The 57,671-nt window shown below is 72.7% G+C and carries 34 protein-coding genes and 7 pseudogenes; 18 read left to right on the top strand and 23 right to left on the bottom strand.

The genetic code is table 11. The features are described from left to right. Positions 1-686 precede the first annotated feature (686 nt). On the bottom strand, positions 687-1,310 hold the full coding sequence (locus UG55_RS07265) for a TetR/AcrR family transcriptional regulator (RefSeq protein ID WP_066064600.1): 624 nt from the start codon (positions 1,308-1,310) through the stop codon (positions 687-689). Between the two features lie 242 nt (positions 1,311-1,552). Here UG55_RS07265 and UG55_RS07260 point away from each other — a divergent pair, with 242 nt between their 5' ends. The 9 genes and pseudogenes from UG55_RS07260 (at position 1,553) to UG55_RS07230 (ending at position 7,662) form a co-directional block, all read left to right on the top strand. Further along, positions 1,553-2,470 (top strand): TIGR03564 family F420-dependent LLM class oxidoreductase, encoded by a 918-nt coding sequence (locus UG55_RS07260; RefSeq protein ID WP_066064597.1) that lies wholly within the window; start codon positions 1,553-1,555, stop codon positions 2,468-2,470. Between the two features lie 160 nt (positions 2,471-2,630). Beyond that, a pseudogene (locus UG55_RS33225) lies at positions 2,631-3,274 on the top strand (cytochrome P450); the annotation flags it as partial. A gap of 1 nt (position 3,275) precedes the next feature. After that, positions 3,276-3,821: cytochrome P450 (locus UG55_RS33220; protein WP_242423842.1), on the top strand; the 546-nt coding region annotated here is incomplete at its 5' end. 85 nt (positions 3,822-3,906) lie between these two features. Further along, positions 3,907-4,650: an SDR family NAD(P)-dependent oxidoreductase gene (locus UG55_RS07250; RefSeq protein ID WP_066064591.1), complete on the top strand. Its 744-nt coding sequence runs from the start codon at positions 3,907-3,909 to the stop codon at positions 4,648-4,650. 48 nt (positions 4,651-4,698) lie between these two features. Next, complete coding sequence (locus UG55_RS07245) at positions 4,699-5,469, top strand: SDR family NAD(P)-dependent oxidoreductase (protein ID WP_066064588.1); 771 nt, start codon at positions 4,699-4,701, stop codon at positions 5,467-5,469. Positions 5,470-5,550: 81 nt separating this feature from the next. Then, the gene (locus UG55_RS07240) at positions 5,551-6,135 is read left to right on the top strand and encodes a nuclear transport factor 2 family protein (protein ID WP_066064586.1); all 585 of its coding nucleotides are present in this window, start codon (positions 5,551-5,553) and stop codon (positions 6,133-6,135) included. Between the two features lie 218 nt (positions 6,136-6,353). Beyond that, on the top strand, positions 6,354-7,040 hold the full coding sequence (locus UG55_RS07235; protein ID WP_128422883.1) for a hypothetical protein: 687 nt from the start codon (positions 6,354-6,356) through the stop codon (positions 7,038-7,040). Positions 7,041-7,117: 77 nt separating this feature from the next. After that, positions 7,118-7,324: a hypothetical protein gene (locus UG55_RS33215; RefSeq protein ID WP_242423840.1), complete on the top strand. Its 207-nt coding sequence runs from the start codon at positions 7,118-7,120 to the stop codon at positions 7,322-7,324. Positions 7,325-7,404: 80 nt separating this feature from the next. Further along, on the top strand, positions 7,405-7,662 hold the full coding sequence (locus UG55_RS07230) for a 4a-hydroxytetrahydrobiopterin dehydratase (protein ID WP_242423839.1): 258 nt from the start codon (positions 7,405-7,407) through the stop codon (positions 7,660-7,662). Positions 7,663-8,823: 1,161 nt separating this feature from the next. On the opposite strand, the gene UG55_RS07225 is transcribed toward UG55_RS07230, so the two are convergent. From UG55_RS07225 to UG55_RS46815, 14 genes and pseudogenes are all read right to left on the bottom strand, one after another. Continuing rightward, the gene (locus UG55_RS07225) at positions 8,824-9,231 is read right to left on the bottom strand and encodes a GNAT family N-acetyltransferase (protein ID WP_066064583.1); all 408 of its coding nucleotides are present in this window, start codon (positions 9,229-9,231) and stop codon (positions 8,824-8,826) included. 161 nt (positions 9,232-9,392) lie between these two features. Further along, a complete protein-coding gene (locus UG55_RS07220) occupies positions 9,393-9,938 on the bottom strand; it encodes a flavin reductase family protein (protein ID WP_199865068.1) in 546 nt (181 codons plus the stop codon). Between the two features lie 5 nt (positions 9,939-9,943). Continuing rightward, on the bottom strand, positions 9,944-11,251 hold the full coding sequence (locus UG55_RS07215) for an LLM class flavin-dependent oxidoreductase (protein WP_083986510.1): 1,308 nt from the start codon (positions 11,249-11,251) through the stop codon (positions 9,944-9,946). 35 nt (positions 11,252-11,286) lie between these two features. Continuing rightward, positions 11,287-12,492, bottom strand: a complete 1,206-nt coding sequence (locus tag UG55_RS07210) for an SfnB family sulfur acquisition oxidoreductase (protein WP_066064580.1) — start codon at positions 12,490-12,492, stop codon at positions 11,287-11,289. Beyond that, a complete protein-coding gene (locus UG55_RS07205; protein WP_066064578.1) occupies positions 12,489-13,916 on the bottom strand; it encodes an LLM class flavin-dependent oxidoreductase in 1,428 nt (475 codons plus the stop codon). Before UG55_RS07205 ends, UG55_RS07210 begins: the two co-directional genes overlap by 4 nt. Position 13,917: 1 nt before the next feature. After that, positions 13,918-15,291 (bottom strand): acyl-CoA dehydrogenase family protein, encoded by a 1,374-nt coding sequence (locus tag UG55_RS07200; protein ID WP_083986509.1) that lies wholly within the window; start codon positions 15,289-15,291, stop codon positions 13,918-13,920. Next, positions 15,288-16,170 (bottom strand): annotated as a pseudogene (locus UG55_RS46830) (LLM class flavin-dependent oxidoreductase); the annotation flags it as partial. The pseudogene UG55_RS46830 and the gene UG55_RS07200, both read right to left, overlap by 4 nt. A 1-nt stretch (position 16,171) precedes the next feature. After that, positions 16,172-16,685: LLM class flavin-dependent oxidoreductase (locus UG55_RS46825; protein ID WP_396230825.1), on the bottom strand; the 514-nt coding region annotated here is incomplete at its 3' end. A 25-nt stretch (positions 16,686-16,710) separates the two neighbouring features. Beyond that, a partial coding sequence (locus UG55_RS46820; protein ID WP_396230824.1) for an acyl-CoA dehydrogenase family protein occupies positions 16,711-18,016 on the bottom strand: 1,306 nt, incomplete at its 3' end. Then, positions 18,016-19,905: an ABC transporter ATP-binding protein gene (locus tag UG55_RS07185; protein ID WP_066064574.1), complete on the bottom strand. Its 1,890-nt coding sequence runs from the start codon at positions 19,903-19,905 to the stop codon at positions 18,016-18,018. The genes UG55_RS07185 and UG55_RS46820, both read right to left, overlap by 1 nt. Then, on the bottom strand, positions 19,902-20,804 hold the full coding sequence (locus UG55_RS33210) for an ABC transporter permease (RefSeq protein WP_242423838.1): 903 nt from the start codon (positions 20,802-20,804) through the stop codon (positions 19,902-19,904). Before UG55_RS33210 ends, UG55_RS07185 begins: the two co-directional genes overlap by 4 nt. Continuing rightward, positions 20,801-21,739, bottom strand: coding sequence for an ABC transporter permease (locus tag UG55_RS07175; RefSeq protein WP_066064568.1), 939 nt, complete (start codon positions 21,737-21,739; stop codon positions 20,801-20,803). Before UG55_RS07175 ends, UG55_RS33210 begins: the two co-directional genes overlap by 4 nt. Continuing rightward, positions 21,736-23,391: an ABC transporter substrate-binding protein gene (locus tag UG55_RS07170; RefSeq protein WP_066064565.1), complete on the bottom strand. Its 1,656-nt coding sequence runs from the start codon at positions 23,389-23,391 to the stop codon at positions 21,736-21,738. The genes UG55_RS07175 and UG55_RS07170 overlap by 4 nt, the downstream gene beginning before the upstream one ends. A 379-nt stretch (positions 23,392-23,770) precedes the next feature. Continuing rightward, positions 23,771-23,842 (bottom strand): putative leader peptide, encoded by a 72-nt coding sequence (locus UG55_RS46815; RefSeq protein ID WP_396230829.1) that lies wholly within the window; start codon positions 23,840-23,842, stop codon positions 23,771-23,773. Between the two features lie 402 nt (positions 23,843-24,244). Between UG55_RS46815 and UG55_RS07165 the strand changes: the two genes are divergently transcribed. Then, the gene (locus UG55_RS07165; RefSeq protein WP_066064562.1) at positions 24,245-25,264 is read left to right on the top strand and encodes a LysR family transcriptional regulator; all 1,020 of its coding nucleotides are present in this window, start codon (positions 24,245-24,247) and stop codon (positions 25,262-25,264) included. Here the strand turns inward: UG55_RS07165 and UG55_RS26985 are convergent. The 6 genes and pseudogenes from UG55_RS26985 to UG55_RS07140 form a co-directional block, all read right to left on the bottom strand. Further along, a pseudogene (locus UG55_RS26985) lies at positions 25,193-25,486 on the bottom strand (alpha-hydroxy-acid oxidizing protein); the annotation flags it as partial. The gene UG55_RS07165 and the pseudogene UG55_RS26985 sit on opposite strands and share 72 nt — an antisense overlap. 576 nt (positions 25,487-26,062) lie before the next feature. Then, positions 26,063-27,901, bottom strand: coding sequence for a serine/threonine-protein kinase (locus tag UG55_RS07160; RefSeq protein WP_242423855.1), 1,839 nt, complete (start codon positions 27,899-27,901; stop codon positions 26,063-26,065). 68 nt (positions 27,902-27,969) lie between these two features. Then, positions 27,970-30,471, bottom strand: a complete 2,502-nt coding sequence (locus UG55_RS07155; protein ID WP_066064556.1) for a 3'-5' exonuclease — start codon at positions 30,469-30,471, stop codon at positions 27,970-27,972. After that, complete coding sequence (locus tag UG55_RS07150) at positions 30,468-37,349, bottom strand: DEAD/DEAH box helicase (protein ID WP_066064553.1); 6,882 nt, start codon at positions 37,347-37,349, stop codon at positions 30,468-30,470. The genes UG55_RS07155 and UG55_RS07150 overlap by 4 nt, the downstream gene beginning before the upstream one ends. Before the next feature lie 3,173 nt (positions 37,350-40,522). Continuing rightward, positions 40,523-42,103: pseudogene (locus UG55_RS33205) on the bottom strand (class I SAM-dependent DNA methyltransferase); the annotation flags it as partial. Then, positions 42,103-45,136 (bottom strand): annotated as a pseudogene (locus UG55_RS07140) (helicase-related protein); the annotation flags it as partial. The pseudogenes UG55_RS07140 and UG55_RS33205, both read right to left, overlap by 1 nt. A 302-nt stretch (positions 45,137-45,438) precedes the next feature. Here UG55_RS07140 and UG55_RS33200 point away from each other — a divergent pair. The 6 genes from UG55_RS33200 to UG55_RS07115 all read left to right on the top strand — a co-directional run bounded on the left by UG55_RS33200 (position 45,439) and on the right by UG55_RS07115 (position 54,850). Then, positions 45,439-45,621, top strand: coding sequence for a hypothetical protein (locus UG55_RS33200; RefSeq protein WP_083986506.1), 183 nt, complete (start codon positions 45,439-45,441; stop codon positions 45,619-45,621). A 3-nt stretch (positions 45,622-45,624) separates the two neighbouring features. Then, complete coding sequence (locus tag UG55_RS26975; RefSeq protein WP_242423837.1) at positions 45,625-45,831, top strand: alpha/beta hydrolase; 207 nt, start codon at positions 45,625-45,627, stop codon at positions 45,829-45,831. A gap of 673 nt (positions 45,832-46,504) precedes the next feature. After that, on the top strand, positions 46,505-48,082 hold the full coding sequence (locus UG55_RS07130) for a TIGR02677 family protein (protein WP_083986504.1): 1,578 nt from the start codon (positions 46,505-46,507) through the stop codon (positions 48,080-48,082). Further along, positions 48,079-49,431, top strand: a complete 1,353-nt coding sequence (locus tag UG55_RS07125) for a TIGR02678 family protein (protein ID WP_066064542.1) — start codon at positions 48,079-48,081, stop codon at positions 49,429-49,431. The genes UG55_RS07130 and UG55_RS07125 overlap by 4 nt, the downstream gene beginning before the upstream one ends. Further along, positions 49,428-53,543, top strand: coding sequence for a TIGR02680 family protein (locus UG55_RS07120; protein WP_066064539.1), 4,116 nt, complete (start codon positions 49,428-49,430; stop codon positions 53,541-53,543). The genes UG55_RS07125 and UG55_RS07120 overlap by 4 nt, the downstream gene beginning before the upstream one ends. Continuing rightward, on the top strand, positions 53,540-54,850 hold the full coding sequence (locus UG55_RS07115) for a TIGR02679 family protein (RefSeq protein WP_066064536.1): 1,311 nt from the start codon (positions 53,540-53,542) through the stop codon (positions 54,848-54,850). Before UG55_RS07120 ends, UG55_RS07115 begins: the two co-directional genes overlap by 4 nt. A gap of 95 nt (positions 54,851-54,945) precedes the next feature. Here UG55_RS07115 and UG55_RS33195 read toward each other — a convergent pair. After that, positions 54,946-55,136 (bottom strand): annotated as a pseudogene (locus UG55_RS33195) (SDR family oxidoreductase); the annotation flags it as partial. A 1-nt stretch (position 55,137) separates the two neighbouring features. Then, positions 55,138-55,695: SDR family NAD(P)-dependent oxidoreductase (locus tag UG55_RS07110; protein ID WP_242423836.1), on the bottom strand; the 558-nt coding region annotated here is incomplete at its 3' end. Positions 55,696-55,746: 51 nt separating this feature from the next. Here UG55_RS07110 and UG55_RS07105 point away from each other — a divergent pair. Then, positions 55,747-56,321: pseudogene (locus UG55_RS07105) on the top strand (TetR/AcrR family transcriptional regulator); the annotation flags it as partial. Between the two features lie 38 nt (positions 56,322-56,359). Beyond that, positions 56,360-57,559, top strand: a complete 1,200-nt coding sequence (locus UG55_RS07100) for a cytochrome P450 (protein WP_066064527.1) — start codon at positions 56,360-56,362, stop codon at positions 57,557-57,559. Positions 57,560-57,671: the final 112 nt, after the last annotated feature.

Below are 57,671 nucleotides of genomic sequence, written 5' to 3'. Positions count from 1 at the left end.
CGGGCGCCGGGCCGGGCTGCGGGCGTCGGTCGGGTGCCAGGTCGGGCTGCGGGTGACGCCGAGCGCTTCGGGTGACGCAGCTGTCTGATCAGGGGGATATCGCGGCTGTCGGGCCGGCCGTGAGGCCCGGCGGGCGGGGGCTGCGGGCCGGTGCGGGGACCGCGCCGTGTCGCCTGTTCGACGTCCACGATTCCGCGTGTGGATGTCTTGGCAGGTGCGGATCCCGCCGCGGTGCGGTTACGGGGCTGCCGGCATGCCGTGGGACGTCGCGGTAGCGGGGCTAGCTGGGCTTTCAGAGCGTTGGCAGGGCCCGCGGCACCCGTTTCCCGCGCCTGCGGCGTGGGTCCGCGAGGATTCGCTGACAGCGGCTGAAGGGCTCTGTGTGTCCTTCGATCGCAGGGGTCGCGGCCCCTGTATCGCTGTGGTTGTCAAGACGTCTCGGTGGGAGACACGAGGAGGTCTTCAGGCGCGCGATCGCCATAGCCGCGCCCGCGCCCGAAACGCCGACCACCATCGTCAGATCACCGGGCGCACCCGCCTGAGCACCCGCCGAGCCCCCACGTGCGCCGTCCGCCCCGCGCTCGTCCGCCCCGCGTCCGCGCGGGCAGTCCGCCGAGCACCCACGCGCCCACGCCAAGCACCGCCCCGCCCGGCACCCGTACGAGTCAAGATCCGCGGGGATCGGCCTAGCTCGGGGTGGACCCGGCCTCCGGCGAGTCGACGGGTGCGGCTCTGGGCTCGACTCGGTCCAGATATCGCTCGAGAAGATCGAGTGTGGGCGCGTGCCCGGTGGACATGCCCACCGCCTGCTCCATCAGGATCATTCTCGGGATGCTGGTGACGAGGAATACCAGCACCTCAGGAGAGATCGGCTCGGTCGGGAACGTGTAGTCGCCCGGAGATTCCTCAAGCGCGTCGAGTATCAGCGCCCGCGCTTTTTCACCCACTTCGGCGATTTCGGTCCGGATGGCCTTGCGGTGGTTCGCCAGCGCGGTGAGTTCGGCGATCAGCGCGGCGGCCGTGGGATTGTTGGCGAACTCCCAGAGCGCGCGCAGGGGCTGGCGGGTCTCGAGTGCCTTCACCAGGGCGCCGACGGTCTGCTCGCTCCGCCGCCGAACGAGCGCGAGAAAAAGATCGTCCAGGGTGGGGAAGTAGTACTGGACCAGCCCGGGCGTGACTCCCGCCTTCGCCGCCAGCACCCGGTAGGTGACCGCGGCGTACCCCTCGTCGAGCATGAGCCGTTCGGCGCGGTCCAAAAGTATGGTGCGGGTCTTTGATTTCTGCGCGCCGACCCGGCGAGGTGTCGTCATCCGCGGCCTTCCGTACCCGTTGCGCCGTCCGTCAACACGTCCGGCCAGGCCGCCGAACGCGGGTGCATCCACCCCGCCGGATGCGCCGCTCGCCAGGTGCGCCGTCGTGCCATACGATCGTACAGGGCTCTCGTGGGGCGAACGCGCTCCGGTCGCCGCCGCGCCGCCCCGCCGCCCGGGCCCGGCGGGTGCTTCCCGTGGGTAAACCCGGCTCGGTTCTACGACGAACGTGGAGTGTGTGCATGCGCATCGGTCTGGGTGGCGGCGGCTCGACGCCGGACAAGCTCGTCGCGCAGGCGAAACAGGCCGAAGCCGAGGGCTTCGCGTCGTTGTGGTACGCGAGCCTCGTCCAGGGCGACCCGCTCGCGGCGATGGCCCTGGCCGGCCGGGAGACGTCCGCGATCGAACTCGGCACCGCCGTGCTGCAGACCTATCCGGTGCACCCGGTGCTGCAGGCGCAGCGCATCGCGGGTGCCGTGGCGGTGATGGGCCGGGCTGGCCTCACGATCGGCCTCGGCCCCTCGCACCAGCGGGCCATCGAGGGCGTCTACGGCCTGTCCTACGCCCGCCCGGCGCTCAACACCGAGGAGTACCTGCGGATTCTCATGCCGCTGCTGCGCGGGGAGGGGATCGACGCCGAGGGGGAGGAGTGGAGCGCCCACGTCCCGGCCGGGATGGTCCGGCCCGCCCACCCGGTACCGGTGCTGCTGGCGGCGCTCGCGCCGCGCATGCTGCGGGTGGCCGGCGAGCTGGCCGACGGCGTGATCCTCTGGATCGCCCCGGTGAAGGCCGTCGAGCGGCACATCGTGCCGCGTGTGCGCGCCGCCGCGGAGGCAGCTGGGCGCCCGGCACCCCGCGTCGTCGCCGGCCTGCCCGTCTGCGTGCACGACGACGAGCAGGAGGCGCGGGCCGCCGTCGCCGCCGGCGCCACCGTGTACGCGAACGTGCCCGCCTACCAGCGAATCATGGCGGTCGGGGGTGTCGACGGCCCCGCCGACGCCGCGATCGTCGGCGACGAGAAGTCCGTCGAGGCCCAGCTGCGCGCCCTGCTCGACGCCGGTGCGACCGACATCCACGCCCACATCGTCCCCGCGGGCCCCGACCTGCGTGCCTCGCTGAAGCGAACCCGGGGCCTGCTCGCCTCCCTGGCCGGAAGCTGACGGGCACGGAGCCTCGTCGGACCGGCCTGCACTGTGATGATCTCGGTGCATTCGGGGTCGAAGATCCGCTCGTGGTGGACGCGTTGGGTCGCGTCGTCCTGTACGAACGTATGGCGTAGTGCTATACGTTCGTACAGGGATGTTCGGGGAGGACCAGGCAGTGGGCTTAGACGACCTCTACTACGACCCGTACGACGTCGGGATCGACGCCGACCCGTACCCCGTCTACCGGCGGCTGCGCGACGAGGCGCCGCTGTACTACAACGAGCGCCACGACTTCTGGGGGCTCAGCCGGCATGGTGACGTCGTCGCGGCGCTCAAGGACCTCGGCCGGCTGACCTCGACGAAGGGCGACATCCTGGAGGTCGTCAAGGCTGCGCCCGTCATGGCGCCGGGGATCTTCATCAACGAGGACCCGCCGCTGCACACCATCCACCGCGCCCTGGTCTCCCGCATGTTCACGCCGAAGAAGATCAAGGCGCTGGAGGAGAAGGTGCGGGCCTTCTGCGCGGCCTGCCTGGACCCGCACGTGGGCGAGGACAGGTTCGACTTCGTGGCCGACCTGGGCGCCGAGCTCCCGATGCGCACCATCGGGATGCTGTTCGGCATCCCCGACTCCGAGCAGCCGTCGCTGCGGTCCACCGCCCAGCGAGCGGTGCGCAACCAGCCCGGCCAGCCGCTGCCGGTCACCCGGGACAAGTACTTCGACGGCGGCAACTACACCGAGTACGTCCGCTGGCGGGCCGACAACCCGTCCGACGACATCATCACCGAGCTGCTCACCCTGGAGTTCACCGACATCGCNGGGCAGGTCCGCCGGTTGACCCGGCAGGAGATCCAGATCTTCGTCGGGGTGATCGCGGGTGCCGGCGTGGAGACCACCGGCCGGCTGTTCGGCTGGATGGGCAAGGTGCTCGCCGAGCATCCCGACCAGCGGCGCGAGCTGGTCGCGGACCCGACCGCCATCCCGCGGGCGGTCGAGGAGCTGCTGCGCTACGAGCCACCCGGCCCGCACGTCGCGCGTTACGTCACCGAGGACGTCGAATACCACGGCCGGACGGTTCCCGCCGGCAGCGCCCTGCTGCTCATGCTCGCGTCCGCCAACCACGACGAGCGCCGGTTCCCCGACCCGGAGCGGTTCGACATCCACCGCGACGTCGGCCAGCAGGTGACGTTCGGCCACGGCACGCATTTCTGTCTCGGCGCGGCACTCGCCCGCCTGGAGGGGCGCATCGCCCTGGAAGAGGTGCTGCGCCGGTGGCCTGACTGGGAGGTGGACCTGGACGCCGCCCGCCGCGCACCCACCTCGACGGTCCGCGGGTGGGACTCCATGCCCGCCGTCATCGGCTGAGCCGGCCCACGGCGGCTTCCGCGCTTTCCGCGCTTTCCGCCCAGGCCGCACGGCCGGGCGCCCAGCCAGCGAGGGGACGAGTGACATGACACGGGTGGCTGTGGTCACCGGGGGCGGGTCAGGAGTCGGCCTGGCGATCTGCCGGCACCTGGCCGGCGCGGGCCTGCCGGTGGCGATCCTCGATCTGAACGGCACCGCCGCCGGGAAGACGGCGGAAGGGCTGCGTGCCGCGGGCGCGACGGCGATCGCGGCCGAGGTCGACGTCGCGGACCGCGGGTCGGTCGAGGCCGCGTTCGATCGGGTGCGCGCCGAGCTCGGGCCCGTTCAGGTGCTGGTGACCAGTGCGGCGGTCTCGGGTTTCACCCCGTTCGAGGAGATCTCCCTCGACCAGTGGGACCGGTACGTCGCCGTCAACCTCACCGGGACGTTCCACTGCGTCCAGGCCGCGATCGGCGACATGGTCGCCGCGGGGTGGGGCCGCGTCGTGACGATCTCGTCGGCCGCGGGGCAGACCGGCGCGGTGCGCCAGGGCCACTACTCGGCGACGAAGGGCGGTGTGATCGCCCTGACCAAGGCCGTCGCGCTCGAATACGCGGCGAAAGGGATCACGGCGAACACCATTCCGCCGTTCGCGGTGGACACCCCGCTGCTGCGCGACCAGCAGAGCGCCCGGAACCTGCCGAAGACGGAGATCATCGCCCGGATGATCCCGGCCGGCCGGGTCGGGACCCCCGATGACATCGGCGCCACCTGCGCCTTCCTCTGCTCGGAGGCCGCGGGCTACATCACCGGCCAGGTGATCGCCGCGAACGGGGGCGCGGTCCTGTAGCGGCGGCTCCGCCGCGCGCCTGGTTGTTTCGGACGGAGGAGGATTTCGGTGCGTGACAGGTTTTCGTTAGTGGATCGGGTCGCCGTCATCACCGGTGGTGGCACCGGGATCGGGCAGGCCTCGGCGCTGGCACTGGCCGAGTACGGTGCCGACGTCGTGCTCGCCGCGCGGCGGCCGGAGCCGCTGGAATCCACGGCCAAGGAGGTCGAGGCCCTGGGCCGCCGGGCGCTCCCGCTGCCGGCCGACGTCACGAAGGCCGCGGAGTGCCAGCGGATCGTCGACGCCACGCTGGCGGAGTTCGGCCGGCTGGACATCCTGGTCAACTGCGCCGGCGGCGCCGAGACGAAGTCGATCAGAAAGTGGACCGAGGAGGAGTGGCGGCAGGTCCTGGCCCTCAACCTCGACTCGGTCTGGTTCCTCTCCCAGGCCGCCGCGGCGCCGATGCTGGCGCAGGGCAGGGGCGCGATCGTCAACATCTCGTCCGGCGCCAGCCTGCTGGGTATGCCCCAGGCCGCGCCCTACGGTGCGGCGAAGGCCGGAGTGAACAACCTGACGGCGTCGATGGCGGCCGCCTGGACCAGCAGGGGCCTGCGGGTGAACAACATCGTCGTCGGGGCGGTCAACGCCGCGACCCTGACCGACGATCTCGCGCGGCAGGGCATCGACCCGGCGCTGATCGCCCGGACGAACGCCTCCGGCCGGATCGGCGAGCCGGCCGAGATCGCGAACGCGGTCCTGTTCTTCGCCTCCGACGCTGCGAGCTACTGCTCCGGCCAGTCCCTCTACGTCCACGGAGGCCCCGGCCCCGCCGGCATCTGACGGCATCTGATGGCGTCCGGCGGCCTCCGCGTGGCGTCCGACCAGCCATCCAGAGCACCAGCGCGAAAGTCAGGGAGCAGCATGAGCACCGGCAGCGAACCCAGCGAACTCGACGGACTCGGCGAGCTTGCGGAGCTGCGCCGCGAGGTCCGCTACCTCAGGGACCGGCAGGACATCCTCGACTGCGTCAACAAGCAGTCCCGCGGTCATGACCGGCATGACGCCGACCTGATGACCAGCGTGCTCGCCGAGGACGGGATCGACGAGCACGGCCCGGTCACCAACATCGGCGCGGAATACGGCCCGTGGGCGAACAAGCAGCACTCGATGGCGTTCGCGGATCACCTGCACAACATCACGACCCACACCTGCGAGATCGACGGCGACGTCGCGCACGCCGAGAGCTACGTCATCGGCACCATGGTCGGCAAGGACGGCAGGACCCTGGCCTTCATGGGAGGCCGTTATCTCGACCGGCTGGAGCGCCGCGACGGCGCCTGGAAGATCGCGCTGCGGCGCTGCACGATCGAGTGGGCCTTCACCGCGGACGCGTCCTTCCTGAACTCGGGTGCCTTCAAGGGGTTCCTCAAAGGCACCTGGGACACCGACGATCTGTCCTACGCCCGCCCTCTGCTGCCGGACACCGGCCCCGCCGTCCGCTGGTAACGCACCTTCGGCGGATGGGCACAGCGCACCCGCCGATCGGGTGGTGGACGCATCCGCCGTCCGCCGACGGGCACGGAGCGCACGGCCTCGGCGACGTGATGCGCGTCCAGCATTGTCAGGGAATGAGGTGCCCCATCTTTTCCGGACAGCTACCCCTAATAGAATAGGGGAGGTCTGGAAGGGTGAACCCGGGGCGGTTCATTGGGGAGGTGGTCATCGTGGCCATCGACCGGCGCACGTTTCTGGCGGGAAGCGGTGCTGGATTCCTGGTCGGGGGCAGCGTCATGCCCCTGGCCTCATATCAGCGGGTCGCACCCGAGGCCATCGAGCACCTGGCCGGCCAGCTTGACGGCTACTACCGCGCCGACGCCGCACTCGGCCCCCACACCGTGATCCCGTCGGTGCTCGTGCAACAGGAACTGATCCGCCAGTTCCTGCGGGTGGCAAACGGGTCCGCGCGGCATGCGCTGCTGCGCACGAGCGTCGCCTACGCGGGTCTGACCACCTGGCTCTACCAGGACGCGGGAGACCTGGCGACCGCGTCGCACTGGGCGAACCAGGCGCTCGAACTCGCGCACCGGGTGGGAGACACCCAGCTCGTCCGGCACGCCCTGACCAACAAGGCGATGATTTGCACCGATCAGCAGGACGGGCCCGGCACTCTGGACCTGACCAGCGCCGCCCTGGCGGACGAGAACGGCCTGTGCGCGAAGGTCCGGGTCCAGGCGATGCAGCAGACCGCCCACGGCTACGCCCTCATCGGTAACCGGCGCGGGACCGACTACGCCTGGACAAGGCCGCCGCGCTGCTCTCCCGGGTCGATGACGACTACCCGTGGTTCAACGCCTGCCGGCGCACCCCCGGCTACATCGAAGTCCAGCGGGCAACCTGCTACAACCGGCTAGGCCTCGGCCGGGAAGCCCTGCCGCTGTGGGACCAGGTCATCTCAGCCCTCCCGGCCACGGCTCGCCGTGACAAGGGCGTGTACCGGGCCCGGCAGGCTGTCGCTCTCGCCCAGACCGGCGACCCAGAGGCGGCGGCCGACGCCGTGGCCCAGGCTGTCACCGTCGCGCAGGAGACCAGTTCGGCGCGGCTACGCCAGGAACTGCACGGAGTTTGGCACCACCTCACGCCGTGGCATGACCATGAGACCGGCCGCGAGGTCAAAGCCCTGCTGGCGACGCTGTAGGAAGGACCACGAGCATGGGACTACGGGACCCGCTGCCGACCGACGAGGTCACCCGACGTCTATCGAAGCTGGAGGGATAGGTGAAAGCCGAGGACCGCGAGGAGATCCACAAAACCTTCCCCGTGGAGTACTTCGCCGCGATCGAAGCTCTCGGCGCCGTGGCCGAGGCCGCGAAGGAACTGGAGCACCACCCGGACGTCGAACTGCACTGGGGAGAGCTGACGTTCAGCCTCACCACCTACACCGCCGGCCAGCGGATCACCGAACTGGACTTCCTGCTGGTAGATCGCATCGAAAGCGTGCTGGCCAGCTACGTCCAGGCGGAAGCGGCCGGATAGCCGAGTGGGCCTTCACCGCGGACGCGTCCTTCCTGAACTCGGGTGCCTTCAAGGGGTTCCTCAAGGGCACCTGGGACACCGACGACCTGTCCTACGCCCGCCCCCTGCTGCCGGACACCGGCCCCGCCGTCCGCTGGTAGGCGCCCGCCATCCGCTGGCGCACGCGGGAGAGGCGGAACGTTCCACGTCTGTGACGTCACCGAGTTCGCGGCGACGGTTCCGGTACCCAGGGGCCGATCCCGCTGATCCGCTGGACGGAGTAGCGGATGACGAAGCCGGGTTTCCTGGGGGCCGGGAACTCCGCCTCCGGGGCTTCAGGTACCGCCCCAGATGCCCACTGACCAGATCGTCTCCGTCCAGGCCGATCCAGATGACGGAGACCTGCCGTCTCCCGGCGGCCACCGATGCCCGGCTCGCCCCGGCCGCACCGGTTAATCATCCGACGGTGAGGACCAGCTTGCCGGTCACCCGCTCCGTGCCACCCACCGCGTGCGCCTTCGCCGCCTCCGCCAGCGGGAAGGGCGCGGTCCGGTGCACAAGGTGGGGTGGTCCGGGGCAGCGGGTCGGGTGGCTGGTCCGTGGCCGGGCTGGCAGCGGTGACAGACCTGTCTGATGAGACGGCGCACCCCGGGTGGCGGGCCGGGTCGCGAGGCCCGACGAGCGACCGCCCCGGGCCGGTACCGGGACACCGCCGCCCCGCCGCGACGTCCACCGCCCCGCCCGCGGGCACCTCGGCCAACGGCCAGCCGGCCGAGGCGCGACTACCGGGCCGCCGCACCCGGCGGAGCCCGCCGCAACGCCGCTGCCAGGGCTTTCAGAGCGCGTACAGGCCCCGCCGCAGCCGTCGCCCACCCCTGCGCCGCGGGTCCGCGAGTGTTCGCCGACGGCGACTCAAGGGCTCGTTGTGTCTCTGCTCCCGGCGGGGTTGTGCCGCCTCCGCCGTCGTGGTTGTCAACGCCTCTTCCGAGGAGACACAACGAGCCCTTCAGTCACCGCATCGCCACTGTCGCGCCGGCACCCGAAATGCCGGCCGCCACTGTCAGATGACCGAACGCACCCGCCCATCCGCCCGGCCCGGCCCGGCCCCCGCCACGGCAGGTGCCGCCCGCTGCGGACCCGCCTGGCACCGCGGACGTCAGGTACGCCGGCGCTGTGGGTGGCTCAGGGCTGCGAGTTGAGTACCCAGGCGGAGTCGTGCTGGGTGAATCCCAGGCGCGGGTAGTAGCCGCGGGCGGCGGGGGCGGCCAGCAGCACGATCTTCGCCCGCGGGGCCTCCCGCCGGACGGCCTCGATCATCGCCCGTCCGATACCGGCGTTCTGATGCTCGCGGACGACCGCGATATCCGCGAGGTAGGTGACGTAGGAGAAGTCGGAAAGCGCTCTGGCGAAACCGACCAGGACACCGCCGAGCCACGCGCCGACCACGAGGTTGGCGTTGCGGACCATGGCTTCGAAGAGCTCGCGGTCCTCGACGGGGCGCCGCTGCCCGAGGCCGGAAAGTTCATAGACCGCGAGAACCTCGTCCAGGTCGGCCGCGGTCGGGTCGAGCCGCCCGATCTTCCAGTCCACGCAGAGCCTCCCATCGCGCACATACGACTTTAGGGTTCGTGGCCGGTTCGTGGCCGGTTCGTCCGCGGCGGAGGCGCAGGCTGTGCCTCCGCCGCACCGGCGCTGCCCAGGGCAGGCCGGTGCGGCGCACCTCCCGGCTCTGCCCGCGGTGGCCCGCGGGGTCAGATGTGTTCGAGGCGGTGGAAACGGCTGGCGTGGAAGACCAGTGGGTGGATGTCATGGGAGGCGTCGAGGTCGTGGACGCGCAGGACGATGATGTCGTGGTCGCCGGCCGGGATCTGGGCTTCGATGCTGGTGTCCAGCCAGCCGCTGGCGTCGGCGAGCAGGACCGCGCCGTCCGCGGTCGCGTGCCAGGTGAGGCCGGCGAAGCGGTCGGGTTGGCGGGCGGCGAGCTGGCGGCCGGCCTGGGCCTGCGCGGCGGAGAGGATGCTGATCCCGATCCGCGGTGCGCGGGCCAGGAGCGGCCAGGTCGACGACGTGCGCGCGATGCAGACCGAGACCAGCGGCGGGTCCAGCGACACCGAGGTGAACGAGCTGGCCGCCAGCCCCACCGGCACCCCGTCGACGACGGCGCCGATCGCGGTGACACCCGACGGGCAGGCGCCGAACACCCGGCGCAGGTGGGTGGTGTCCGCGACGGTGGGCCGCGCCGCCGCCGGCAGCCCAGCCGCCGGCAGCGCCGCCGCCGGCGGCTGGGCGGATGACATCGTCGTCATGACGCGGCTCCAGCCCCGGTCGCGACAGCCCCGGTCGCGACAGCCCCGGTCGCGACAGCCCCGGTCGCGACAGCCCCGGTCGCGACAGCCCCGGTCGCGACAGCCCCAGCCCCGGCCCTGGTCCCGCCCCCGGGCGGGGGTTCGGACGGGGGTCCGGAGCGGGCGCCGAACGGAACGGCCGCGACCGAGGATCGAGCCGGGGCGGCCGGGTGCCGCCACCGGCCGCGGCGGGCGAGTTCCGGCAGCACGCCTTCCCCGAACCAGTACGACTCTTCGAGATGCGGGTAGCCCGACAGGACGAACTCGGTGATGCCGAGCTCCGCATACTGCTCGATGAGGTCCGCGATCTGGGTGAAGCTGCCGACGAGGGCGGTGCCCGCGCCGCCGCGCACGAGCCCGACGCCGGCCCAGAGGTTCGGGTGGATCTCCAGCCCGTCTCGGGTGCCGCCGTTCAGGGCGAGCATTCGCTGCTGGCCTTCGGATTCGCTGCGGCGCAGACCATCCTGCACCCGCTGGATCTGCTCGTCGGAGATGGCGGCGAGGAGCCGGTCGGCTTCGGCCCAGGCCGCTTCGGGGGTGTCGCGGGCGATGCTGTGCAGGCGGATGCCGAAAGTCAGCTCGCGGCCTTCGCGGGCGGCCGCCGCGCGCACCTGGGCGATCTTCGCGGCGACCGCGGCGGGGGGTTCGCCCCAGGTCAGGTAGACGTCCGCGTGGCGGGCGGCGATGTCGATCGCGGCCGGGGAGGAACCGCCGAAGTAGATCAGCGGCGCCGGGTCGGGGCACTGGCTGAGAACGGCGTCGTGCACCTCGTAGTGCTTGCCGACATAGCTGAGCGGACGTCCCGTCCACAGAGCGCGGACGATTTCGAGGAACTCGCCGCACCGCTCGTAGCGGGCGTCCTTGTCGAGGAGGTCGCCGAACATGCGCTGCTCGTGGCTTTCGCCGCCGGTGACGACGTTCAGGAGCAGGCGTCCGCCGGTGAGGTTCTGGAAGGTTCCCGCCATCTGCGCGGCGAGGAACGGTGAGACCAGGCCGGGCCGGAACGCGACCAGGAATTTGAGCCGTTCGGAGACCTGGCTGAGCATCGCGGTGGTGATCCAGGCGTCCTCGCACCAGGCACCGGTCGGGGTCAGCGCGGCGGTGAAACCGAGCTGTTCGGCGCTGCGGGCCACCTGGCCGAGGTAGGGGACGGACGCGGGGCGGCCACCGGCGCCGTCGATGTCCGTGCCGTGGCCGCCGCCGACCACGTGCCGGCCGTCGCCGCCGTTGGTGGGCAGGAACCAGTGGAAGGTCAGTTCACTCATCGTCAAGCCTCCGCTTCGCCGGGTCTTGCGGCGGATCACAACTGGCCGTGGTTGGGGGGCGGGGTGCCGTCGACGGCCCAGCGGCCGAGGTGCTGGACCTTCCACGCCGCCGGGTCGTGCAGGGTGTGGGTGCGGGCGTTGCGCCAGTGCCGGTCGAGGCGCAGGCTCGCCGCGGCGGAGCGGGTGCCGGCCACTTCGAACAGCCGGCTGCCGGCGTCGACCGCGGCGGCGGCGGCCGACGCGCGGGCGGCGGCGACCGCGAGGCTCGCGGCGCCCGCCGTCGGGGCGGTCAGTTCGGCGTCGGCGGTGTCGATCGCGTCGGCCGCGGCCGCAAGCAGGGCCTCGGCGGCGCGCACCGCCAGTTCGAGCTCGCCGAAGGCCCGCACGACGAGGGGGTCGTCGGCGGCCCGGTCGACACCGGCGTCGGGGTAGGGGCGGCTGCGGTCGCGGACGAACCCGGCGGCGTCGCGCAGCGCGGCGCGGGCGATACCGGCGTCGATCGCGGCATGCAGGAGCTGGGCGAACGCGCCGAACGTCTGCGGCCCGTCGAAGGTGACGGCGTACGGGGTGATCCACTCCTCGGTCACCGGGACGTCGGCGAGGACGACGCTGCCGCTCGCCGTGGTCCGCTGGCCGAGTCCGTCCCAGTCGTCGATGACGTCGACGCCCGGGGCGTGCCGTCGCACCCAGGCGACGTGCAGCGGGCCGTCCACACCGAGGTGGGCGAGGACGGGGATCCAGTGGGCGAGCAGGGCGCCGGTGGCGTAGAACTTCCGGCCGGTGAGCAGCCAGCGCCCGGGGCCGTCGGGGAGCAGGGTGGTGCGGATGTCGCGGATGTGCCGGGTGCCGGCCTCCGACTGGGCGTTGCCGAACCGGCGCCCGGCGAGGACCTCGGCGAACAGCCGGGCCTGCTGGGCGGGCGTGGCGTGCAGCCGCAGGTGGTTGACGTAGACGAAGTGGCTCTGCGGGATCTGGCCGATGCTGGGGTCGGCGGCGGACAACAGCCGGATCACCTCGACGACGGTCCGGGTCGGCAGGCCCGCGCCGCCCCACCGGGTCGGGACGGTGATCGCCAGCAGGCCGGAGGCGCTCAGGCGGTCGAGTTCCGCGGCGGGCAGGACGCGTTCGGCGTCCCGGTGCGCGGCGCCGGTGGCGAAGTCGTCCGCGAGCTCGGTGGCGGCGGCGACCGCGTCGCCGGCGGTGAGCAGCGGTACGTAGGCGGTGTCGATCGGCGGGCTCATACGACACCCGCCGCCGCTGTCTGCTTCGCCGCCGCTTCGGCTTCGGCCCAGCTGCGCGGGCCGTGGGTGAAGGCGCCGCGGTACCGGGCCGCCGGGTGGCGGTCGTTGAGCCGGTCGTAGCCGAACAGCTTGCGCCGCAGCGTGCCCTCGGCGTACTCGGACTGCGCCAGCCCGCGGTCGCGCAGCTCGGGCAGCAGCAGGTCGGCGAACTCCTCGAAGGAACCCGGGAGCACCCAGTTGATCACGTTGAGGCCGTCGACACCGGCGTCCTGCCAGCGGGTGATCTCGTCGGCGATCTGGCTGGGAGTGCCGACGACCCGGCTGCCCCGCGCCCACCGCAGGGAGAAGTCGCCGACGGTCGGCTCGCGGTCGACGATGTCGCGGGCGAGCCATTCGATGAAACCGCGCGCCGTGTTGGTCCGAACCTCCCGCAGCGGGGTGTCCGTGGGGTAGACCCGGCCGTCGAGGTCCACGATCGCGGCGTGTGCGGCGTAGCCGTCGGTGCTGACGTACTCGTCGTAGTAGTCGGCTTTCGCCTGGGCGTCCTTCGGGTTGTCACCGATGACGAACGACAGGCCCTGGAAGAAGGTGATGTCCTCGGGGCGGCGGCCGTAGGAGACGGCGAGCGCGCGGGTCTCGGCGATCTGTTCGCGGGCGAGTTCCGGGGTGGACGCGACGAGGAAGACGGCTTCGGCGTTACGGGCGGCGAAATCCCGGCCGGCACGGGACGAACCCGCCTGGAAGAGCACCGGTGTGCGCTGCGGCGACGGCGCCGGCAGGAAAGGGCCCTCCACCCGGTAGCGCTCACCTCGATGGTAGATCTTGTGCACCTTGGACGGGTCGGCGTGCAGCCCGCGTTCCCGGTCCTTCAGGAGCGCGCCCTCGTCCCAGGAGCCCTCCCACAGCTTGTAGGTGACGTCCACGTACTCGTCGGCCCAGCGGTAGCGCTCGTCGTGGTCCGCCAGGTCCTCGTGGCCGAAGTTCCGGTAGCCGTTGCCCTGGGTGCCGGTGACGATGTTCCAGGCGATCCGGCCCCGGCTCAGATGGTCGAGGGTGCTGAGCTGGCGGGCGAAGTTCATCGGATGCTGCTGGAACACGTTGGACGTCGCCGCCAGCCCGATGTGCCTCGTCGTCGCGGCCAGCGCGCCGAGCAGCACCACCGGGTCGTTGCTCGGAATCTGCAGACCCTCCCGGACGTACACGGAGTAGTCGGCGTCGGTGTCGCCGTAGAGCCCGGAGACGTCGGCGAAGAACATCGCGTCGAACGTCGCGCGTTCCAGGGTCTGCGCCAGGCCGGTCCACAGGTCGAGGTCGGTGAAGTCCGACTGGCGGGCGTCGGGGCGTCGCCACTGGCCGTGCTGAATGTGTGAGGTGGTGTTCATCAGGAACGCGTTGAGGAACAGCCGCTGCCTCTTGTCGGTCATGTCACGGCTCCTTTCGGTCGGAGTTCGGCGAAGCGGCGGCGGGAGTTCCCAGCGCGCCCAGGAAAGCGGCGATGGGGTCGGTTCCGTTGAGGTGCCAGTCGCCGACGATGCGGGCCTTGTAGACGCGCGGATTGTGGGAGGAGACGGTGCGCGCGTTGCGCCAGTGCCGGTCCAGCAGGGTGGATGTCGCCAGCGCGGACGATCCCAGCGCGTCGTAGAGGATGGTCGCGGCTTCCAGCGCGGCGTCGGTCGCCGTCAGCTGCGCCTCGTAGACGGCGATGGTGGCCCGGCGCAGCAGCTCGTCCACCTGACGCCGCCGCTCCGCGCCACCGTCGGGCGCGCCACCGTCGGGCGCGTCGGCGGTGAGGGCGTCGAAGGCGTCGACGACGGTGTCGAGGGCACGGGCGGCCCAGAGCACGGACGCCTCGATCGAGGAGGCGAGCGCCCCGACCCGGCCGACGACCTCCTGGTGCTGCGGGTCCTGGGCCGGCACGGCGGCCAGCGCGTGCGGGTAAGCCCTGGTCCGGCGGCGCAGCTGGTCGACGAGGTCGCGGTGCGCGGCCCGGGCGATCCCGCCGAGCGTCGCCAGGTGCACCAGCTGGTAGAACGCCTCCTGGTACGGCGCCCGGTCGGCGAAGGGGTACGACTGCCCGGCGGGAACGGCGACGTTCTCGAAGAACGCGCTGCCGCTGCCGGTCTGCCGCTGGCCGACACCCGTCCAGTCCTCCGCCAGCCGCACGCCGGGGGAGTCCGTCCGGACCAGGACGAGCAGGATCTCCTCCGGGCCAGCCTTGGCGAGCACGCTGACCCAGTCGGAGAAGATGCTGCCGGTGCTGTAGTACTTGCGGCCGTTGAGCACCTGGCTGCCGTCGCCGCCGTCGCCGTCGCCGGCCGGGGTCAGCGTGGTGACCAGGTCCAGCATCGTGTCGCCGCCGATCTCGGACCAGGCGCCGCCGAAGAACGCCCCGCCGACCAGCTCGCGCCGCCAGCGCGCGTGCCGCTCCCCGTGCCGGGTGTCCTCGACGAAGGCCAGGTGGTTACGCCAGATCTGCGGCAGGTTCGAGTCGGCCGCGCCCAGGTCCAGCAGCAGCGCGAACAGCTCCTCCAGCGACACCCCGAGCCCGCCGGCCTCGACCGGAACCCGCAGCGCGCCGAAGCCGGCCTCCTTCAGCAGCCGCACCTCCTCGAAGGGCTGGGTGCGTTCCGCCTCATGGCGCAGGCCCGCGGCGGCCACCCGCGCGAACAGCGGCGCGAACCGCGCACGCAGGTCCCGGCGATCCAGCCCGCGCAGGCCGGGCGCGGCGGCGGGAGTGGTGGCGGGCGTGGCGGCGGGAGTGGCGGCGGGCGTCGACGGGTCGGGCAGCGTCGTCGTCATCGGGCCAGCTCTCCCGCTCCCACGGCCGGCGGCGGGCTGACCCGCGTGTTCCGGGCGGGATGGCGCTCGGTGATCCGGGCACCGCGGCCGGCGAAGAGCCGCTCGCGCAACGTGCCCCCGCCGTACTCGCGCCGGGCCAGCCCGCGGTCGCGCAGCACCGGCACGACGTGGTCGACGAAGTCCGTCAGGCTGCCGGGGACGATGATCGAGCCGACGTTGAGCCCGTCGATGCCGGCCGCGGCCCACTCCTCGATGACGTCCACGATCTGTTCGGGGGTGCCGACGACCCGGGAGTTGCGCGAGACCCAGCGGGCCAGGTCGGCGACGATCGGCGTGGTGCCCGCCGGGGCGTTGCGCAGGATCGTCTCGGTCAGGCTCTGCACGCCCCGCACCCGCCGCCCCAGCTCCACCAGCGGCTCGGACGGATCGGCGACCCCGAGATCGATCCCCATGTGGCCGCCGACATGTGCCAGGCTGCCTTCCAGGCTGAGGTATTCGTCGAGGTCGCGTTCCTTGCGCCGGGCCTCCTCCTCGGTGGACCCGACGACGTAGTTGAACATCGGCAGGAAAAGGATGTCCTCCCGGACACGGCCGTAGGCCGCCGCGCGCCGGGTTATGTCCGAGATCACCTCGCGGTGTTCCTGCGGGTTCGACGAGGGAATGAACACCGCTTCGGCGTGCCGGGCGGCGAATGAGCGCCCGGCCTCCGAGGCACCGGCCTGGAAAAGCACCGGGGTGCGCTGCGGGGACGGTTCCACCGAATGCGGGCCGCGCACCCGGTAGCGCCGGCCCTCGTGGAAGATGGGCCGCACCTTCTCGGGGTTCGCGTAACGCCCCGACTTGTCCCGCTCGACGGCGTCGTCCGCCCAGGACGCCTCCNAGAGCTTGTACGCCACGTCGACGTACTCGTCGGCCCAGCGGTACCGCTCGTCGTGGTCCTCCATCGCGTCGTGGCCGAAGTTCTGGGCGGCGCTGTCCAGCGCGTTCGTCACGATGTTCCAGCCGACCCGGCCCCGGCTGAGGTGGTCGAGGGTGGAGACGCGGCGGGCGAAGCTGAACGGGTGCTCCTGCAGGATCGAGCTGGTGAACGTCAGCCCGAGATGCTCGGTCGCCGCCGCCAGCGCGGCCAGGAGCATCGACGGGTCGTTGCTCGGGATCTGCAGGCCCTCCTCGACGAAGATGTCCGTCGACCCGCGGTAGGGGGCGTACACACCGACGATGTCGGCGAGGAAGAGCGTGTCGAACGTGCCCCGCTCCAGTACCTTCGCCAGGTCGATCCAGTGCGCCAGGTCGTTGAACTCGTGGGAGCGGCTTTCCGGATGCCGCCACAGGCCGTGCGTGATGTGCGAGTTGGTGTTCATCCGGAAAGCGCTCAGTACCAGCTTCCTGCTCATGGCCGCGCCTCCTGCGCGTTGTTCNCGCCGGTGGCCCAGAAATACTGCAGGGGCGCGCCGTTCACGAGATGGTCGCCGACCAGGCGGGCCTGGTAGACAGCCGGATTGTGGGAGGAGACCGTCCGCGCGTTCCGCCAGTGCCGGTCCAGCTGACGTCCGACACTGGTGGCGGACGCGCCACCGACCTCGAACAGCAGCGTGGTCGCCGGCAGCACCAGGTCGATGACGGCCAGCTGCGCGCGGACGGCGGCCAGCTCGGCACCCTCGATCACCGCGCCCGGATCGCTGGCGTCAGAGTCAGAGCCGGAGCCGGAGCCGGAGCCGGAGCCGGCGACGATGGCGTGGTGGGCGCGCTCCACCTCGGCCGCGGCGGTGAGCACCGTGGCCTCGGCGGCGAACGCCGCCGCCGAGATCCGTCCGACGACCTGCTGGATCAGCGGGTCGCCCGCCGCGGTCGGCGCCGAACCGTGGCTGTACACGCGGGTGCGGGCGCGGACGAAGTCGGCGGCGTCGCGCGCCGCCGCGCGGGCGATCCCGGCCAGCACCGCCAGCAGGACGAGTTCGACGAAGGCGGAGAGGTGCGTCCGCTCGTTCTGGTCGGCCTCCAGCACGGCACCGGCGGGCAGCAGGACGTCGGTCAGGATGGTGGTGCCGCTGCCGGTGAGGCGTTGGCCGAAGCCGTCCCAGTCGTCGACGAGGTCGACACCGGGCGCGGTCGCCGGCACGACGAAGGTGCGCAGACCCTCGGCGGTCGTCGCCGGGACGAACACCTCGTCGGCGAACAGGCTGCCGGTGCTGTAGTACTTGCGGCCGGACAGTGTCCAGGTGCCGTCGGGGTTGCGCACCCCGGTGGTGCTCAGCTCGCCGACGCGGGCGCTGGTGCGTTCGTGGCTGGCGTTCCCGAAGATCGTGCCGCTGCCGGCGCGGCGCAGCAGGGCGCGCGGGGTGTCCGCCGCGGCGGCGGTCCGCAGCTGCTCGATGAGGGCGAAGTGCGCGCGCAGCAGCTGCGGGATGTTCGAGTCGGCCTCGGCCAGCTCGATCAACAGCCGGAACAGCTGCGTCGGGCTCGCCCCCTGCCCGCCGAACTCGGCGGGGACGCTCACCGCGGTGAAACCGGCGTCCCGCAGCCAGCCCACCTGCTCGTGCGGCAGGACGCGGTCGCGTTCACGGCCCACCGCGCCGTCCGCGATCCGCGCGAACACGGGCCGGTAACGGGCCAGCAGCTCGTCGTCGCGCGGACCGGGGGCGGCGGCGACCGGGGCCGGGGCCGGGGCCGGTGGCGGGGGCGCGGTGTCCGCGGGGGCGGGGGGCGCCGGTGCGTCGATGCTCATCAGTCGCTTCCTTTCGCCAGGCTCGGCGCGGGTGGCGCGGGTGGGGTGGTCGGCGCGGTGGTCCGGGTGGGCACGGCGCTCAGGGCGGGGACGGCGCTCAGCAGCGCCCGGGTGTAGTCGTGCCGCGGCCGGTGGAACACGTCGTCGGTGCGCCCGGCCTCGACCACGTGGCCGTCCTTCATGACGACGATCCGGTCGCTCAGATGGCTGATCACCCCGAGGTCGTGCGAGACGAACAGGTAGCTGAGCTGGTGCCGCTGCTGCAGGTCGCGGAACAGATCCAGCACCTGGGCCTGGATCGAGACGTCCAGCGCGGAGACCGGTTCGTCCAGGACGATGATCTTCGGTTCGCTGGCGAGCGCCCGGGCGATCGCGACCCGCTGCCGCTGCCCGCCGGACAGGTACAGCGGACGGCGGTCGGTGAACCCGGCGGGCAGGCCGACCGAGTCCAGCAGGTCCGCGACCCGGCGCCGGACGGCGGCGCGGTCCAGACCGGCGTCCCGCGGCACCGCGTCCCGCAGGATCTGGCCGACGGACCAGCGCGGGTCGAACGAGCCGAGCGGGTCCTGGTAGACGGCGGTGATGGTGCGCCGCCGCGCGCGCCGGGCGGGCTCCGGCACCGCCGACCACGGCGCCCCGTCGAGGACGACCGCACCCTCGTCCGGTTCGACCAGGCCCAGCACCATGCGCAGGGTGGTCGTCTTGCCGGAGCCCGACTCGCCGACGATGCCGAGGGTCTCGCCCTGCCGCAGCTCGAACGAGACCCCGCTCACCGCGGTCTTCCGCTCCCCGCCGGGCAGCCGGAACGCCTTCGACACGGCACGCACCTCGAGGACCGGCGTGCCCTGCACCGCCGCGCCCGGCGCCGCCACCTGCGCCGGAATCTGCACGCCGGTGCCGGTGCCGGTGCCGGTGCCGGTGCCGGTGCTGGCGTCGGCGTCGGCGTCGGCGGGCCCGGGCCCGGGAGCTGGGACTGGAGCGCCGGGGGCCGCGGAGAGGCGCTGGCCGCGGGAGCGCAGGGACGGGATGGCGCCGAGCAGCGACCGGGTGTACGGGGACTCCGGCGCCGTGAGGACCTTCTCCACCGGGCCGCCGTCTACGACGTCACCGTCGCGCATGACGAGGACGTCATCCGCGATCTGGCTGACCACGGCGAGGTCGTGGCTGATCAGCAGTAGCGCCTTGCCGCGCTCCTTCGCCTCGCGCAGCACCGCGATCACCTGAGCCTGGACGGTGGTGTCCAGCGCGGTCGTCGGTTCGTCCGCGATGAGCAGCGGCGGGTCGAGGACCAGGCCGGAGGCGATCAGCGCCCGCTGGCGCAGCCCACCGGACAGCTCCCCGGAGCGCTGCCGCGCCCGGATCTCGGGTTCGGGCACGCCGACGCTGGTCAGAACCTCGATGACGCGGGCGTGCCGCGCCGCCCGGTTGCCGTACCGGTGGACGCGCAGGGCCTCGCCGATCTCCGCACCCGACGGGCGCAGCGGGTCGAGCGAGACGAGGGCGTCCTGCAGGACGAAGCCGATGTCCTTGCCGCGCAGCTGGCGCCAGGCGCGACCGCCCAGGCCCAGCAGTGGACGTCCGCGGAAGGCGAGCGTGTCGGCGGTGACCGTCGCCTGGGCCCCGGCCAGCCCGACGAGGCTGCGCGCGGTGACGCTCTTGCCGGAGCCGGACTCGCCGACGATGGCCAGCGACCGGCCCGGCTCGAGCCGGAAACTCACCCCGTGAACCACCTCGGTGCGACCGGTGCGACCGGTGCGACCGGTGCGGCCGCCGCGACCGGAGCCGTGCCCGAAGGCGACCCGAAGGTTCTCGACCTCCAGCAGCGGCGCCGTCGCCGCCGGGCCGTCGCCCGCGGTAGTGGCGGTGTCGGGCAGCGTTGTGGCGGTCACCTCCGCCCCCTTCCGGACAGTGCGAACTGCAGGTGACGTCCGACGACGGTCGCCGAGACGGCGGTGAGGATGACGACGAGACCGGTGAAGACGGGCAGCCACCAGATCTGCAGGATGTAGCTCTGCGCGTCGGAGAGCATCGCCCCCCAGTCCGGCGCCGGCGGGACGGCACCGAACCCGAAGTAGCTCAGGGTCGTGCTCCAGATCAGCGCGCCGCCGACGTTGAGGAACGCGAAGGCCACCAGCGGCTGCAACGCGTTCGGCGCGACGGTGCGGGCGATGACGCGGGCCGGGGAGTGCCCGAGCACCCGCGCCGACTCCACGTAGCCGGAGTCGCGCACCACGAGCACCTGGGCGCGCACCAGCCGGGCGAGCCCCGGTGTCAGCGCGATCCCGACGGCGACGGTGGTCACGACCAGCGACTTGTCGAAGATCGTGAGGATGAGCAGCGCGAACAGGAAGCTGGGGAAGGAGAACAGCACCTCGATCAGCCGGCTGATCACCGCGTCGACGACGCGGCCACCGAGCCCGGCGAGCAGCCCCAGCACGGTGCTGAGCACCAGCGACATCACCGTCGCGGCGTAGGCCACGGCGAGTGAGTCGCGGGCCCCGTGCACGATGCGGGCGAAGACGTCCCGCCCGGACTGGTCGGTGCCGAACGGGTGCGCCCCGGACGGCCCGGTCAGCGCCTGGGACGGATCGATCTCCAGCGGATCGGTGTCGGTGAACAGGGTCGGGAACGCCGCCGCCAGGGTGACCACGAGCAGGAACAGCCCCGCGAGCACCACCCCGGGCCCGAGCGCCCGCACCCCGGGCACCCACGACCGCGACCGGGACCGCGACCACGGCCATGACCAGCGGGGCGTCCCCCCGCGTACCGGGTTCTCGGCGAGGCTCATGACCGCCTGATCCGCGGGTCGATGATCGGGTAGAGAAGGTCGACGACGAGCGTCGCGAGCACGTAGACGATCGCCGCGATCAGCACGATCGCCCCGGTCAGCGGGACGTCGTTGGTCGTCACCCCCTGCAACAGGGTGGCGCCCAGGCCGGGGCGCCCGAAGACGCTTTCGACGATGACCGCCCCGGACAGCAGCCAGCCGAGGGCGAACCCGGAGACCGTCACCCCGGGAATCGCCGCGTGCCGCAGCACGTGCCGCAGCCGGACCGCCAGGTCAGCGGTGCCACGTGCCGCCGAGCTCAGCACGAACGGCTGTTCCAGGGAGTTCTCGAACGCCTCCCGGGTGACCTGGCCGAGGTAGCCGGCGAGCGGCAGCGCCATCGCCAGCGCCGGCAGGACCAGCGCCTCGAACCCGTCCCCGCCCGAGACCGGGAACCAGCCCAGGTGCAGGGAGAACAGCAGCAGCAGGCCGACCGCCAGCCACAGCTGCGGGACGGAGATCGCCAGCATCTCCAGACCGGAACCGATGCGGCGCACCGGCCGCGACCGCCCGGCGGTGAGGATGATCCAGCCGATCGCCAGCGCCCAGGCGGCCACCAGCGCGCTGATCGTGAGCTGGAAGGTGGGCCAGGCCCGGTCGGCGAGGATCTGGCGGACGCTCTGGTGCAGCGAGTAGGAGTCGCCGAAATCCCCGGTGGCGGTGTTGCCGAGGAAGGTCAGGTACTGCGCGAGGATCGGCCGGTCGAACCCGTACTCCTCGATGATCGCCGCGCGGGCCTCGGGTGTCGGGGTGTGGATCGACCCCGCGACGGCGGCGACCGGGTCACCGGGCAGCAGCCGCATCGCGATGAAGGTCAGGGTCGCGGCGGCCCAGATCACCAGGACCGCGGCGAGCAGCCGGCCCGCGGCCCGGCGCCACAGGTGGGACGTGCTCATGGGTTGACCCAGGCGCCGTGCAGGCTGAGCAGGCCGAGCGTGGGCTCCAGTCGGATGCCGTGCGCCTTCGACGCGGACGACACGACGCGGACGCTTTCGGGGAACAGCCCGGTGCCGTACGCCTTGTCGCTGTAGATCTTCTGCGCCTCGGTGTAGAGCGTCGCCTGGCGCGCCGGATCGGTCGTGGTCGACGCCTCGTTCACGGCCGCGGTGAGCTCCGCGTCATCCAGGTAGTACTGGGCGATGAAGTCCGGCGAGGCGTAGAGCAGCCGGAGGACGTCCGCGCTGTTGAGCGTGTACTTCTGGATGAAGATGTGCGAGCTGCCGGCCTGCAGCGCCTCAAGGAACGCGGGGAATCCCGACGCGATCGGGTTCAGGGTGACCTGGAATCCGGCGCGCTTCGTGGTCGCCTGTACCTGTTCGGCGACGGACCGGTAGCGGATGAGGTCGGGTCCGCCGGCGGTTTCGGTGTAGTACGTCCAGGTGACGGCGAGCCGCTTGCCGTTCTTCGTGCGGTAGCCGTCGGAGTCGCGGCCGGTCCAGCCCGCCTCGTCCAGCAGCTTCGCCGCCTTCGCCAGGTCGAAGGTGTACGTGCTGCGGTACTGCTCGGCGAAATGGGTGGTGGTCGGGCTCAGCACGCCCGGGCGCTCGTACAGGCCGAAGAAGACGCTTTTCAGGGCGGCGTCGATGTCGGTGGCCTGGAGAAAGGCCTGGCGGACCTTCAGATCGTCGAAGGGCGCGATCTTCGTGTTGAAGTCCAGCCCCCAGGAATGCCCCGGGTAGTCGTGCGAGATCACCGCCAGCTTCGAGTTCTTCCGGGCGGCGACCTCGCTCACCGGCTGCAGGCCGTCGGCCGCGTCGACCTGCCCGTTGCTGACCGCGCCGAAGCGCGCGGAGTCGTCCGGGATGAACTTCCAGACGACCTTGCTGAGATAGGCCGGGCCCTGATGTTCGGCGCTCGCCGGCGCCGAGTTGTAGTCCGCGTTGCGCTCCAGCACAGCCTCGCTGCCCGGCGTGTAGCTGCGCACGACGAACGGCCCGGTGCCGACCGGGCTCTTGCAGTTCGTGTCCTTGTCGCGGGCGAGGGCCGTCGGCGACTGGATGCCGACGAAGGACTGCGCGATCTCGGCGAGGAACGGGGAGAAAGGCCGGCTGAGGGTGACCCGCACCGTGCTGTCGTCCACCACGGAGGTGTCCGTGACATAGATCAGGTACTGCGCGGCGGAACCGCCCTCGCCCGGCCCGGAGATGATCCGGTCGAAGTTCACCTTGACGGCCTGCGCGTTGAACGGCGTCCCGTCGGTGAAACGGACGTCCGTACGCAGTTTGAAGGTGTAGGCCGTGCCGTCCGGGGAGATCTCCCAGCTGCTCGCGAGCCAGGGGTGGATCTTCCCGGTGGAATCCTGGTGGACCAGGGAGTCGAGATACTGGTTGGCGAACAGCGCCTGATGCATGTCGCCGAGTACCTGCGGGTCGAGGCACGACGGTTCCTGCTGCTGGGCGAAGACCAGCGTCCCGCCGCTCACCGGTGTGCCCGGGTCGGCGGCGGCGGACGTCGCGGTCGAACCGCCGCCGCAGGCGGTGAGCGCTCCACCGAGCACGAGTGCCGCGACCGCGGGGGCGGCGAGTCGTGGCGGAACGAGTCGGATCATGGTCGGGGTCTCCTTGAGTTCTGTGGCGGGGTGCGCGGGATGTCCCTCCGCCGGTCGAGGCGGAGCGGTGCACCGGCGACGGCGGTGGTCGGCAGCGTGATCACATCGACGTTCGGCACCGGTTCGGCACCGGTTCGGCCGCGGGTGGCCGCGGTGTGCCGCGGGGTGGCCGCGGGGTGGCCGCGGGACGGCACGCGAAGCGCGGCGCGGGCCGCGGTGAGTCGGACACGGAGCCGGTGTGCGTCCCGGCCGGCCGCCGTCGGGAAGGCCCGACTCCGCTCAGTTCCGCTGGTACGCGCGCGGTCCGACCGCCGGGGGAAACGGGGCCGGGAATGCGCGGGCAGCCGCGGCGGCCGGCTTTCCGGTGTTGTCTGTCACATCAGTAACAGAGGCAGCTGGCGGTCCGGAGGAGATCAACGTGGCGCCGGGAGACCAGAACCGTCGCACCCATGCTGGTCCCCCTTCCGTGGTCGAGTGGGCGGCGTCGCGGCCCACCCCGGGCGGCTTGTCTACCAACACCATAGACATAGTGGTTTTTCTGTTGTAGATATTTGCCGGCAGGTATCGGCTAACCCGCCTTCGGATTCTCCGATCACGCGGCGCCTGCGGGAGACGGCCTGACCACGGGGGGTGTTCGGTGTGACGAGGTGATCGCCGGGTGAGGCGGTCGGGCCCACCGAACAGGTCCTGACCGGCAGGGGCGGTGCGGCGATCGCGCCCGCCGGGCCCACGCCCCTCGTGATAGCGCCGGTGGCGACCGCGTTGTCGTACCGCAACCGGCTGAATGCGCATGTCTGCCGCTTCGAATCAGTCAATCAATCGTCTTGCAAATCACATCGCTACGGAGTGGCACGTGCGCATCGAGCATCTTGAGTACATTGCGGCCGTCACCAGGTTCGGTTCGCTTCGGCGAGCGAGCGAACAACTACATATCTCCCAGCCCGCGCTCAGCGAGGCGATCAGCAAACTTGAACGCGACCTCGCGGTATCCCTCCTGGACCGACATCGTTCCGGAGCCCGGCTCAGCTCGGCCGGCCGCGAACTGCTGCAACCGATCGTCGACGTCCTGGAAGCCGTCGAGCGGCTCCGGGTGGCCGCGGGCGACCAGCTGGCCACGCGCCGCCTGCTGCGCATCGGCACCGTCAACGCGGGCACCGCCACCCTGGTCCTACCGGCCGTGCGGGTGTTCCAGGCGCGGCATACCGGCGCGGCCGTCGAGATCCGCAACCTCCAGCAGGACGAGATCCAGCTCGGCCTGGCCGACGGCGTCCTCGACCTGGGCCTGGTCAACCTGCTCGACGGCGACGACGTCCCCCCGGAGCTGGAGTCCACGACGCTGGTGTCCGGACGTCCGGTCGCGGTGCTGCCGGCGGCGCACCCGCTGGCCCGCGCCGCCCAGGTGACTGTGGACGACCTGCGGCGCGAACCCTTCGTCGCCATGCGCTCCGGCTACATCATGTACCGCTTCGCGCACCGCCTCTTCGGCGCCAGCCTGCCCACCGAATGGCATTCCACCGACGGTGCCGAGATGGGGAAGATGATGGTCGCCGAGGGAATCGGCCTCACCGTGCTGCCGGACTACAGCGTCGTCGGCGACCCGATGGAGCGCGCCGGCATCATCACGGCCCGACCGATCGCGGACGAACCGGCGGTCATCGCGATCAGAATGGTCGCGCTGCACCGGCGCCAGGCCCGCGTCCCCGAGGTCGTCCGCGACCTGATCACACAGCTGCAGTCCCAGGCCCGCCACCCCCGCGCGGCGGAGCGGCCCCAATCCCAATCCCGGTCCCGGTGCGTGCGGCTACCCGAGGGATCGCAGGCTGTCCGGGGTGAGATCGGCGAGGGCGGGATAGCCGTCGACGGCCATGAGTAGGTCGGTCTCGGCGGGCAGGGAGCGTAGGACGTGGATGAGGAGGCCGCCGTTGGCCTGCCGCCCGCCGTGGTTCGAGCAGTAGATGCCGTCGACCCCATGGTCCCTGGCACGGCGGACGTCCTCGGGATGGCACCGGCCCCTGAGAATCAGGGGGAGCTTCGTCAGCGAGCGCGGCCAGGGAAGATCATCCCAGGCGCGTGCTGGATCACGCGCCTGTCGGTACGGCTCCGTCGGCCGGTGAATTCGCTGATCTGACAATTACGTTCAGGATTGTGGGCGCGGCCGAGGGCGTCACGTCCATCCGAATAAAGGGCTTTGTGTGTCTCCTATCGGAGTGTCTTGACAACCACTGTGAAGGATGGGTTGCAACCCGCCGTTGGCGGAGGCCACAAAGAGCTCTGTAGGCGCCGTCACCGCACAGTCGCCGGTGCCTGGGTGAGGCGTGGGCAGGGGCTGTCCCGGGTGCTGTGCGCGCCCTGAAAACCCTGGTGGCGGTGCTGAAGCCCGCTCCGGCCGGTGCCGTCGCCGGGCCACTGCGCCCCACCGGGTGTCCGCCGAAGCCCCGTTGCCCGCCGCGGCCGTTGACGCCGGAAGAATGGGCCGGCCCGCGAACGCCGCCTCGCTCTGAGACCGCCCGCCGTCAGCCCTCACCGGCCCACCCGACGGGCCGAGAACCCGTTGCGTTCAGACATCACTGTCATCTCGCTGGCGGGCAGTCGATCACCTCGAACCAGGCCGCCTCGGACCTCAGCCGGGCCCTCGGACCTGAGTCCGGCCCTCGGACCTGAGTCCGGCCCCTCAGACCTCAGGCGGCGGGCGCCGGTGGGCGAGGTGGGCGAGCAGGCTGGCGGCCTGCTGGGCGATGGTGTGCTGGCGGCCGAGAAGGCGGGCGGCGTCCGTGTGCAGGACGCGCAGGGTCACCTGTGCATCGGCGGCGTGACCGGCGGCGGTCTCGAAGCGGGCGATGTCCAGACGCAGCGCCAGCGCGGGCTCGGAGTCGGCGCCGTACCGGCCGATCATCGCCGGGGTGAGTCGGACCAGGCCCTGAAGGGCCTGGTCGAAGTCGCCGAGCTCGGCGTGGCAGAACGCGGCCTGCCGGCGGCAGTTGATCGCCTCCTCGTCCCGCGGGCCGCGTACGTCCGTGAGGATGTTCGCGAGCTGCTCCAGCTCGGGGAGGGCGTGGCGGAAGTCGCCGCCGTAGAACCAGGCCGCGGCGAGGGTGCGGCGCAGGTCCAGCAGCCGGGTATCCGTGGGCGGGCGGCTGGCCGCAGCCGCGGGCAGGAGACCGGCGAGCAGGTCGGCCGCCTGCGAGAACCGTTCCTCTTCGAGCAGCTCCAGAGCCTGGTCGCGAGCGGCGTCCAGCTCCTCGTCGGGGACGTGCCGGCCGGCTTCCGGCGGCAGCGACGGGTCTCGTGCGGCGGGGAACCGGCCGCCCGGAATGGTAGCCGGCGCCTGGCCCCGACCCTGACCCGCTGCCGCCTGGGACGTCCCACCGGACACCGCACGGGACGTCGCGGCGACCGAAGAAGGCGAGGCGGTGCCGGGAACACCCGAACCGCCGGCCGGTCCCGGTCCGGAACCGCCGGCCGGTCCCGGTCCGGAACCGCCGGACGGCCCCGAACCGCCGGACGGTCCGGAACCGCCGGACGGTCCGGAACCGCCGGACGGTCCGGAACCGCCGGACGGCCCCGAACCGCCGGACGGCCCCGAACCGCCGGGTACGCCAAGCCCGTTGGGCGCGCCAGGACCGCTGGAGGATCGCGGGCGGGGGAGCGGCGCTCCCGGGCGGCGGTACGGGCGGGTCGGGTCGGGCAGTGCCGTCGGTGGCGCGGCGTAGTCGGGTCCGCCCGGGTCGGCGGCGGGCAGGAACGGCGCCAGGCGATCGTGCACCGTCCAGGCGTCCGCCGGCCGGTCGACGGCCTCCTTCGCCAGCAGATCGAGGATGAGTGACTCCAGCCCGGCCGGGACGTCCGGGCGCAGCGTCCGCACGGGTGCCGGCGGGGTGTGCAGGTGCTGGTAGATCAGTGACAGCTCGTTCGTGGCCGGGAACACCCGCTGCCCGGCCAGCAGTTCGTGCAGCAGGCAGCCCAGCGAGTAGAGGTCGCTGCGCGGGCTCACCGGCGTGCTCTTGATCTGCTCGGGTGACATGTACGGCATGGTGCCGAGCATCTGGCCGGTGGTGGTGAGCCGGGTGGTGTCGGTGCCGAGCACGGTGGCGATGCCGAAGTCGAGCACCTTCACCGTGCCGACCCGGTCGATCATCGTGTTCTGCGGTTTGAGGTCGCGGTGGATGACCGGGATCGCGTGCGCGTACGACAGCACGGCGCAGATCTGCGCGGCCACACACACCGCCCAGTCGACGGGAACCGGCCCGGCGTGCTCTTTCCGGATCTCGGCGAGGGACGTCCCGTCGACGAGCTGCATCGCGATGTAGAGCCGGTCGGACGTCTCGTCGAACGCCGCGTCGTACACGGTGGGCACACCGGAATGCTCGATCTTCGCGGTGACCCGCGCCTCGCGGCGGAACCGGCTGATGAACCCGCCGCGGTCCGCCGTGTCGATGATGTCCGGACGGATCAGCTTGACCGCGAGGTCGCGGTCGAGAACGGTGTCGTAGCCGCGCCAGACCTCGCCCATCCCGCCGCGGCTGAGNGGCGCGGTCAGTTCGTACCGCCCCGCGATGACCGTCCGGCGTGCCGGCACGCTCAGTTCTCCGACGCCGGGACGGGCAGGAACGGGGAGGCGGCACCGGCCCAGACGACGACGAGCAGGTCGCGGGCGCGGGACGCGGCGACGTAGAGCAGGAAGCGCTCGCGGGCCAGGGTGTCGTCCCGTTCGTCGTCGGGCTCGGTGGCGAGGACCCGTTCGGACGGGATGCTCCGGTGGCCGACGCCGAACAGCACGACCCGGCTGAACTCGAGTCCCTTGGCGCGGTGCATGGTCATGAGGCGGGGGGCGTCCGGCCGGTGGGTGTCCCGCCCGCCGGCGTGACCGGGCAGGGCGTGCCCGGCGATCACCTGGGCGGGTATCCCGCGGTCGCGCAGCCCCTGCGCCACGATGTCGCGTTCCCGGGCGCTGCGGGTGAGGACGCCGATGCTGCCGGCCTCCACCCCGCCCTGCCCGGCGAGCCAGCCGCGCAGGATGTCGGCGGTGACGTCGAGTTCCTCGGTGAGCCCGGAGCAGGCGCGCAGCAGCGGCGCCGGGCCGCTCATCGCCGACCGGTAGCCGGCGGTGGCCTCGGCGTTGCCCTCCAGGTCGGTGACGCCGCTGTCGCCGGCGAGGATCCCGACGGCGAAGCGCAGGTTCTGCGCGGTGGTCCGGTAGTTGAGGGTGAGCCGCCGGCTGCGGCCCCGCACCTGGATGCCGTAGCGGGAGAGGACCACCTTCTCCCCGTAGATGCGCTGGTGGGAGTCCTCGGCGAGGAACAGGTCGTCGGGCCCTTCGGCGACGAGGGCGCGCAGCAGCCGCCAGTGGCCGGGGTGCAGGTCCTGGGCCTCGTCGACGATGACGTGATCGGCGGGGCGCGGGCCGCCGGCCGCGGCGTGGGCGTCGGCGCAGCGGGCGGCGAGGACGGTGATCTCGGCGTAGCTCGCCGTCTGGTTCAGCGCGAGCTGGCGCCGGTACGCCTCCACCGTGTCCCAGATCGCCATCCGCTGCGCGCGGGACAGCCGGGTGCCGCGCCCGGGCCGGGGCACCCGCAGGTACTGGGCGCGGGTGGTCAGGTCGTTGGCCAGGATGACCATCCGGTACTCACCGCGCAGGAACACGGGCCGGGCGAGGTCGCCGGTGAGCCCGGCGGCGCGGGCCGCGTCCGCCCAGAGGGTGCGCTCGTCGGCGTCCGACAGCGGCCTCGGGACGGAGCCGGCGGAGAGCAGGTCACCTCCGGTGGCGGCACGGATGTCGGCGGGGACGAGGCTGAGGACGTCCAGGGCGAGCTGGTCGACCCCGCGGACGGTCACCCCGGGCTCGCCGAGCCGGCCCTGCCAGACCGAGGCGTCCAGGGTCCGCAGGTCCTGGGCGAGGTTGTCGGCCAGGTTGCGGGTGAACGTGGTGAGCACGACCCGTGGCGCGACCGCGGGGCCCGCCGGCGCCGTGGCCCCCGCGAGGCCCGCCGGGCCAGCCGGGGCCGCCGGGGCTGGCGCGGCCGCCGGGGCTGGCGCGGCCGCGAGGCGGCGGGCCCGGTGCAGCGCGACGACGGTCTTGCCGGTGCCGGCCCCGCCGGAGAGCCGGTAAGAACCGCTGGTCGTCACATAGGCGTACCGGCGCTGCTCGGGGTGTAGGAAGACCCGCCACTCGGCGAAGCTGCCGTCCAGGACGCGGCGCAGCTCGCTGTCGGTCTCGATGCGCACGAAGTCCATCAGCGTGCTGGGCCGTCGCAGCGCCGCGGCGACATCGGCGTCGCTCGCCGGCCGGGCGGGGGTGCCGGCGCCGTCGGGCCGCGCGGAGGCCGGTCCGGAGGCCGGTGCGGAGGCCGGTGTGGGGGTCTGCCCCGAGAGCCGCGCGGATGGCCGCGCGCGGGTCTGGTCGGTCGCCTGGTCCCGGTCCCGGTCCTGGTCCCGGTCCCGGTCCTGGTCCTCCCGGTCCGTCGGGCCCACCAGGCTGAGCTGGTCGCGGATCTCGTCGATCGGCGTGCCGGTGGCGAGGGCGAGCAGCGCGTCGGCCTGCCACGGTGGCACCCGCTCGTCGCCGGCGGCGGCCACCAGCGCGTCCTCGTCGGGGCAGTTCACCGCCCGCTGGGCGAGGGTGCCGGACAGGCCGAGATCCTCCAGCTCACGCGGGGTGAACCCGGCCAGCGGCCCCTGCGGGACCCAGCCTTTCCGGCCGCGCCCGCCGTCAGGCGGCGCCGGCGGCATGGGGGGAGGCGCCGGCTCGGAGCTCTCGATCACCTCCAGGACGCCGCTGACCGGGTTCGTGGTCAGGACGAGCCGCTGCGCCAGCGCGTTCGCCTCGTCATGCTTGGCCATGGCCGCGAGCACGAAGTGCGGTTCCGGTGATTCGGCGACGAGGAACATGACGGCGCGGAAGTTGTCGTTGACCCGTCCGGTGCGCACCCGCGGGTCGGCCGAGTTCCTGATCGGCTCGATGTGCAGGCCGGGGCTGGCCGGGTCGGCCATCAGCTTGGTCAGGAAGTCCCACGCCCGCTGCTTGAGGGACCCGTCGATGTCCAGCCGCCTGCGGAACTGCCGGGACATGGTGATGTTGCTCATCGGGTGCTCCGTGTTCCTTCCTCTGCCGCGAGCAGGGCGGCGACCTGCTCCGGGACGGGGTCGGCGATCCGCCATCCGGCGCCGGTGAGCTCGGCTCGCAGCGCCGCGTCGACATCCTCGGGGTGCACGAGGACGGCTACCCGCGCGTCCGGCCAGGCGAGGTCGAGCGGGTAGCCGTCCGCTGTCTCGTGGCCCTGTTCGGGCAGCGGCACACCCGCCGCCGCCAGCCCCTGCAGCAGGGTCTTCTCCGCGTCATCGAGCGCGTTGAGGACGAGATCCGCCCACGGCGGCGACAGCGCGCCCGCCCGCGACGTCACCGCGGTGATCTCCTCGTCCGCCCCGGCCCCGGCCCCGGCCCCGGCCCCGGCCCCGGCCCCGGTCCCGGCCTCGGTCCTGGTCCCGTTTCCGGTCCCGGCCGTGGTTCCGGCCGTGGTTCCGGCCCTCGGTTCGGGCACCTCCGCGGCCGTGCCAGCTGTCTCGCCGCCCGGCTGAGCACCGCCCGTCCACTGCTCGCCCCCGCACTGCGAGAGCGCCAGCGGCAGGGCGGTGCGGCTCGCGTGGCCGAGGATGTTCGACAGCGCCAGCCAGCGGCGCCACGCCCGCTCACCGGCCTCGCCGCCGAGGCGGTCGTCGCGGTCGTCGAGCACGAGCACGCAGCCGATGTCGTGCGGTGCCCGCGGCCACCACGCGGTGGCGACGGCGAGCCCTCCGCGCGGCCAGACCCAGCCCTGCAGGTCACCGGCCGCGGTGAGCTCCGGGCCGTCTCCCGGGGGGCCGGACGGGTCGAGGGCGGCCGCGGCGAGTCCGGGCAGCGCGGAACGGCTTCGGATCGGCGCGGGCCGGCCGTCGGCCAGCGCCAGCGGCAGCCCGTCGGCGAGCGCGCGCCAGGCCTGTGGACGACCTGGCTCCATGACCCAGTCGAGGAGCTGCGTGACGGCGTCGGCGGTGGCGAGGCCGTCGGAGACCGAACCCGCCGGGATCAGCTGTGCGCGGGCCCGGACGAGCAGCCGCCTCACCTTGTCGTCGTACCAGCTGGCGCCGGCCGCCTCCGCCCGCTCGCCGCGGGCGAGCGCCTCGAAGACCGCGACGTCGTCGTCGGTGACCGCCCACACCACGTGCCCGGCCTCGCGCAGCGCGGCCCGTTTCGCCGCGTCGTCCGCGATCCGGTTGTGCGCCGGGGTGGCGTGCCAGGTGCGCCCGTCGGTGAAGATGTAGACGCGCGGCACCCGCGGATCTTCGCAGAGCAGTTCGAAGTCGGGCCGGCAGCCGCCGACGAGGACCTGCGGCCGCAGCGTCCACCGCCGGTGGACGGTACCCGGCACCCCAAACCGCAGCTCGGTGCCGGTGAGCCGCGGGATCTCCCGCACGCTCGCCCCGCGGGCGCGCAGCGCGTCGGTGAACGTCCGCCGGAACCGCAGTTCCAGCGCACTGTCCAGGGACGGCGGCGGGATGTCGGTGATCGACCGCAGCCCGACCGGCTCCCAGGGGCCGCCGAGCAGCTCGGTGAGCATCTGCTCGGCCCGCGCCCGGGACGTCCGCTCCACCAGCCCCGGCGGGCTGAACGGCAGCAGGCATCGGGAGCAGGCCAGCAGCCCGTCCTGCGCGCACCCGCAGCCGGCGACCACCGCCAGCGCGGCGGTGAGCAGCTCCCGGACCCGGCTCGGCCGGGCCAGGTCGGCGAGATAGCCCGTCCCGCCGGGGACACGGTCGTGCAGCAGCAGCGCCGCCCGCTCGCTGCCACCGAGGGGTATCCGCACCTCCAGGACGTCGAGATGGTCCGGCGCGCCGCCGAGCAGCTCCCGCAGGCCGAGCAGCAGCGCCGCGCGGAACGACGGCCCGGCGAACTGGTCGAGGGTGAACTGCGGCGGCAGCAGGATCCGCACCCCCTGGGTGCGCAGCGACCGGCCGAGCGCCAGCTCCCGCCACGGGACGTCCAGCCGGGTGCGGTGCGGGCACCACGCCCGGTGCCGGGCCTGCTGCGGGTCGCGGACGCCGAGCTGCGCCGCGGGCACGACCCCGCAGCCGGGGCAGAGCAGGAACAGCGGCGCCCGCACCGCGGCGCCGGCCAGCATCCGCTCCGGCCCCTGCTCGACGGCCCGCCCCACGTTGACCCAGCGCACATCCAGCTGGCGGACGTACTCGGCGCCGAAGGGGTAGCCGTCGAGATGCCAGGCGTCGGTGATCTGCTCCGGGTCGACGTCGGCGGCGGCGGCGACGGTGAACGGCAGCCGCTCCCGGTCGTCGTGCGCGTCGGAGATGATCGCCGCGTCCCGGGAGACCTGCGCCGACACCCGCTCCAGCGGCAGCACCGGCAGCGCCTGGCCGGTGTCGGTGATCCCGGTGTCGCCGCACCGCGGGCAGCGCGCCGGCACGGCCGGCTCGTCGCCCTGGGAGTGCCGGTGCACCCGCGACCAGCCGCAGGACGGGCAGATCCGCCAGGTCTGCAACAGCCCGTCGAGGTCGGTTCCGACGCTGACGGCGTCGATCCGCACCGCTGTCGCCTGGGCGTAGAAGGTGGCGCCGGGCGCCCACTCGGTGAGCGCGAGCGCGCTGCCGCGCTGGTAGCTGCGCGGCTCCTCGTGGTACTCCTGCGTGTCCTGGTCCATCCACTGCAGGGCGACGTCGAGGGTGACGGTGTCGTCGAGCAGCGTGTAGTTCGGCAGTACGCCGCGTTCCTCCAGCGCGCCGACCCAGAACTGGGTGGCCAGCTCCTGTCGCCGCTTGCCCAGGAACCCCAGCTCGGCGCGGGCCAGCCGGTGGGCGAGGACGTCGTCGGCGGTGGCGGTCGGGCGGTTCGCGGCGGCCGCCAGCTCGGGCAGGCTGTCCTGCAGGGCGGAGCGCCGGTGCCCCAGCTCGTCGGCCTCCCGGCGGTACTCGACGGCCGCCCGCCGCAGCAGCCGCGCCAGCCCCGACACCGGCTCGGCCTCCTGGCCCTCCGGTCCGGCCTCCTGGCCCTCCGGCGCGGCCTGCCCGTCCACGCCGCCCGTGCCGCCGCCCGCGCCGGCCCAGGTGCGCAGGTGGGCAGCGGTGTCCGAGCGGACGGCGGTGCCGAACAGCGCCAGGTACTCGTCGGTGTACGCCGCCGCGTTCGCCTCGGCGTCGGCGAGCAGGTCACCGAGCCAGGTGCCCGGAGCCCAGCCGGCCTCCGGGAACAGCCCGGCGGCGGTCACCGGGTCCTGGGTGCCCGCGCGGGCCCGCCGGTCCACCAGCCAGGCCACGTACTGACGTTCCAGGATCTCCACAGCGTCCAGGTAGGTGGCCGGCGGCCGGACGTCCCCGTCGAGCAGCGCCAGCGGGTCGGCGAGGCGCTGGGTGTCCTGCCCCCGGCCCTTCACATAGGCCAGGACGAGCGCGTTCCCCGTCAGCCGCCCGGCCCGCCCGACCCGCTGCACATACGAGGCGACGGTGCGCGGCAGCGACCCGAGCAGCACCGTCGACAGGTCGCCGATGTCGATGCCCAGCTCCAGCGTCGGCGTCGCCGCGAGTACGTTCGGCACCGCCGGCCCGCCCCCCTCGCGGAACCGCCGCTCCACGTCGAGGCGGACGTCGTCCGGCAGCAGCGACGTGTGCTCGTGCGCCACCACCCGCCGCATGTCGGCGCTGCGGTACAGGTGGCGGTAGTAGTCGTCGCCGCGCCGGGCCGGGCGCAGCCGCCCCGGGCAGGCCTGGCGCAGGCAGGCGGCGCCCGCCAGGTCGCCGACGGTGCGCCGGGTGCCCGGGGTGAGCGTCTGGCAGACGTCGCAGCGCAGCGCCAGCGCCCCTTCGGCGAGCCCGGCCGCGTCGGCCGCACTCACCACGACCTGCGCCGGGTCGAGCAGGAAGACCGTCGCGTTCGTCTCCGTGCGCCGCCGGGTCAGCCAGCCGGCGTCCGCCATCTCCTCCAGCAGCGCCCGGGTCACCAGCCCGCCGTCGCGCGCCGTCAACCGCAGCTGGCGCTGCGCCCAGCGGGCATACCAGGACGCCGGCCCGGTGATGCTGTCGAACGTCGCCGTCCGCTCGGACGTCCGCCCCGTCGTCGGGAACGTCGGCGCCGGCCGGCCCGGCGGGAACGCCGGCAGCCCCTCACCGCGCGCCGCGCGCCGGCCCCCGGTGAGGAACCAGCGGTTGCCGTCATGCTCGACGAACGACTCCAGCCATCGATGCCAGATGCCGCCCTGCACCCGGACCCGCTCCAGCACCCCGCGCGCCCACGCCACCAGCCGGGTGTCGTCGAGCGCCGCGCCGAGCGCCTCGTCGTTCTCCGCCGACAGCGAATGCTGCTGGCGGGCCCGCGCGACCGCCCGGCCCGCGACCCGCGCCAGCGCCTCGCCGTGGCCGGTGTCGACCTCGGCGACGACCGCGCCGGTCAGCTCCAGCGTGCGCCCGGTGCGGGCGTTGAGGCCGAACTCCAGCGCCGCGTCGAACGCCAGCCGCCGCTCGACGAACTGCCGCGCCCGGTTCCGTTCCACCGCACCGCCCGGCGTGCCGCCGCCCGGTGCCCCGCCGCCGCCCGGCTGCCAGTAGCCGCGGAACGCCGCCCAGTCGGCGAGTGCGGGCGGCACCAGCCGGTAGCGGCGCACCGGGTCGTCCCCGGCCCGCTCCATCGCCTCCCGGGCGAGGTCGGCGACGGTCAGCGGCCCGCGGTGCTCGATCGTGTCGAACAGCGCCGCGCGCAGGCTCAGCGCGTGCGACCGGGCCTGGACGAACCCGGCGGTGTGCGCGGCGTCCTGCACACTGTCGGTGAACAGCAGCGTCTTCTTCTCCGCGCTGTCCAGATGCGCCGACCCGAACAGCGCCGACAGCGTCACCGACGTCAGCGTCGACACCCCGCTGCCGAGGAAGCGGATGCCGTCCGGCTGCCGGCACGACGGGCAGGTCTGCGCCCGCGCGGCCGCGTCGTCATCCCAGGCGGCCAGCACCGGGATGTGGGTGCTCTCGTCGGGCTCCCCGTCAGCCGCCGGCCGGGTACTGAGGATCAGTGTCGACGTGTCCAGCCACAGCAGGCCCTCGACGGACGTCCCACCCGTGCCCGTGCCCTCGGTGACCTCGGTGGTGTCGGTGGCCTCGGTGGTTTCGGAGCCGGCGGTGTCGGAGCCGGAGCCGGTGCTGGTTTCGGTGTCGGCGGCGGCGATCACGGCGGCGGCCTCGCCCGGGGCGTGCAGCAGCGCGCGGAAGCGCTGGTCACCGGCGCGGGAGGCACGGCGGACCGTCGTCTCCGTGGCATCGATCGCCCGGCCGACCAGCGTGCGCAGCGCCCCCCAGCCGGCCCGGCCGCAGTGCCGGCAGTACAGCGCCGGCAGGTACAGGTCGAGGTCGGCGTGCACACCGTCGTCCGACCAGCGGAACGCGGGCGTCGCGGACACCCGCCGGTCGATGCGGGTGACTTCCCGGACCCACATCTGCGCGTCCACGCCGAGCAGCCGCCGGCCCACCGCCGGCTCCGCGTTCGCCCGGGCCCGCGCCTGCGACAGCAGGCCGAGATACGCCTCGACGACAGCCGCCCCGTCAGCCCCGTCCGGGCTGGTGTCGTCGGGGAACAGCGCCGCCGCCAGCTCGCGGATGGGCGCCGGCCGCAGCGCGGCGGCCAGCAGACCCTCCGTGAGCGGATGCGCGGCCAGGATCGCGGGGAGCCGGTCCCCGCGGCGCAGCCGGCGGATCTCCTCCGCCGAGAACTCCGAGCCGTCGGCGTGCCCACCACCGGTGCCGCTGTCACCCTCGCGGGCGACGAGCGCGCCGAGCAGCGCGTCCGCGACACGCTCCGGGCCGTCGGGGACGGCGGCGCGCACCGTCTCCGCCAGCAGCCGGGTGGCCGGGAGCCGCCGGATCACCACCCCGTGCGTCGGCCGGATGTGCTCGCGGCGCCACTCGTCCGGCGCCATCCGCTGCTCCACCACGACCGCGTCCGCCTCGAACGGCAGCCCGAAGACCGTCTCGGCGAACGCCCGCATCGCGGCGAACGGCTCGTCCGCGCCGCCGGTGGCGCTGTCGGGGACGCTCTCGCCGGGGTTGGTGGGGCTGTCGCCGGGGCTGGTGGGGCTACCACCGGGGTTGGTGGCGCCGAGCGTTGCGGAGGTGGCGACGGGGACCACGTCACCCAGCGGCGCGCCCGGGCGGGCCACCCCCAGCATCGACCCGAGCCGGCGCAGCAGCATCGCGACGTCGGTGCCCTGCGCGCCGTCGTAGGTGTGGAACTCGTCCAGGCACACGTAGGTGAGGGATTCGCCCGCGCCCTCCCACAGCCCGCGGTCGGTGCCGCGCAGCAGCAGGTGGTCGAGCATCTTGTAGTTCGTCAGCAGGATGTCCGGCGGGTCCGAGCGCATCACCTCCCGCGAGGTGATCAGGCCCGCCTCGGTGACCTTCGTGCGCTGCCCCTGCTGCTCGCCCGTGTAGAGGCCGGCGGTCAGCCCGCCGAGGCGCGGGTCGCCGGTGAGCAGGCCCGCCAGCCGGCCCGCCTGGTCGTTCGCCAGCGCGTTCATCGGGTAGAGGACCAGCGCCTTCACCCCGCGCTGCCCCGCCCGCCGCATCCGCAGCGCATGATCGATGATCGGGACGAGGAACGCCTCGGTCTTGCCCGACCCGGTGCCGGTGGTGACGATCGTCGGCCTCGGCCGCCCATGCTTCGATGACAGCCGCTCGAACGCCCGCGCCTGGTGCACATACGGGACGAAGCCATCGGGCCACCAGTCCAGCGCCGCCGCCCACGTTCCGTCCGCCGGCCGGAAAGGCAGCCGCAGGCGGGCGTAGGGGCCACGGAAAATGCCCTCGGCCGGGTCGGCGAGAAACGTTGTGAGCGCCGCGCGGACGTCGTCGTCGGTCAGCGCGAACGTGGTCGCCAGATAGTCCGTCAGGGCACGGCGCAGGTCGGCCGCCTGCAACGACGGCAGCAGCGGCGCGGTCATCCGGGCATCTGCCCCGAGGTCTCGCGCCGCGCCTTCTCCGCTTCCCGTTCGGCGGTCAGCCGGCTGAAATGCCCGTGCGCGAGGCGCAGGTCCGTCTCCCGGTTCACCCCGCTGAACGGCCCGACATAGTTCCGGTCCGGCCCGTTGAGCGTGTGGACGCGCTCCCCGGCCGCGGTCGCCTTGTCGAGCTGCTTGGCCAGATCAGCCGGCAGCTGCTGCCCGAACGAGTCGTACCGCGCCTTGCGCTCGTAATCCTGCAGGACGGGGAACTGCGTCCGGTAGACGGTGACCAGCTCGTCCGCGGTCAGCCCGAGCATCACGGCCACGATCGCGTCGATCTCCACCAACGCCTGCCGCCGATCCGCCGCCCGCCGCAACGGCGTAGCCCACTCCCACTTTGCCGAAACCTCCCCGATCTCCGGCCGGTCGCGTTGTGCCACTCCGACGTCGCGAGCCCACTGATCGTGACGCCATTCAGGTCTGTACAACTCCTCCCATGCGGAGGAATAGACCTCTACTAGGCAGTTTAGGCGCAATACTCGCAGGATAATTTCTTGTTCTAGGTGATGCTGTCTTGTGTAGGGGAATTTCTTTAATAACGATGCAGAAATGTGGTTTGAAGAGCAATTCTTGATAAAGAAATCCGCGCAAACTGACATCAGGCTACCGGCTGCGGTGACCAGGTCTGTGAGATTCTCGGTGGTCATGCTGTGGACGCCATGTACGTGTGTTGGTCCGGGCGGAAGGAGTGCGACATGTAGCGTTCGGATACTTGCGACGTCGCACATCTCTCGCCAGGCAATTCGAAAGTACCTGTTGTTTGGCTTCCCTCTAAACTTCTTGTACCCAGCAAGGTACTCCTCGGTGGGTAGTATCCGCTGGTAGCTGGTTCGGGGTGTGAACCCTTCGGAAATCTTCTCGAGGTCTATCGGGTCTACGTCTTTGAAGTTTTTCATACTCGGGCGTGGTTGCTGAAATAGCGGGTTTCCGACCGATATTTGGGGCCCTTGAATGATAACCTCATCCCAGTTCTGGGGCACATCCGAGCGTTTCTCGAATACCCCTTTCCTGCGACCGTACGATTCGTGCCAACCTTCGGTCCAGAAGATTTCCAGAGAGCCTATCCGGCGAGCTTTCGACAGCTTGGAGAGTACGGATGAGCTAGAGCTATTTATGGCATAGATCATGCGTGCTTGATCGTAGGGTGTTCCGGGTTCGTCTACTAGTTCTGCCCAGCTCTCTAGGGCGGTGCGGGTGACTCGGGTGATGCGTCGTGCGTGCGGACTGGTGTCGCGTCTGCCCAGGGCGTCTCTCATGCCCGGTTCTGGTCCTGAGCCATCGTGTAGCAGAGACCTATCTGCTGTTGATGGATCGTAAAGCCCGGTTGCCTGAATGAAGTCGACTTTAATCTTGTAATTCCCGTATACATGCACCCCAAATCTTTTGGTGTTCATGACTTCCGCGAAGATTTTTGCGTCGTTCCTGTACTGCCAGTGGCGGCGTAGTCTGTGGTATGTTTCCTGTCGCAGTTTGACGGCCCGAAGCTCGGTGAAGTGCGACTCTGGATGGATGAGTGACGCAATTCCTTTTCGTCGCATCGAACCCCAGATCTGATCCATGAAGCAGCGATAGAGATCTGGATGCAGGCCGAGGAGAAGGGGATAGCTAATAGGACTCCCGAGATGCGAGGATACTCCGGCCATGTCTGCCCGCTGGTCCAGATACCAAATTTTCGCTTCGAGGAGAAGGAAGGCTTCTTGGCGACGCCGAGCTATTTCTTGTTCGGCGGGTGTTGGAGTGAGTGTCCACCAGGGATCGTATTCGGCAAGAACCCCGGCTTCGTCCCAGTCGGGGCGGACCCACGGGGGGTTTCCGACCTGGAGGTCGAAGCCGCCGCGGGTGAAGACCTGGGAGAAGTCGAGTTCCCAGTGGAAGAAGCCCTGGCGGTCGGCGATCTCCTCCGTCACCCGCAGCCACGGGATGTCCCGGAGAGCTTCGTCGACGGGGCGGGCGGCGGCGAAGGTGAGGTCGAGTTCCTCGGCGTCGTCGAGGCCGGCCCAGGAGAGGTCGTCGGCGAAGGCGGACTGGCCGTTCTTCTCGTTCCGTCCCGGCTTCGTGGCCTTGCCGAGGAGGGCTTCCAGGCCAGTGAGCCAAGCGTCCAGGTCCGGCGGGGGGACGTCGGTGGTCAGCGGCCAGGACCACAGGGCGCACCAGGCGTCCATCACCCGGCGCAGGCGGCGGTAGGCGCTGTCCGGGTCGTTGAGAACAGCCTCGACCTGCTCGCGCGTCACCGGCTCGGCCTGCGGCTCGGCGGAGACGTCCATGCCCCATACCGGGGTGGCGCGGCGGATGCCGGCCTCGGCGATCCGCAGGCGGCGGCGGGAGAGCTCCCAGAGCACCTCGACGCGGCGGGCCAGGCTCGCCAGCCGGGTCTGCTGCTCCTTGCTCGGGGTGCGCAGCACGCCGGCCCGCCAGGCCCGCAGCCGCTCCCGCGCCTCGGGCGCGTACGTCTTCGCCTCGGCGGTGTCGACGACGGCGCCCCAGCCGGCCGCCGGCAGCAGGAAGTGGTGGATGCCCGCGCCGACCGGCGGCACCGAACCGCCCGGAACATCCGAACCGCCCGGCAGCGCCGGGTCGTGCAGGGGGACGTCCGTCGGAACGGTGGTGAGCCATTCCTTCTTCTTCAGCAGCGCCGGGGCGTAGACGGCGCGGCGGGCGCCGATGAGGCTGTTGCCGCGGCGCAGGTGCAGGCCGAACCAGGGGGCGGCCAGGCCGGCCTGCATGGTGTCGAGCCACAGGGAGACCTCGGCGAGCTCGACGGCGGTGGCATTCAGGTCCACCCCGTACACCTGGTGCAGCGCCAGGTACGCCTTCACCCGCTGCAGCTCCGCCGGGTACCGCTCGGCGGGGATGCGCTCGCCGCGTTCGTCCTGCGCGCGGGCCAGGTAGGCGGCGGCGAGCTGGCGGACGGCTTCGATGGCGAACGCGCCCGACCCGAGCGCCGGCTCGCAGATGGTCATGGTCAGGATGTCCGCGGCCGGTGTCTTCGTGCCGTCCTGGTCGAGCAGTTCCGCCAGGGCGTGGTGGACGACGGAGCGGGTGAGGACCTCGGGCGTGTAGTACGACGCCGACTGCTGGCGTTCCCGCCCGGCCAGGCGGTAGACGAACGACCNGCGCGGGTGCAGCTTCGGCTTCGGCTCGCCGGTGTTCTCGTCCCGTTCGAGGACGAACGAGTCCTCGGGCACGTCGTGGACGCGCTCGGCGGGCAGCAGCCAGGTGCCGCCGGCCGGGTCGCCGCCCTTCGCGACCTCGTACAGGTCGGTGTCGGCGATGATGCCCGACCAGGACATCAGCCCCTCGTAGACGGCGCCGAGCTGGTTGATGCCGAGCTCGCCGTAGGAGATGAAGCCGCGGTCGCTGCCCTTGCGCACCTTCGTCAACAGCAGGTGGCGCAGGACCCGCTGCAGCGCCTCGTTGCCCAGGCCCACCTCGTCAATCAGCTTTGTCGCGCCGGCGGCGAACAGGTCGGAGCGCAGCGGCTGGAACACCAGCCCGTCCCCGGGCGGCCCGTCGGCAGCCGCCGCCCCGCCCGCCGCCCCGCCGGCCGCCCCGTCCGCCGCGGTGGACGTCCCGTAGCCCTCGTCGACGAGGACGAACAGGCGGTGCAGCGACTCGTAGAGGTGGCGGCCGTTGCGGGAGCGCTCCGAGGACAGGTCGGTGAGGATCAGGTCGCGCAGCCTGTCCAGCCCGTAGCCGGCCTGGTACTCCGGTGCCTGGACGGGCAGCACCTCCAGCTGCGGCGCCGCCTCCGCGTACAGCAGGAACAGGATGCGGTAGAGGAACCGCAGCGACTGGCGGGTCAGGTCCCGGCCCAGGCCGGGGACGTTGAGGACGTCCAGCCCTTCCGCTCGTCGCCGCGCCACCACCTCGTTCGCGATGATCTCCACCGAGAGGCGGACGCCTTCGCGCAGGTCCGCGGAGACGCCGACGGTGTGCTGCACCGACTTCTCCAGCAGGCCCAGCCACGGCGCCACCCCATCGTCGGCGGGCAGCAGCAGGTCCGGGCCGACCATGGCGGCGACATGTTCCAGCTCGCCGGCCGCGCGGACGTCCCGCCGGTCGACGACGACACCCAGGTCGACGGCGAGCCAGCGGCCCTCCGGCCACCGGCTCCGCTCGGCGAGCAGCAGCCAGCGGCCCGCCTGCACCAGCACGAACGGCGGGGCGTCGTCGGTCAGGAATACGCTGGAGACGACTTTCGCGACGGCCGCCTGCGGCTTGCCGTCGACGACCGCCGGGTCGAGGAGCTGCCCGGCCCGCGGCCCGGCCGCGTCCGGGGTGGTCAGGATGTCCTCGACCGCGCCGGCCGGGGACGCTTCCAGGATGAGCAGCGCCGTGCCGGTGGGGGAAGGGTGCACGACCGCGGCGGGCAGCCGCACCTCGTCCCCGGAGCGGTCCGACACCCAGGCCGTGGGCTCCCGGTCGAGCCGCAGCGCCCGGCGGACCTCCCGGTGCGTCTCGCGGACGTCCTCGTCGGACGGCCACTCACCCAGCCCGCCGAACAGCCTCGCCAGTGGGGTCGCCGCGTCGCGCAGCGCCGAGCGGGCGGTGTGGTGGCCGTCGTCTTCGACGGCCTTCCAGCGGGTGCGCAGCGCCTGCACCTCGGCGAGGAAGCTGCCGGTGCGCGCGTCCGAGGTCAGGTAGTGCTCGGAGATCCACGACTCGCCGACGATCACCGCGTCGAAACTGGGCATCAGACGTTCCCCCCCGGGATGACGACGGCGAGGGGGCGCAGCAGCCGCTGGCTGGCCCGCAGCGACCGCGCGATCTCCTCCTCCAGGCTGACCTGCCTCGACAGCCGGCGGACCTTCGCCAGCCCCGGCCCCGTCAGGTCGAGCTCGATCTGCGCCGCCCGCTCCCGCCACCGGGTCCGCCGCGTCGACCAGTCCTCCAGCCGCTGGTCCAGGTCGGAATGCTGGATGTCCTGCGCCAGGTCGAGGGTGCGTTCCGCCGCGCCGATCGCGGCGGGCACCAGCGCGCGCAGCTCCTCGGTGGGTACCGCCGGGCCCGGGTTCACCGCCGGTTCCCGCTCCCCGGGGCCGGGGATCAGCCCCGTGCCGGCGAACAGCTCCAGACCCTCCACGACCTCCGCGAGCCCGAAGTCGGCCCGTCCGGACGGGAACTCGACGGAGACCATCTGGCGGGTGACGACCTGGCCGCGCTGGTTCATCAGGGTCGCGATCACCAGCACCCGGGGGACGTCCACCGGCCCGTGGACCAGCGGCACCTCGTTGCGGCCACCGGCCGCGAGCACCTTGTCCGCCGCCCAGTCGAGCACCGGGTGCAGCGGGGAGAGGAAATGCGCCTCCGGCCACGTCGACGGGGTCGGCGCGGCGGCCTCACGGGTCTTCGCCGGACGTCCCGCGCGCCTCGCCGCCGGGGCACTCCTCGCTGGCGGGGCACTCCTCGCCGGCGCGGGAACCTTCGGCGTGCTCGCCGTCACCAGGGCCGGCTGCTGCCCCGCGCCGCTGCCACCGCCACGACCGCCACCGCTGCCGCCACCGCTGCCGCCGGCCTGGCCCTCGCGGGCCGCGCGCAGGCCGTCCAGGGCGACCGACGGGGTCACGGCGAGCAGCAGCCGCTCGCGGATCCCGCGTTCGGCGACATACGACGCGGGCAGCGCGTCGAGCCGTACCCGCAGGTCACGGGGCGGCCGCAGCGAGATCAGGCTCTTGTCCCGGTAGACCGTCCAGCCGACGCCGCCGCGGGCCGGGTCCTTGTCGTCCGGCGCGCGGGCGGGGTCGTCGTACACCTCGGCGACCGCGTCGGCGAGGAAGTCGGCGTCGGTGGGGTAGAGCGACTCGCGGGGGCGATCCGCGGGCACCGGCGGCAGGTCGTCCCCGGCACCGGCGAACTCCTCGTCGAAGAATTCGAAGAAGTCGTCGGCGCCCGTCCCAGAACCCGGGTCGGGCGCGACCTCGTCCAGGTTCCGCCCGCGGGCGAGCGCGTCCCGGATCGCGTCCTCCTCGCCGCTCGCCGAATGCAGGTGCATCAGCGTCGCCGCGTCACCCAGCGTCGTGTGGGCGAGATGCTCCTTGGCCAGCAGCCGCCGCAACACCCGGATGTCGCCGCTGAACCGGTCGTCGGACGGCACCAGCGCCAACGCGGTGATCTGGGGCGGGTGCTGCTGCCCGTACCGGTCGATGCGCCCGTTGCGCTGCTCGATCCTGATCAGCGACCACGGGATGTCGACATGGACCAGGTGGTGGCACTGCGCGTGCAGGTTGACGCCCTCACTGGCGACATCCCCGGTGATCAGCAGCCGGACGGGGCTCGCCGCCGTCTTGAAGTCGTCGACGATCCGCTCCTGCTCGACGTCCGGCAGGCCGCCGTGCATGACGGCGATCTGGTCGCCGGACAGGCCCAGCCGGTCGGGCAGCTCCCGGGCGAGCCAGCGCAGGGTGGCGACCCGCTCGGCGAACAGCACCGCGCGGGTCGCCGAGCGGGCACCGACCCCGATGGAGCGCAGGTACTCGGCGAGCGCGGCGAGCTTGGCGCTCTCCCCGGCCAGGGCCAGCTCGGTGAGCTCCCGCAGGCGTTCGAGCGCCTCCCGCTCCCGCTCCCGCTCATGATCGCCGCTGCCGCTGCCGCTGCCGCTGCCGGTGAGCCGCTTGATGCGGGCCTCGGTCGTCTCCAGCAGGGCGGCGGGGGAGGAGAGGAACGCCTTCGCCAACGTCCACGGGAACAGCGCCGACCCGCGGCCCGCGACCGGTGACGGACCCTCCGGGTACAGCCAGGTCCGGGAGAGCTCCGTGGCGATCGCGTCCTCCGCCGCCGACGCGGCCACCGGGATCACCACCGGCTCGGGGCGCAGCGCCCACTCGGCGCCGACCTCCGCGGCGACCTCCGGGGAGTGCCGGTGCCGGCGGATGAACAGCCGCTCGACGTCGGCGACCTCGTACTCGCCGTCCGGGCCGACCGCTGTCGGGTCGAGCAGCCGCAGCAGCTCCGCGAACGACTCCTTCTTCCCGTTGTGCGGGGTCGCCGAGGCCAGGACCAGCGCTTCCGTGTTCGGCGCGAGAACCCGCGCGAGCTCGTTGTTCAGCGTCCCGGTGTTCGTCAGGTTGTGCGATTCGTCGATGACGACGACGTCCCAGCGGTGCCGTTCGAGGAAGGACCGGTAACGCGGCGACTTCAGCGTGTCGATGGAGACGATGATGCGGCGGTAAAAGGTGAACGGATTTCGGCTCGCCGGCAGGTTCTGCCGCACCCGCTGCAACCCGTCGCTGTCGAGCCGGACGAGCGGTAACCCGAACCGGCACCACAGCTCGTGCTGCATCTGTTCGAGGACGTGCCGCGGGGTCACCACCAGGACCCGCTCGGCCCGCCCGCGCCGGGTCAGCTCGGCGAGGAGCATCCCGATCTCCAGGGTCTTGCCGAGGCCGACGGCGTCCGCGATGAGCACCCGGGGCCGCAGGTTCGCCGGGGACAGCGCGTGCGCGACCGCCCGCCGCTGGTAGTCGAGATGATGGATGAGCATCCCGTCGGCCACGGTGAGCGCGGTCTCGCCGGCCGGCATCGGGGTGCGGCGCAGGGTCGCCTCCAGCCACAGCCGGGTGCGCCGGTGCCGCGGGGAGGAGTCCGGGAGCAGCGTGGCCTCCCGGGGGTCCAGCAGCTCGATGTGGTCGAGCCGGCTGTAGAAGGTCGCCGTGGTCTCCCGGACGAGCTCGCCGAGGCCGATAACCTCCAGCCGCCAGCCGTCCGCGCCCTGTTCAGCCCCTGTGACCNGCCATTCTTCGTCCCGGACCACGACAACCGAACCCGGCGCGAACGTCACCACCAAATCCCCCCGACTCGCCCCCGACTCGCCCCCGGTTCCCCTACACGAACGACATAAGGGCGAGAAGTAACCCTATAGAACCTTTGGGGGGTGTCGGAATGTCGAGATACGCCCAGGCTCGAAGTAACTCAGGGTGATATCGAATCGAGAAAAGTTACGGATGGTTACTGAGAGTGGTTAAGTCCCGGATGTCTCGGACGTGCCTGATGTCGGGGATGCGGGCTACCGTGGCCATATGGGAAGCCGTCGATGACGCCGGGCGTGATCGCGCCGCAGCTCCGGGCCAGGCAGCGGAGAGTGCCGCGGGTGCGCGTGGACCACGCCTGGGTCCGCCGTCTCGTCCGGTTCGCCGTCGCCCGCAGGCCCGTGGCGACGATCGCCGGTGTCGCCGCGCGGCCCGTGTTCGACGCGGGGCACGGTGCCCGGCTCTAAGGGGTGGGCGACGTCGACCTCTTCCACGACGAGGACCACGACTACGCCCGCCGCCTGACCGCGGCCGGGGTTCCGGCGACCTTCCACGTCGTGCCCGGCGCCCCCCACGGCTTCGCGACCTGGGCGCCGGACACCGAAGCGGCCGCCGTAGGCGTCGCGTGCCCACAGCACCGGGCCGGTCACCGCCGGACCGGCGGGGATCTCGGGTAGCGCCCGCCCGCCGGGCTGGCCGCGAAGCTCCTTGATCGTGTCCACGGCCTCCGTGTCGAGCGGGCGCGGCAGGATCCCGGCCGCGGCTGTCAGAACCTGCCACGGGGCGCGCCAGCCGTCAGCGCCGTCCGCCGTGCGGACGGCCGCCGCGGCCAAGGTGACGACGGCTCTGGCGAGCATGTCGGGCTCCACCCAGTCCTCAAGGGTCCCCCCGCGGACGTCCAGCAGGCAGGCCCCGAGCCGGGCGCACAGCTCGCCTTCGACATCTTCCTCAGGGTGCGCCGAGGCGTAGGCGGTCAGCTCGGCGACCAGACGCTCGGCGTGCCCGGTGGCCAGGGTGGCCTGGCGTTCCCGCACCTCGCGGTGGTGGGCGGCCAGGCCGACCAGGGCGTTCCGCGCGGCCGACGTCCTGAACTCGCGCAGCGTGCGCGGGTCGCTGAAGCTCTCGTCGTCCGACACCGGGCCGCCGCTCATCGCGGGGCGCGGCTCCAGCCGGCTCACCNGGACCGGCTTCGTAGCCTTCCCGGACCTCGGCTTCCCCGACTGCTTCTTCCGCTTGCGTGACACGGGCACCGCGCGAGTCCAGGACGTCCGGCAGGACGGTCGGCGTTCAGCCTGCTGAGGGTGTCTGCTTACACTGAGATGAGCCGCTGGTCACCGACGAGGGACGTTCATGGTTGCGCATCGGGTGCCACCGGAGATGTTCCGGTTCGCGACCGAGCCGAACGCCGATCTGTACACCGCGATCCTGCACGTGTTCGGTGACGCGAACGAGCGGCTGGAGACCGCCCTCGGGGTCGACGGCATCGAGGAGCGGCTGCCCTCCGTCGGGTTCTTCCGCTCCCTTCCCGCGGACGAGCTGTCCCGGGCGCTGGCACAGCTGGGGAAGTGGCAGCTGCTCGACGTCATCCAGAACCACGGCGCGGACTACTCCACCGCCGCCGAGTATGAGCGCGGCAACCTGCAGTACTCGCTGACGCGTCGCGGGGAGGCGGCGTTCGCCGGTGTCCAGCACGCGCTGGCGGTGCTCGCGTCGGCGGGGGCCCTGCAGACCGCCGTCCTGGACGCCATCGCGGACCGGCTCGACGCCCTCTACGGCCTGCTGACCGAGCCGGCGTCCGCGGATCGCCGGGTCTTCACGACGCTCAGCGAGCTGGAGAGCCACCTGGAGGCCCTGCGGTCGAACACCAAGCAGTTCAACGGCGAGCTCCAGCGGCTACTGCGGGCGGAGAACGCCGACCTCGACACCTTCCATGAGGTGAAGCGGGCGACGGTCACCTACCTGCAGGAGTTCGTCACCGACCTCGACCACCGGTCGCGGGCCATCCGCGACGCGATCCGGCGGGTCGAGTCGCTGGGCGTCGCCACGGTGCGGCGGCGGGCGCTGGCCGGCGCCGAGCTGTCGCCGATGGGCACGCAGGACCCGGCCCCGGCCTGGCTGGAGCATCGCCGGCTGCGCTGGGAGGGCCTGCGGCTGTGGTTCGACCCGGACGACGGCTCCCGGCCGCGGGCGGAGGAGCTGCACACGGTGGCGCGGCGCGCGATCGTCGCCCTGCTCGCGACCCTGGAACGGATCGGCGAGTCACGGCGGCGCTCGTCGAGCGCGGCGCGTGACTTCCGGGTGCTCGCCCGCGCGTTCGCGGCCGCACCCGCCGAGGACGACCTGCACCGGCTGTGGGGCGCGGCCTTCGGGCTGACCCCGGCCCGGCACGCCCACCTGCGCCACGCCGACCCGGAACTGATCCCCACCGGGGTGAGCTGGGCGGACGCGCCGTCCGTCGAGGTGTCCACGCTGCTGCGGCGCGGCGGCCGGGCCGAGCGTTTCTCCCGGACGGGCCGGGTCCGCGACGTCGCCGCGGTCCGCCGCGAGCGGGAGGAGCGGGCCCGGCGCGAGCGGGCGGAGCTAGAAGCCGTCTGGGCGCGGCTGCGCACCGACGGCCCCGTCCGGCTGTCGGCGCTGGGCGAGCTGGACCACGAGGCGCTCGTCCGCCTGCTGGACCTGCTGGGCCACGCCCTCGACGGGCCGGTCGACAGTTCGGGGGCGCGCCGCGCGACGACGTCCGACGGGCGGGTGGAGATCGTGGCCCGGCCGACCGGCGACGGCCGGCTGGCGGTGATCCGCACGCCCCGCGGTGTCCTCACCGCCCCTGATCACGTCATCGACATCGCGCTCGCCGGCCGGCCGGCATCGGGCGTCCAGACGCCGGCGGTGACCGTGAGAGTGCCGGCGCCGTCCGGGCTCGCGCGGTGAGCTCGGCGGCGAACCAGCATGTGCGCGACGAGCGGGAGGACGTCGCGCGCGGCATCCGGCTGCTGCTCGGCACCCCGCTGTTGACGTCCGCCCGCAGCCCGGACGGGTTCACGGTCGTGCGGCGGCGGCGCGGGCCGATTGGCGACTGGTTCGAGTACTACTGCGGCTGGCAGCTCGTCGTCGAGCCGCGGGCCGGCTACGCCCGGCTGGTGAAGGTCCGCTCGGAGCCGGATCCGTCCCGCCCGGCGCGGCGGGCCCGGTCGACGCGGGCCCCGTTCGACCGCCGCCGGTACGTGCTGTTCTGCGTCGTCGCCGCGGAGCTGATGGGCGGGCCGGTCACGACGATCGGGCTGCTGGCCGACCGGGTTGCCGCGGCGTGCGCCGCCGACGCGGCGCTGCCGCCGTTCGACCCGGCGATCCGGGCGGAGCGGATGGCCTACGTCGACGCTTTGAAACACCTGGAGCAGCTCGGCGTGGTGAGCGCGGTGGACGGTGTCACCGACGCCTACGTGCGGTCCGAGGACGCGAAGGTGCTGTACCGGGTGGACGCCACCCGCCTGGTGGGCCTGCTCGCCGCACCCACCGCGCCGTCCAGGGTGCTCCCGGCCCCGGCGGAGGGTGGCGTCGAGGGCGGGGTCGCGGGCGGGGTCGAGGTCGGGGTCGGGGTCGAGGTCGACCGGCTCATCGCCGGGATGCTCGTCGAGCCCCGGTACGGGGACGCGGCCGCCGCGGCGCCGACGGTCTCCGACGCCCGGCGGAACCTGTGGCTGCGCCACTCGGTGATCCGGCGCCTGGTCGACGACCCCGTCGTCTACCGTTCGGAGCTCACCGAGGCCCAGCTGGCGTACCTCGCCACCACGACCGGGCGGGCCCAGGTGCGGCGCGCCGCCGAGCTGGCCGGGTTCGAACTGGAGGAACGAGCCGAGGGCTACCTGCTCGTCGACCCGGACGGCCTCGCGACCGACAGCCGGTTCCCCGACGACACGAGCAACGCCAAGATCGCCGCGCTGACGCTGCTCGACGCGCTCCGGGCCGCGCCGGCCGGTCTCACCCCCGAGCAGCTCACGGTTGAGGCGGGGCGGATGCTCGCCCGGCTGCCGTCCTGGGGCAGGGCGTACCGCTCGGACGACGGCGCCCGCCGGCTCGCCGCGGACGCGCTCGCCGAACTGCGCATGTTCGGCCTCGCCGCGGTGGACGGCGACCACGGAGACCACCCCGGCGGATCGGCCCTGGTCCGGGCGCTGCCCGCGGCGGAGCGCTACCGGGTCCATCACGAGGACCGTTCGCGGCTGGACATCCCGCCGCCCCGCCACGCGGGTGACGGCCCGGGCGAGGAGATCGAGTCTTGACGGCCAGCGAATTTCGGTGGCGGCCGCACCGCGCCGGGATCGTCAACGTGTGGCGGTACTACGACGAGACCTTCGGCTTCCACCGCGGCCGGCTGCTGCTGCGCGGCCGCAACGGGACGGGCAAGTCCAAGGCACTGGAGCTGCTCCTGCCCTACCTCCTGGACGCCAACCTGCAGGCCCGGCGGCTGTCGACGTTCGGCGGCTCGGAACGCACCATGCACTGGAACCTGATGGGGGACGGCGCCAGCGGCCGGACCCGCGTCGGCTACGTCTGGATCGAGTTCCACCTCGGCGATGCGGCTGACCCGGGCGGCGGGCGCTGGTTCACCTGTGGCGCGCGCCTGCAGGCGTCCCAGCACACGACCACGGTGTCGGCGGACTACTTCACGACCACCCGGCGGATCGGCCTGCCCGGCGGACTGAGCGTGGTCGACGAGGCGAACGCCCCGCTGACCCGCAAGCGGCTCGCGGCCGACCTCGGGGACACCGGCCAGCTGTACGACAGCGCGGCGGACTACCGGGCGGCCGTCCGCGCCGCGCTGTTCGGCGGGCTGAACGAGCAGCGCTACAGCGGTCTGATCACCGCCATGCTGCAGCTGCGCACCCCCAAGCTGTCGGAGCGGCTCGATCCGTCCCTGCTGTCGACGCTGCTCTCCCGGGCGCTCCCGCCGCTGGGCACCGCCGAGATCGCCGAGCTCGCCGAGGGCTTCGAGCGTCTGGACCGCCAGCGGGAGAACGTCCGCCGCCTCGACGAGGAGGTCGAGGCGGCCCGGATCCTCGCCGACCGTCAGCGTGCCTACGCGGGCCGGGTGCTGCGGGCGGCCGCCGGCGGGCTCATCTCCGCGACCAGCGCGATGGACGACATCACCCGCACGGCCCGGGAGAGCCAGGCGGAGTACGAGCGCGTGGTGGCGGAGCGTGACTCGCTCGACGAGCGCGTCACCGCGGCGGAGGGCGAGGGGGAGCGGCACGCGGCGCGCATCGAGGGCCTGATGCTCAGCGAGGCCTACCGGGCCGGCGGCCAGCTCGACGAGCTGCGCCGCGATGCCCGGGAGGCGGCCGGGCGCGCCGACGACGCCCGCCGGCAGGCGCGGCAGGCGCGGAGCCGGGCGGACACCGACCAGCGGACCGCCGCGACGACTCAGGCGGCCGCCGCGCGGGCCGAGACCGAGAGCGCCGCGGCCCGCGACCACGCCTGCGGCGCCGCGGACCGGGCCGGCTTGGCGGTCACCTACGACTCCGTCGCCGCCCTCGTCGCCGATCACGCGGCCGGCGTGGCGCAGGCCGGCATGGCGCAGGCCGGAGCGGCGCAGGCCGGAGCGGCACAGCCGCGGACACTGGTCCGGGCGGCCGTCGACGCCCGGGTCCGGCAGATCCGCGCCGTGCGCCGCGCGCTGGGCGACCGCGAGGCGGCGGTCATCGCGCGGACCGGTGCCGAGCAGCGGCTCGAACACGCCCGTGAGGCGCTCGCCGCCGCGACGGCCGACCGCGACACCGCGGCCGCCGCCTACACCGGCGAACTGACGGCGCTCGGCGAGGCGCTGGCCCGGTGGGCGGCCGGCTGCGCCGAGCTCCGCTTCGACGACCCGACCGTGCTGCTCGCCGCGGTGGAGAGCGAACCCGACCTGCTGCGCATCATCGAGGAGGCCACCGGCCCACTGCTGGAGGCGATCGCCGCCCGGACCGCCGAGCTGACCCGGGACCAGGCCGAACGGACCGCCGAACGCGCCGCGCACATCGCCGAGCGCAACCAGCGCGAGGCCGCCGCCGAGCTGCCCCCGGTCGCCCCACCGACCCGCACCGCCGACCGCGAGGGACGTCCCGGCGCGCCGCTGTGGCGGCTGGTGGCGTTCCGGGACGGTGTCGAGCCCGCCATCCAGGCGGGTGTCGAGGCGGCGCTGGAGGCCTCCGGCCTGCTCGACGCCTGGGTGTTCCCCACCGGCCGGCTGGAGCTCACCGGGCACGACACCACCCTTGACGTCGAGCTGCTCGCCCCGACCGGGGACGGCGGACTGGGGACGATCCTCGAACCCGAACCGGACGCCGCCGTACCCGCCGACCGCGTGCGGCGCCTGCTCGCCGGGATCGCCCTCGCCCCGAGCGCCCCGAGCACCCCGAGCGCCCCGAGCGCCCACAGCACGCCCAGCACGCCCGGGGGACATCCGGTCGTGGTCGGCGCCGACGGCACCTGGCGGTTGGCCGCGCTGCGCGGGAGCTGGTCGAAACCGGAACCGGCCCACATCGGCGCGCTGGCCCGCGACCGGGCCCGCCGCCGCCGCATCGCCGAGCTCACCGCACTGATCAGCGCGCTGGACGACCTCCTCGCCGGCCTGGAGCGGGAGGTTGCCGAGCTGCGGGCCCGGCGGGAACGGATCGCGGCGGACCGCCGAACCCGGCCCGGGTACCAGGCCGTCCAGGACGCCCGCGCCGCCCTCGACACCGCGGAGGCGAACCTCGGCGCGCGCGCCGACCTGGTCAGCCGGTCCGTCGAACAGGTGCGGGAGGCAGCCGCGGCGGTCAGCGTCGCCACCCGGGCGCTGACCGCCGCGGGCGCCGAGCACGGGCTGCCGACCGAACCGGACGCCCTCGACACCGTCGAGGAGTCCGTCGACATCTTCCGCCGCCTCGCCGACGACTGGTTCGACCGCCACCAGCACGCCGTCGCGACCCGGGCGGCCGCGCTCGCCGCCGCCGAGGTGGCGGCCATCTCCGGGGAGGCGGCGCGCACCCTCGCGGAGTCGTCCGCCGAACGGGACAGCGAGGCCCAGCGGGTCACCGCCAAGCTCGCCGGCGTCGAGGCGGCCATCGGGCCCGGCTACCGCCAGGTCCTCGACGAGATCACCGGCCTGCGCGGCCGGATGGCGGAGCTGGCGCGGGAACGGGCGGAGCTGCGCCAGGCATTGCGCGCGCTCGACGCCCGGGTCGGTGAGCTCAACACCCGGCGCGTCGTCGACCAGGAGCTGCGCCAGCAGGCCGTCGCCGCCCGCGACAGCCAGGCCGAGCGGTTCCGGCAGCTCGGGCTCAGCACCCTGGCCGCCGATGCCCGGCTCGACCTGGCACTCTCCCCGGCCGACGGGGTGCGCGCGACCCTCGACCGGGCACGGGCCGTCGCGACCGCGCTCGCGTCCGTCCCGCACACCGTGCGCACCATCAAGGACGCCGAGACCCGGCTCACCGACGCCGTGCACCAGTGCCGGCAGGTCCTCGCCGACCGGGCCGAGCTCGTCGTCGACCCCGACGAGGACGTCCAGATCCTCACCGCGGCGGTCGACGGGATCCGGGTCGGCGTGGCGCACCTGCACGACAGTGTCCGCGACGAACGGGACCGCGCCCGCACCGAGATCACCGACGGTGAGCGCGACCTGTTCGACCGGACCCTGACCGGCAACACCCGCCGGCACCTCGCCGACCGGATCCGCCAGGCCAACGCCCTCGTCGCCGACATGAACAGCCGCCTGGAGAAGGTGCGCACCGCCTCCAGGATTGCCGTCCAGATCCTCTGGCGGGTCGACCCGGAGCTGCCCGCCGCGACCCGGCAGGCCCGTGACCTGCTTCTGCGGGACCCGACCCAGCTCACCGCCGCGGACCGCGAGGCCCTGCACACCTTCCTGCGTGGACGTCTCGACGATGCCCGCGACCACGACGACGCGACCGGCTGGGAGGAGCTGCTGCTGCAGGTCTTCGACTACACGGCATGGCACCAGTTCATCGTCCGCATCGACCGGGGGACCGAGCAGGGCTGGCAGCCGCTGACCAAGAAGCTGCACGGCGCGCTGTCCGGCGGGGAGAAGGCCATCGCGCTGCACCTGCCGCTGTTCGCCGCCCTCGCCGCGCACTACCAGTCCGCGCCGGCCGCGCCCCGCCTGATCCTGCTCGACGAGGTCTTCGTGGGTGTCGACAGCACGAACCGCGGCCAGGTCTTCGAGCTTCTCACCTCCCTCGACCTCGATCTGATGATCACCTCGGACCACGAGTGGTGCACCTACCGCGAGCTCGACGGGATCGCCATCCACACCCTCATCACCGGGGACGGCACCGACGACGCCGTCACCACCGCCCGCTTCACCTGGGACGGCCAGCGCCTCACCGACGCCGCCGGTCAACCCCTGTGACACCGGCCCGGGCCGAGATCCTCGCCGCCCTCGACCGCCCGGGACTCGCACCGCTGTGGGACGCGCTGCACGACCGCCTCTCGACGGGACGTCCGGTGACCTCGGTGCGGGTCGGGCCCCTCGACGACGACCAGCAGGCCGGGCTCGCCGACCTGTTCGGCCTGGACCGGCTGCCGGGCCCGCGCGCCACCGTCCGCCTCGACCGGCTCGACGCCCGGCTGACCGTCGCCTTCGGCGCTGACACCCGCACCGTCGTGGCGATACTGCGCGGCCCGATCGGCGACCGGGCCGGCAGCCGGGCCGCCGCCGCGCACGCCCGGGACGAGCTGTGGGACTGGCTGGCCGCGCATCCCGTCGTCGCCGCCGAGCCGGCGCTGCGCACCTGGGCCGCCGACGCCCGGCGCGCCGGCCTCGTCGACGGGTCGGTGGACGACACCCGCGCCCTGCTCGACTCCGCGCTGCGCGTCCTCGCCGCCTGCCCGGCGGACGGACGTCCCCTGCCCGCCCTCGCCGACGCGCTGCTCGGCCACACCCACGCGCTCGACGACGGGACCCGGCTGTCCGTCCTCGTCCTGCGCGGCCTCGCCGCCCGGTACGGCGGGCCGGCGCCGACGGGCGCGGAGGAACGCCGGGCGCTGTGGGAACGAGCCGGGGTCGCGAGCGACGCGCTGTCCGCCCAGGTGCTCGTCGCGGGGCTGCGGCTCACCGGCGACGACCCGCTGAGCCACGCGCTGCGGCTGTGGGCCGACGCGGGCCAGGCCAGCGCCGTCACCCTGGCCCAGCTCCGGGCCTTCCCCGGACCGCGGGCAGCGGAAGAAGGCGGAAAGGCACGAGTCGGCGGGGAGCCCGGGGGCGGCGGGACGGTGGCTGTGGGCGTCGTGGAGAACCCTTCCGTCCTCGCGATGGCCATCGCGCGCTTCGGTGCGCGCTGCCCACCGCTGGTGTGCACGGCGGGCTGGCCGTCCGCCGCCGCGATCCTGCTGCTGCGCCAGCTCGCGCAGGCCGGGCTGCGCCTGCGCTACCACGGCGACTTCGACGGCGACGGGCTGCGCATCGCCGCCCACGTGATGGCCCGCACCGGCGCTGTGCCCTGGCGGATGGCCACCGCCGACTACCTCGCGGCTCTTCCCAGCGTGCTCGAAGGTGAGCGGCCTGAGATCGTGCGGGTCGCGGCGCGACCCGGGCAGGTCAGCGAAGCCCCCTGGGACGCCGATCTGGCGGCGGCGGTCCGCGCGAACGACATCGCGATCTCCGAGGAGCGCCTCGTCCCCATCCTGCTGGCCGACCTGGCCGACCTGGCTGCATAGGGTACCGGTCGCAAGATTCATGGGGCGACACAGGTGCGGACAGGCGCCGCGGCCGGTGGATCGGGGACCCCGCCGCCCGCGCCGCCCGTCCGAGGTCAGATGTACATGCCGCCGTTGACGCCGATGATCTGGCCGGTGATGTAGGCCGCGTCGTCGGAGACGAGGAAGGAGACGGCGTTGCCGATGTCGGCGGGTGTGCCGGCCCGGCCGAGCGGCACCATCGCGCTGACCGCTTCGAGGAACTGCTCCGCGCCACCGGCCTGGCCCGCGTCATGGTGTGCCATCGNGGTGTCGACGATGGTCGGCGGAATCGTGTTGACGGTGATGCGGTGTTCGGCGAGTTCGCGCGCCAGCGCCTTGGTGAGGCCGATGACCCCGCCCTTGCTCGAGACGTAGTGGGCCATCGACGGCGCCCCCGACTGCGCGCTCGAGGAGGAGATGGTGACGATCCGGCCGTACCTCGCCTCGATCATGTCCGTCACCGCGGCCTGGATGGTGTGGAAGACGCCGGTGAGGTTCACCGCGATCATCCGGTCCCAGGTCTCCTGGTCGATCTGGACGAACGGAACCATGTTCGAGATGCCGGCGTTCGCGACGACGATGTGGATCGGCCCGAACTCCCTGCGCACCGCCGCGTAGGCGGCCTCGATCGAGGCGCGGTCGGAGACGTCGACGGTGAGGGGGAGGGTGCTGCCGCCGGCCGCGGCGAGCTCGGCGGCGAGCTTCTCGACCTTCTCGCCCTGCCAGTCGAGCATCGCGACCCGGTGCCCGTCCTTCGCCAGCCGCGCGGCGATCCCGGAACCGATGCCCTCGGCGGCACCCGTGACGACTGCGACCCGACTCATGCGCTGACCCCCTGCTGGACACAAAGTTTTGACGCATGTAAAAGTAGGGCCATGGGTGGGTCAGGGCAAGTGGTTCGTTCACGGGGTTCCCGCGCGCCCGGGACGCGCGAGAAGATCGTCGACGCCACGATCCACCTCCTCGCCAAAGAGGGGTATGGAGCCATCACGACGCGGCGCATCGGCGAGGTCGCCGGCGTGAAGTACCAGCTCGTCCACTACTATTTCGAGTCGCTGGAGGACCTCTTCGTCGAGGCGTTCCGGCGCGGGGCCGAGGAAAATCTCGCCCACCTCGGCGAGATGGCGACGGGCGAGGCATCGCTGCGCAGGTTCTGGAAGGTCAACTCGAACGCCGGCGCCGGCAAGCTCATGGTCGAGTTCGTGGCTCTGGCCCAGCGCCACCCCGCGCTACGGCTCGAGATCGCCGCCTACGCGCGACGTTTCCGTGACGCGCAGCTCGCGTTCGCGCGGGCGGCCCTCGCGCGCGAGTCGATCACGACCGAAGAGATACCGCCGATGGTTGTTCTCCTGCTCACCACCGGCCTGGCGCAGCTCGAGGCGCACGACCGTCTGATCGGTTTCACCGACGGACACGACGAAACCCGCGCCTGGATCGAGAACTGGCTCGCNGCCAACACCACACCAGTGAAGGAATGAGAAACGACGAATGACCGCCAGCGACCTCTACTGGGACCCGTTCCGCCGCGACATCTGGGTGGACCCGTACCCCGTCTACAAGCGGCTGCGCGCCGAGGCCCCGGTCTACTACAACGAAGAGCACGACTTCTACGCCTTCGCGCGGTGGGCGGACGTCGACCGCGGCTTACCTGATGTCGAGCACTTCAGCAACGCCCGCGGCAACATCTACGAGTTCATCAAGTCCGGCATCGAGATGCCGCCGGGCAGTGTGATCTTCGAGGACCCGCCGAGCCACGGCATCCACCGCCGCCTGGTCTCCCGCCTGTTCTCCCCGGGCGGCATCAGGTCGCTGGAGTCGAAGATCCGCGACTACGTGGTCCGCCAGCTCGAACCGGTGCAGGACGGTGCCGGCTTCGACGTCATCGACATCCTCTCGGACAAGGTGCCGATGCGGGTCATCGGCATGCTCGTGGGGATTCCCGAGGAGATGCAGCAGTCGGTTCGGGACCGGACCGTCGCCAACCTCACCACCGAGGAGGGCGGCAAGCTGGACGCCGAGGCATCGCAGATCGGCACCGATATCTTCGAGGGCTATATCGACTGGCGCATCGCCAACCCCTCCGAGGACATCATGACCAAACTCCTCAACGCGGAGTTCGAGGACCATGACGGCACCACCCGCGGGCTGACGCGGGAGGAGATCCTGGTCTACTGCGCCGTCATCTCCGGGGCGGGTAACGAGACCACCGGTCAGCTCATGGGGTGGATCGGCAAGGTCTTCGGTGAGGAGAAGAACCACCGGCAGTACCAGGAGGTCGTGGCCAACCCGTCGCTGGCGGGTAACGCGGTGGAGGAGGTCCTCCGCCTGGAGCCGGTCGGCCAGGCGGTGGGGCGGTATGTGCGAAAGGACGTGGAGTTCCACGGCCAGACCATTCCCGAGGGAAGCACCGCGCTCTTCCTCGTCGGCTCCGCCGGGCGTGACGAGGCCAAGTTCGAGAATCCCGACGTGCTCGACATCCACCGCGACATCACCGCGCAGCGCAGCTTCGGCTACGGCCTGCACTACTGCCTCGGCGCGAACCTCGCCCGCATGGAGGGGCGGATCGTCCTCGAGGAACTGGTGAAGCGATTCCCCAAGGGGTGGGACGTCGACCTGAGCGGCGCCAGGATCGCGAGCACAACCACGGTGCGCGGCTGGGAGAAGCTTCCGATCGTCCTGCGGAAGTAGCGCCGCGCCGGCACCGGTGAAGGGACGGTCGGTGATCGTCGCCACCGGCGTTGGCGGACGAATCCGCGGAAAATCGGGGCGCATTCTGGAGGGCCTGAGTACCCGTAACGGG

Source organism: Frankia sp. EI5c, from assembly GCF_001636565.1.
Taxonomy (GTDB): Bacteria; Actinomycetota; Actinomycetes; order Frankiales; family Frankiaceae; genus Parafrankia.
This window is presented reverse-complemented; position numbering and strand designations above follow the sequence as displayed.

What these genes read in the sequence shown, in the direction of transcription:
- UG55_RS07265 (WP_066064600.1), bottom strand. Translation starts at nt 1,310, where the DNA reads ATGACGACACCTCGCCGGGTCGGCGCGCAGAAATCAAAGACCCGCACC.
- UG55_RS07260 (WP_066064597.1), top strand. Translation starts at nt 1,553, where the DNA reads ATGCGCATCGGTCTGGGTGGCGGCGGCTCGACGCCGGACAAGCTCGTC.
- UG55_RS07250 (WP_066064591.1), top strand. Translation starts at nt 3,907, where the DNA reads ATGACACGGGTGGCTGTGGTCACCGGGGGCGGGTCAGGAGTCGGCCTG.
- UG55_RS07240 (WP_066064586.1), top strand. Translation starts at nt 5,551, where the DNA reads ATGAGCACCGGCAGCGAACCCAGCGAACTCGACGGACTCGGCGAGCTT.
- UG55_RS07220 (WP_199865068.1), bottom strand. Translation starts at nt 9,938, where the DNA reads ATGTCATCCGCCCAGCCGCCGGCGGCGGCGCTGCCGGCGGCTGGGCTG.
- UG55_RS07215 (WP_083986510.1), bottom strand. Translation starts at nt 11,251, where the DNA reads ATGAGTGAACTGACCTTCCACTGGTTCCTGCCCACCAACGGCGGCGAC.
- UG55_RS07210 (WP_066064580.1), bottom strand. Translation starts at nt 12,492, where the DNA reads ATGAGCCCGCCGATCGACACCGCCTACGTACCGCTGCTCACCGCCGGC.
- UG55_RS07205 (WP_066064578.1), bottom strand. Translation starts at nt 13,916, where the DNA reads ATGACCGACAAGAGGCAGCGGCTGTTCCTCAACGCGTTCCTGATGAAC.
- UG55_RS07200 (WP_083986509.1), bottom strand. Translation starts at nt 15,291, where the DNA reads ATGACGACGACGCTGCCCGACCCGTCGACGCCCGCCGCCACTCCCGCC.
- UG55_RS33210 (WP_242423838.1), bottom strand. Translation starts at nt 20,804, where the DNA reads ATGAGCCTCGCCGAGAACCCGGTACGCGGGGGGACGCCCCGCTGGTCA.
- UG55_RS07175 (WP_066064568.1), bottom strand. Translation starts at nt 21,739, where the DNA reads ATGAGCACGTCCCACCTGTGGCGCCGGGCCGCGGGCCGGCTGCTCGCC.
- UG55_RS07170 (WP_066064565.1), bottom strand. Translation starts at nt 23,391, where the DNA reads ATGATCCGACTCGTTCCGCCACGACTCGCCGCCCCCGCGGTCGCGGCA.
- UG55_RS07160 (WP_242423855.1), bottom strand. Translation starts at nt 27,901, where the DNA reads ATGGGCGAGGTCTGGCGCGGCTACGACACCGTTCTCGACCGCGACCTC.
- UG55_RS07155 (WP_066064556.1), bottom strand. Translation starts at nt 30,471, where the DNA reads ATGAGCAACATCACCATGTCCCGGCAGTTCCGCAGGCGGCTGGACATC.
- UG55_RS07150 (WP_066064553.1), bottom strand. Translation starts at nt 37,349, where the DNA reads ATGACCGCGCCGCTGCTGCCGTCGTTGCAGGCGGCCGACCTGCGCCGT.
- UG55_RS33200 (WP_083986506.1), top strand. Translation starts at nt 45,439, where the DNA reads ATGACGCCGGGCGTGATCGCGCCGCAGCTCCGGGCCAGGCAGCGGAGA.
- UG55_RS07130 (WP_083986504.1), top strand. Translation starts at nt 46,505, where the DNA reads ATGGTTGCGCATCGGGTGCCACCGGAGATGTTCCGGTTCGCGACCGAG.
- UG55_RS07100 (WP_066064527.1), top strand. Translation starts at nt 56,360, where the DNA reads ATGACCGCCAGCGACCTCTACTGGGACCCGTTCCGCCGCGACATCTGG.